Raw genomic sequence first — 55,111 nt, forward strand, 5'->3', positions numbered from 1 at the left:
ACCAGCCGCCGGGTGTCAGGAACGGACCCGGCTACCCATGCAGCGAGTGGCCCGCGAACCCATCGAAAGACCAGATGGAGGGAAAATCGATGGACGTCGTCGGGATACTGCCGTCATGGCCGTCACTCAGCAACTCGCCCGCATCCCGGCGGAGTATCTCGCCTCCTGCCGCCAGTCGGCCGACGCATCGCCGGATGGAGATCCTCTCTGGGATCCGCCGTCGGCAGACGTCCTCGACCTGGACTGGGCGCCGGTCCTGCTCGAGCGGGTCTGCGAACTGGGAGGTCTCGACGACGTCCGTAGCGAGGCTCTTCGGCAGGCTCTCGACGGCGAGAGTGATATCGACCTCGACTTCCTCAACGCTCATCCGCATGGCATCGGGCCCTTCGGACCAGACCCCACGGCCCTCTCCGCTGCTCAAGTGGCTCGCGTTGCGGACCTGCTCGGGCAGATCGACTTTCCGGCCCTCCTCGCCGCCCTGCCGACGGACGAAGCGGAGGCCGCCTCCCTGATCGGCAACGGCGCAGACAAGATCGTCGGCGGCCCGAGGGTGTACCTGCTGAGGCACTTCGACGCCATGCGCGAGTTCTACCGTGGTGCAGCCCACCGGGAGCTTCTCGTCGTGCTCTGGTGGGACTGACACTGCCCGACTCACGGTCCACTCGCGTCAGCAGATGGCGAATTACCCGGACTTCCGCATGGAGAGCTTCGCCATCGTCCGCACGGCGCTGGTCACGTGGCCAGGCCGTCGGCGGTCGGGCGTCCATGCCGTCGAACGGGCCGTGGCAGCGGCTCGCCCCTTGCTCCGTTCCACATGGACATACTGTGCGTGGTTGAAGGGCTCAGGATCTAGGACGGCCGGCTCATCGTGCGGTGAGCGAGCGGGCAGCGGATCCTGCCCGGGGCAGACTGCAGAACACCGCCTGCGGTCACGACCCCCGCCTTGACCGGTCGTCGCGAGCCCGACAGTTCCTCGCCCTGAACGCCACCCGATGCGTTGCGACAGCACACCGGCATCCGGCCGGAGGCAACTCGGAACCACTGTCTGTGGCCGAAAGAGGCCCCCATGCCGGCCGAGGTTCAACCGACAGACTTGATCGTCTTCATCGTGAGGTGGGAGGTGAAGCGCAGAACGCCGGGAAGTCCGCTGAGCTTGCCGGTGAGGAAGGCTTCGCAGGCAGCGTGGTCGGCGACGGCGGCGCGAATGAAGTAGTCGGGGCGCCCGTACATGCGCCGGAACTCGGTGACCTCCTCGTACGAGGCGACCGTTTTCTCGAACTCCTCGAAACTCTGCCGGTCGTTGGCGTAGATCTCCACGTCGATGAGCACTTCAAGGCCGCGCCCCATGACGGTCGGGTCGACCATGGCCCGGTATCCGGTGATGACGCCGGCTTCCTCCAGCCGTCTGACGCGGCGCAGGCACGGCGGCGGGGTGAGGCCGACCCGCTTGGCGAGTTCGACGTTCGTCAGACGCCCGTCCTCGCGCAGGTGAAACAAAATTTCCTCGTCGGTCGCATCCAGTGACACTTCATTGCTCATATGGTGATCATAGCGCCATGATACGCAACCATATAAGGGCTCATCTTTTCTAAAATGTCTCCATGCGAATACGTTCTGTCGTTTCCGCGACTTCCCCTCCACCTGCCGACACCTCGGCAGCGCCCAGGGTCCCGTTCGATGCGCGGACGGCGTTCCATGACTCCCTCTCGGTGGGGATGGGCTTCGTTCCGCTGGGACTCGCCTTCGGCGCGCTGGTCGTCCAGTCGGGTCTGGACTGGTGGTGGGCCACGCTTTCGGCCGCGGTCGCGTTCGGCGGCTCGTTCGAGTTCCTGCTCATCGGTCTCGTCGTCGCCATGGCACCGCTGGCCACGATCGCCGTCACGGCGTTCATGGTGAACGTGCGGCACGTCTTCTACGCGCTGTCGTTCCCCTTGCACCGCGTGCCCGGTCGGCTCGGCAAGGCGTACGGGACCTTCGCGCTGTGCGACGAGGCGTACGCGCTTGCCTCGACCGAGCAGGCACGCTCATGGCCCGGCCCGCGCCTCCTGTGGATGCAGCTCTACCTGCACATGTACTGGGTGGGGAGCGCGACCGCCGGGGCGCTGCTCGGGGCCCTCATCCCCGAGGGCATCACCGGTCTGGACTTCGCGCTGACCGCCCTCTTCACGGTGCTGGCGCTCGACGCGCTGCGCGGCTTGCGTGGCGATCTGCCCACCCCGCTGCTCGCCGTGCTGAGCGCCCTCGTGGCCCGGGTCGCCTTCCCCGGCCAGATGCTGCTGGTCGCGTTCGCACTGTTCACCGCCGGGCTGCTGGGCCGGCGCCTGATGACAACCGGGAGGCCGAACCATGCCTGACACCGGCTACGCCGTCGCCGCCGTCCTGGTCGCCGCCGCCGTCACCTGGGCCCTGCGGGCGCTGCCGTTCGCCGCCCTCGCCCCGCTGCGCTCCAGCAGCACCGTGCGGTACCTGAGCACGCGCATGCCGACCGGCGTCATGATCATCCTGGTCGTCTACTGCCTCCGCGACGTCCCCGTGACCGACTCTCGCGCCGTGGCTCCGCTCGCGGCGCTGGCCGTCACCGTCGGCCTGCATCTGTGGCGCCGCAACGCCCTGCTCAGCATCGTCGGCGGTACCGCCGTCCACGTCCTGCTGACCAGCACCCTCCTCGGCTGAACAAGGCAGGTCTCATTCACTCCCTACCGTGGCCCGTCTGGGCCTTCGAGGTGAGACAGCGCGTGAGTCGCTGGCCAGCGCATTCGGCTGTGCCGCCGCGAACCGCGGGAACCTCCAGGTCAGGCGCCGGTCACTCGGACGCGGAGCTCGTACCGTGCACCGTTGCTGATCGCCTCGGCCTGCTCCACGAGGTCGGCTCCTGTGAAGCCGAGGAGCGCGCGGTCGGCGGCCGCCACGAGCAGCGGCACGATCTCGTCGACCGGCCGCCCGCGGTGCGAGGCGGCGAGCGCGGCGAAGGCCTGCTGGTACGGGGCGCCGTACGAGCTGGTGGGGTCGTGCAGCAGGTGGTCGAGGTGCTGCGCGCTGACGGTGATCTCGCCCATGGCCCGCTCCCGTGCGTCTGGTGGGCCGAGCAGGATCCCGGCCCTTGTGCTCACGACGGTACGAGCTGGGTCTGACATCGATACTCGTAGCGGGTTCCGGTGGTCGGGGGCGATTCCCACGCCGATACCCTCCGCGTCGCAGTGATCATCGACAACGGCGGACACCTCGCGGACGCCGAGTTCGGCACCACGGCCGCCGGTGCGCAGCGGCCCGGGCCTCCTGAGCACTCCCAGCCAGTTGCTTTCCTGACGAAGCCATCCTCAGCTTCTCGGCAAGCCGTGACTGCCAAGAGGAGCATCAGTCCACCGGCGGCCGGAGCCTGTGCGCAACAGGTCCACGCCCTTGAGCCTGCCGTGTACGCCGGGCGAGACAGGGAACTCGCCCCGTATGAGAGCAGCACCGATCGTCGTTCATCCGCCCTCGCCGACCGGAGGCCGTCGTGTCACAGCGCGCGGCGAGATCCTGGGGCTCGCGTACGACGATCGCGACCTCATCGAGTTCCTGCGTCGTGCCGGGCTGCCCGATGCCGGCAGGGTTCTGGACGATCCGCAGTGGGTGGAGTGGCGGGGCGGCAGGGCCCACGCGTACGAGGCGGCGTGAGCGCAGTTCCCTCGCCGGCCTGATCGCCGGGCCCTCGGCGACCTCGACGTGCGTGCCCCGACTGGAACCCCCGCCCCCGCGTTTCGGCCGTGGCCTTCGGAGAACGGCGAGGGGCAGCGGAAGGTGGGCGTGCAGCTTCTGGGATTCGGAGTGCTTCGTGATGGTCGACCATGCCGGCTCGAAGTTCTGGCCGGGCCAGTCGGCCATGGGACGACCGAGCAGCGCCGCCCCTTCACCGAATCGCCCGTCGATGACCAAGGCGTCTTCCGCACCTCGTCGTCGGACTCCCACTTTCTGCGGGGCCACCACCGAGAACTTGGTCGGGTCGCCGCGGGCGTCTACGGTTCGGACTGCCGCTCCAGGCGGTCAACGGCGTCAGCAGTCTGCTCGGCGGTTCTGCGCGCCTCCCGCACGGCACACTCCGCCGCCTTCGTCGCCGCGCTGGTCTCCGCCACGATCGCCTCCGCCGCAGACTTGGCCGCCCTGGCTTCGTGCAACTCGCGCTCAAGCCCGCGCACCCGGCCGGCTGCCGCCTCGACCTGCCCTTCGGCGGCCGTACGCTCGTCGCGGGCCTCGCCGAGTTCCCGCTCGCACCGGTCGACCAGCGCCTCGGCGTCCTTCGCCGCCGCACGAGCACGCTCGAGATCACGCCTCCGCCGCTCTCCTTCGCGCTCCCTGCCCTTCGTCTGCACGGCCTCTTCGGCACCGGCCGGGCGGGACGGGCGGGCCGGCACCTCATCGGGGGCGACGGCGGCGAAGTCGACCGCGGCGTCGGGTACCTTCACGAGCCGCCCCTTCAGCCACTGCTCGGCGACATCGGGGCGTGCCAGGACCGCGTGGAGGGTCTGCTCGACTTCGTGGAGGACCGTGTCGCTCACCGGCTGACCGGCTTCGCGAGCCAAGCCGACGGCCGTCCGGGCGAGCGCGCCGACGAGCTGGTGCTGGCGGCGGCCCGCGACGCGCAGTTGTTCACCGTCGAGCTTCCGGTGTGCCTCACGCAGTGTCTCGCCCAGGGCCAGGAATCTCGCGGCCTCTTCCGGCTGCTGACGGGCGAGCAGGTTCGCCGTCCACGCACCGAGCGCGGGGCGCCGCAGCGCCGCGATCGCCCTCGCCGCCGCTGTGTCCTTCGCCCGGCGCGCCTCCGCGACGTACGCGTCCCGCGCGGCGGTGAACTCGGCCGGCTTCAGCCCGTACAGTTCCTCGGCGATCTGCTCGACATCCACGTCCCCACTGTGCGTCGTCCGCGCCCAGCTGACACGGCCGCGCCGACGGCGGCTCCGCCAGATGCCTGGGCCCGGTCACCCGCCTGGCCCGAACAGCCTCGCTCCGCGAGCTCTCCGGCCCACCGGGACGTACGGTCGGAGAGCGGTGTCCAGCAGGACGGATTCCGCAGGACCGGCCGCCCGCAGCCCCGAGCGCGGGCGGCCGCCAACTCTTCCGCGCATGCGGTGCTCGGTGAGGAGGCGGTGGAGCAGCCGGGCCCTGCAAAGGGCCGAGCCCCTACCGGTCCCCCTCCCCCGCGTCGTGCTCGTCTCCAGCGGCCCGCCCGCGGATTCCGTGGGAAGCGGACCCGCTCTCCGAGGCCGGGGTGACCGGCCATGCGCCACGCCCGCATGTATCCGATAGGGCGATGGCGTCGTGCCCTGGGCGCCACCAGCGGTTGGCGACCGTACGCGTACCCCGTCATCGCTGTCCCGTCATTACTGGAGGCTGGTGCGCGGCGTGCCCGACGAGGGCCGGACGGGCGCCACGTGCGTGACGGCAGCGGCCGATTCGTGGGGGGACGAAGACCGTCAGCGTCGCCCTCGGCGCGACGGCGGCACCCTCTGGCAGTGGTCCCCCCTCGTCAGGTCCTCATGTCCGCCTCCGCCACACGCCCTCCCGCCGGCCGGCGAGGGAAGCTGCTGCCGCGGGAGGACGGGGCCGGGAAGTGAGCGCGGTCAGGATCCGCGCCGCCTGCACGAGGGATGCCATCAGCACCAGGCCGCCGACCAGGACGCGCAGCCCCGTACCGGGTCCCGGTGCAGGATCAGGCCCGGGACGATGACCACATGGGCGTTGAACAGGCGCAGCAGGATGGAGACCCGGTCGGTGAGTTCGTCGGTGAACCAGGTGCCGGCCCCGCCGAGCAGTTCGGCGACCTGTTGGCGTGCTCGGGCATCGGGTAGGTCAGCGCCTTGATGCCCATCCGTTCGTCGTCGACAGCGTCGACGGCGCGGTGGAACCACCCGCGGCGGCCCCGGTTCCTGCCCGGCCTGGGGTGGCAGGCTCGGTGGCTCGGAGGTCATCGTCGCCCGTCCTCCCTGTCGTCCGCCGATGTGGCGGCACGGCGCTTCAGGTCGCGGATGCTGCCGCGGGGCGCAGTCGTACGGAGGGCCACAGCCCGACCGCGATGGCCAGGAGGGACAGCGCGAACCGTGCCGCGTCGCCCGAATCGGCGATGCCACGGGCCGGCCGGAGTTCGTCCAGCACCACGCTCGTCCCGGTCTCGGTCCCCGTGACCGGCTGCCCGGCCTGCGGGGCGGATGGCAGCTTGCCGTGCGGCGAACGCAGCAGCAACCCGGGTACTTCGGGCAGAGAGGCTTCGGGACGCTCCAGAATTTCGCCGGCGCGACGGACGAGGTCCAGGTCGACGCCCTCCTTGTGCGGGGCCGACAGCGCGTCCTCGATGCGCTCGGCCACGTGCTCCTCGTGCGCCTCGTTGGCGATGAGTGCGATGGCCTGCTCCACCAGGTCCGCCGACTCGTCGCTCTCCCCGTCGTGCGCGTGTGCCGTTCCCGGTACGAGCAGCGGGGCGAGTCCTCTGTCCTGCACCGCGGCCTGCGCCGTGACGGGCGGGCGTGGACGCGGCAGGTCATGTTTCGGCCGCCGCCCGATGCGGGCGTACCGGAGCGCGGTTGCGCAGGGCGCGTCAGGCGGCCGCTGCTGTGCGCAACCGTTGTTCGTGGAGTTCCCGCAACTTCGCTACTGGGGCGCGTGCGGCGGGCTCTTGCCCTGCGCCGACCTTCGCCCCAGCCGTCCGGACCCCGCGGTCTCATGGGCGCGGGCGCAGCCGAGCGGCATCGAGGGTGGCAGTCGGCGACGTCGCCTGTCAGTGCCTCCTGGAAGGATGCCCGGATGACCTCAACTGGCCAGCCGCCCACCGTCCATGACGATCAGCCGCGTGCTCGCCTGCTGGAGCTGATCGGCGCCATCGACGCCTGGGACGACCTGGAGCGCACCCATCTGGCGACCGCCATACAGTGGATCGTCGGCGGAGCCCAGGTCTATCGGGTGCGCAAGCCGGATGTTCCGGCGATGCACCTGGTGAGCTACTTCGTCGTTCTCGACGACGCGCGCGATCAGCTGCTGCTCGTCGCGCACCGCAAGGCGGGCCTGTGGCTGCCGCCCGGCGGGCACGTCGAGCCGGGTGAGGACCCGTGGGCCGCGGTGGTCCGCGAATGTCGGGAGGAGCTGGGCATCCAGGCCACGGCATCGCCGATCACCGGCGAGCTCCCTCTCTTCCTCACCGTCACCGAGACGCTGGGGCAGGGCTCACACACCGACGTCTCGCTCTGGTACCTCCTGGCCGCCGACGCTGACACCATCACCTCCTATGACCAGGACGAGTTCAACGCGATCCGGTGGCTGACCGAGGAGCAGGTGCTCGGGGAGCCGGGTCAGCTGCTCGACCCCCACATGCACCGCTTCACCCACAAGCTGCGACACGCCCGGACCGGAAGGCGTTGCGGGTAGCCCGTCGCGGTGCCGCACGCCCCGCCACGACGGCTCGATGCCGAGGGCTCCGACCCGCGGATCGGGCTCGCGCCCCACACAGGCGGAGAGGGACATTGCCTGGTGTGTGTCGGCCGTTCCGCGGTCCTCGGCTATTCGCCGCGGGTGCGGAGGGGACTCCCTCCGCACCCTGCTCCAGCCGGCCTCACGCTTCCCCCGCCCCGTCGCTCACTTCAGTACCAGCAGCACCGCCAGGGCGACCAGAAGGGAGTCGATACGGTCGAGGAGGCCGCCGGAGCCGGCCAGCCAGCGGCCGGCGTCCTTGGCGCGGGCGCCCCGCTTGATCATCGACTCCAGGAGGTCGCCCAGCGGGCCGCCGACCGCCACGGCCACTGCCGTCTGCCATGTCAGGGAGGACAGCACGGTCAGCGTGAGGAGACCGGCCGCGGCCCCGGCCAGCGTGCCGCTCCACCGTTTGGCGGGCGACAGCGGGGAGAGCCGGGGTCCGCCGAGACGGGGACCCGCCGCGTACGCGACGATGTCGGCGATCGACACGGCCACGAACAGGACGAGGCCGACGGCACCGGACGACACGAGGCCGGCCAGGGCGCCCAGCCAGACGAGCCCCAGCAGGCCCGCCGCCAGGCGGCGGAGTCCGTGCTCGGCGTCTCCCGAGAGCAACGGCACCCCGGCGATCGCAAGCGCCCCGATCGCCGCCGCTCGGAGCACCTCCCCCGGTGCCAGCCAGGCGGTCAGGACCAGTCCGACGACCGCCGCGCCCAGCACCGCCCGGTCCACGGCGCCCAGACGGAGTAGTCCGCCGAACTCGGCCACGGCAACCACACCGACCACGGCCGCGAGCACCGCGATCCCCGGCGGACCGAGCCAGAACGCGGCGGTCACCAGGGGCACTCCGAGCGCCCACACGCACCAGCGGACCATCAGCTCACGGCGCCGGGTCGCCGCCACCGCGACGCCCGCGACCGCCAGTGCCCCGCCGAGGTACGGCACGAGACCGGCGACCGTCGTCACCGGGAGGCCCGACCGGGCACGCCAGAAGCAACGGCGGCCGGCGCACGCAGCGCGTCCAGGGCGCTCTGGCACGCCGCCACGATCCGCGCGTTCTCCTCCGTGTCGCGTACGGCGATCCGGACGGTCCGCCCCTCGTACGCCGGGGACATCGGCGACAGGTCCCGCAGGAACACGTCGTGCCGCCGGCACTCGCGCACCAGCTGCGCCGCGCTCGGTCCGTCCGGTGGCAGGGTCACGGTGAGGAAGTTCGCCACCCCCTCGTCGACCGAGGCGAACCCGCCCAACTTCGCCAGGTCGTAAGCGAGTTCCCGGCGCAGCTCGTGGGTGCGGGCCCAGCACGCCTCGTAGTGAGCGGGGTCGCGCAGCGCGCTCACGGCAGCCAGCTGGGCCGGCAGGCTGACGGGCCACGGCGGCGTCCAGCGGCGCAGTTCCCCGGCCGTGTCCGGGGCGGCCACCAGGTAGGCCGCCCGCATCCCCGACAGCGCGTACATCTTCGACAGCGAGGTGCAGACCACGACCCGGGCGTCGGCCGAGGCGAGTGCGGCGAGCGAGTCCGCCGGATCGACGTAGCCCAGGTACGCCTCGTCGATCCACCACCGGGTCCGCGCGGGCGAGGCCTCGATGACCGGGCGCAGCGCGTCCGCCGGGGCGTGGCGGCCGGTCGGGTTGTTCGGGTTGACCACGACCACGAGGTCGTAGCGTCCGTCGCCGGTCGCGGCGGCGAGCCGGGCCGGGTCGAGCAGCCAGCCGTCGTCCCGGCGCAGCTGGAGCCGGTCGACCCGGCAGCCGATCACCCGCTCCGTGACGTGGGCGTACTCCCCGTAGCCCGGGTCGAGCAGGAGCACCCGGCTGTCCGGCGTCAGCCACCGGCCGAACGCGCGGAAGATCAGATCGGACGAGCCCGCCCCGACGGCCAGCGATTCCACCGGCAGTCCCCGGACCTTGGCGATCTCCGCGAGGAGTCCCTCCGCTCCCGTGGGCGGCGAGGTCCGGGCCGCCCATCCCGGATCCTCCGAAAGGACCGAGCGGACCTCTGGGGACGGCGGGAACCACGCGTCCAGCACATCCGCCGCGACCACCTCGTGACGGCGGGTCAGGGTCCGGAAGTCGGTGCCGATCGCCGAGAAGAAGGCACCGCCGTGCTCACAGCCGTCCCCACGCGGCGCGAAAGGCACGTCGAGCTGCCAGTCGAGGCCCGTCCGCAGCCGCTCCAGGGTCCGGCCGTGGCGCTGCGCGACCGTCGCCGTCAGCTCGGCCACGGAGCCGCTGAGGACCTCGAACGAGACCGCGCCCGAGGCGACGGTGCGCCCCACCGGCCGCAGCCCTGCGGCGACGTACATGTCGAGCAGGTCCGTGCGTCCCATCGCCACCACCCGGCGGCCGCCCCGCGCCGCGACCCAGCGCAGCGCCGCGTACATGAGGAGCGGGGCCGCCGCGGTGGACCGCCAGCGCTCCTCGACGGTCAGGACGCGGATCTCGAACGGCGCCTCCTCCGACAGGACAGGCAGCTCCTCGCGCGTCAGGTACTTGTCGAGGGAGTAGCGGCCGACCCACGGCGGGGTGAGGCTGACGAAACCGATCCGCGTCTCGCCGCGCGCGGCCACGAGATACACGTTGTCGCCGTCAAGCCCGTCGCTCAGCCGCCCGGACGGATCCACCGGATGCTGGCCAAGCTCCTCCGCGTACACCCGGTGGCGCAGCTCATGGATCCAGTCGTGATCCCGAGGCGTGGCGGTGCGCAACTGCAGAGCGTGATCCATGCGTAGGTCCCCTTGAGACGGTTCCGGCGTTCGCGCCCCAGCATGGAGGAGTCCGGTGGGCGGCACCTGAGTACGCGTACTCAGGCGGAAGGCAACGGAGTTGGAAGCGATGGCGCACACCCGGTGTACGGGGAGGTCGCCCCGCGCCCGTACGGTGGTCGCCATGAGGATCAACCGTCCGGGACTGCCTGAAGACCTTCCGCCCGCCGAGACGCTGTGGGCCCGCTGGGCCCTGCTCGCCGCGCTCGGTGCGACCACCGAGGACGAACGCCGGCCCGGCGCACACCGCATCGGCCGCTGGATCGACGGCGACGGACTCCACTGGGACGACGCCGGCTGCACGTGGTGGGTGATGTCCCGGATGGGCGACGGCCGTTACGTGCTGTACGGCGAGGACGAGTCGAGCGGAGTGAAGTGGCACGAGCCGCCGATCGACATGTTCGCGGGCGGCCCGGCGTGGCTGCCGTGGGACGAGCTGCGCGACCGGTTGTCCGGCTACGAACTCGGCTGCGTCTACTGGTACGAGAACGGGATCTGGGCCCGCGCGCCTTACCCGGACTCCCTCGACGACGACGGCCTGGACTGTGGAATGGGCGCGTTGGCCGACCGCTCGGAGGCGGTGGCGCTGCTGGCCCGACGTCTCGCGCCGGTGGAGGGCGGTCCCGACGCCGACACCATCCTCGCCCAGGCAGAGGCCGGCCGACTCCGGGACGTGCCCACTCTCCTGCAGCGCGTTCGCGATCCGGACGGCGACGGCCCGGACCCGTCCGCCGTGGCCCGCGCTCTCGCTTTCAGCGGCCTGGCGGACGAGGCCCGTACCGGCTGACTGAAACCGTCCCTCGGCAACACCAACGCCCTCGTGACCAGATCGGCCTGGGGTGTCCATCGCCCATTCGCTGCGCTTGCGCCGCCCCATCTCGCGGCGGGCGCGGCACCCGGCCCGGGAGGTACGGACACATGCCGCGGCGGCCGGCCCGGCCAGGGCGGCAGTCCGAACATGGCCGTACACCATTCGCCCTCCACGCGCCGGAAACTCGGGTGTCACCCGAACCAGACGGGTCTAGCGTGGCCGTTTCGTATGACGTGAAGGAGGGGTGCGGTGCTGGTCATGCCCGGTCGGCGGACGTCGACGATGGAACTGCTGGCGGGCGAGGCGGCGGGACGGGGAATGGCGGTCCTGGCTGCGGAGGAGATCGCTACGGCGATGGGTCCGGCGTACTGGTACGGCGGACCGGCGGCGGGGGCGCGCCTGGCCGGACGGCTCGGGTTCGCGCTCCTGGAACCGGCGGACGACTGGCTTGCCGGGCTGCCGGAGGAGTTCACCGGGCGAGAGGTCCGTGCGGCCACCCTCGCTGACGCGTGGGCCCTCGACCGGCCGACGTTCGTCAAGCCGCCGCGTGACAAGTCCTTCCCGGCGGACGTCTACGGCGATGGCTCCCGGTTGCCCACGGATCTGGACCCGGCGACGCCGGTGCTGCTCTCCGAGGTGGTGACGTTCGCTGCCGAGTACCGACTGTTCCTGCTGGACGGGCACATCGTCACGGGAAGCCGGTACACGGTGTTCGGTCGGCTGGACCCCCGCCCGCTGGACCGTGACGTGGCGGTCGCCGGCGAGATCGCCGCGTTCGTCGACCGCCTGGTCGCGGAGGCCGGGCCCACCCTGCCGAGCGCCGTCGTCGTGGATGTCGGACAGCTGCTCGACCCGTACCGTCCGGGCCACCGGTGGGCCGTGGTCGAGGCCAACATGGCGTGGTTCTCCCACGCGTACGCCGCTGATCCGGGGCGCGTGCTGGACGTGGTGCTGCGGGCGGCGGGGCCGCGCGAGCGGGTGCAGCCGGGGGATCTGCCCTTCGTACGGCACGGCCTCTGACGGGGTGCGGGGGGCGCGCGACGCTCGGCCGCAGGGCATCGCGGCCGTGCCGCCCTCGGTCGCGAACACGCCGCCGGCCCTCCCCCTGCCGGCCCGTTCGGCGCCCCCATTGGCTCACAGGGCCTGCGGGAACTCGAACACCCTGCCCGGGTCGTAGCGCCTCTTCAGCTCGGCCAGCCGCGGAGCGGCCGAACCGTAGTACGCGGAGCGCCAGTTGCTCAGACTCGCGTCCGTGTAGTTCTGGTACGCCGCGCCCGAGGCATACCGGCGCATCGCCGCGTGCGTGCCGTCCAGCCACGCCGTCGCAGCCCCGGCGCTATGACCGGCGTGCCAGGACGCGGTGTACTGCGCCAGGAAGCGGGAGTTCCGGTGCACGAACGCGGTCGCCTGCGGGGACACGCGGTTGACGGCGCCGCCCAAGGCGGTGAGCGCGACGGACACGCCACCGCCGCTGCTGCTGCGCCCGTAGCGTTCCACCTGGTCGAGCAGCGACCGGATGCCGGCTGTGCTGAGCGAGCGGTTGAAGAAGTCCGAGCGCGCCGCGTACGTCTCGCGCTGGAGCACACCGGTGGGCTGCCGCCCCGGGGTTGTGCCGGGCAGGTGGCACTGGGTCGTGGACTTCGTCGCGCAGCCCGCGTACATCCGCATGGTGTCGAGGTAGCCGCGGCGCCGCATGGTGATGCGGGAGGCGGGGCCGGGGCCGCCGGCGCGGTCCGCCAGCCGGTCGACGGCGTTCTGCAGATCGCCGTACGTGCCGAGCGAGAAGCAGCTGACGGAGACGGTGGGAGTCCGGCCGGCGGCGGACAGGTGCAGCGCCGACCAGATCTCGTCGGGCTGGGCGGGGCCCCACTCCTGCCAGGAGCGGAGGACGGCAGCGGCCTTCGACCAGGGCCAGGTCATGTACGCGGTGACGCCGTCGGCGGCCCTGTGGGTGCGGAACCGGAGTTCGGTGACGACGCCGAAGTTTCCGTTTCCTGCGCCGCGCAGTGCCCAGAACAGGTCGGCCTCCCGGTCCTTGGACACGTCGAGGGTCCTGCCGTCGGCGGTGACGATGCGCGCGCCGGTGAGGTTGTCGGAGGTGAGCCCGTAGGCGCGGGAGACCACGCCGTGGCCACCGCCGAGCGTCAGGCCGGAGATGCCGACCGTGGGGCAGGAGCCGCCGGGGATGGTGACGCCTCGTGCGCCGAGCTGTGTGTAGACGTCGATGAGCTTGGCGCCGGCTCCGATGACGGCACTGCCGGATCCCGTACGAATGGACTTCAGCGCGGAGACGTCGACGACCAGGCGTCCGTTGCCGCTGGACCAACCGGCGTAGGAGTGACCGCCGTTGCGGATGGCGACGGGGGTGCCGTGGCGGCGTGCGAAGGCCAGGCACTCGGCGATGTCCGCGCTGTGGGCCACGTAGGCGACGGCGGCGGGGCGCAGACCGTCGAAGCGGGTGTTGTACAGCTGGCGGGCGGTCGCGTAGTCGGCGTCGCCAGGACGTATCAGACCGCCCTGGAGTCCCCTGTCGAGCGCGGACCAGTCAGCGGCGCGGGGTGCGACCGCGCGACTGCCGGCTGCGGCGGATGCGGAGCCCGGGGTGGCAGGGGCGGGACCGCCGCTGGACATGGCCCTCACCTGTCCGCTGCCCCAGCCCACCGCCCAGGCGGCGGCCGCCGCGTAGCCGGTACCCGCTGCGAGCAGTGTGCGCCGGTTCATGGCGGCCTCCGTTCGTGGTGCTCTGCTGTCGCTTAGGCAGAGTGCGAATGAGGCGTGATGGTTCCGCCTGGTGGACAGTTGGGCTCCGGGGTTCATCCGCGGCCCACTCCCGCTACTTCAGCGAGGGCGGCGCCTACGGCCTCGCCGCCGAGCCGAAGGAGATGTACTCCGTTCCCGGTGCGGGCCACGTCGATCTCTACGACAAGACGGACCTGATCCTCTTCGACACCCTGGAGGAGCTCTTCACCAGGAACCTCACCCGACCACCACCGCGCCCGGCAGGCGTCGCGGCCGTCTGCCTCGGTCGCCAAAGCACTTCTCGACGCGCCCCTCTGAAGGGGCTTGGGGCCATTTTCGCGGGAAGATCGAGGCCTCGGGATCGCGGCGAACGGGGTCTGGAGCGATCTCCGCAGCCCTGCGAACGTCCTCCCGCAGCGCCGTGCGACTCCCGGTCCGGCGTCGTCGGGACAGGCGCCCACCTGCCCGACCACGCCCACGGCAAACAGGGCCTGACCTGGCGTTTTCTCTAGATCCGCCTAGGCTGGGGGCTCCGCTGGAGAGACACCTGGGGGACTTCATGAGTGACGCCGCCAACCCGTACGACGCCAGCCACATACAGGTGCTGGAAGGGCCAGAAGCCATTCGGATGCGGCCCGGGATGTACATCGGTTCGACCGGCCAACGCGGCCTGCACCACATGGTGTTCGATATCGCCGGCCGTGCCGTGAACGAAGTCCTGGCCGGTCGTGCCACCTCCGTCGATGTCACCCTCACGCCCGACGGCGGCGTACGTGTCGCCGACGACGGACCGGGGGTCCCCATCGAAGCCACCGGGGACGCAGTCGGTCCCGGCCTCGAAGCCCTGCTGACCCGCATGCACGCCGGAACGCAACCAAGCGGCCGGCACGCTGTGGCCACGAGCCTCTTCGGTGTCGGCCCCTGCGTCACCAACGCCCTGTCGAGCCGCCTGAAAGCGGAAGTGCGCCGCGAGGGGGTGTGCTGGGTTCAGGAGTACGTACGCGGCGTCGCGCTCACCCCGCCCACGAGCGCAGGACCGACGACCACAACGGGCACCACCATCACCTTCTGGCCCGACACCGACGTCTTCGGGACGGTGGAGTGCTCCTTCGCGGTGCTGGCGGAACGCTTCAGGGAACTGGCCTTCCTCAACCGGGGCCTGGACATCTCACTCACCGACGAACGTCCCGCGGCCGAGCCCCGGTCGCTGCGGTGCCGGTTCTTGGACGGGGCCCGTGGCTTCGTCGCCTTCCTGGACGCGCACGCGGGAGCACCCGTCCACCCGGACGTCATCGGCTTCGAGCGGGTGGAACCCCGGATCGCCGGGACGGTCGAGGTGGCGCTTCGGTGGGGCCGCTCCCACGGGGAACGGCTCCACAGCTACGCCAACAGCGAGCCCACGCCTGACGGCGGCACCCACACGGCAGGGTTCCGCGATGGTCTGGCGACCGCGGTCAACAAGCACCTGCGGGAGCGGCGGGTCCTGGCGGAGAGTGCCCCCGATCTCAGCGCCGAGCAGGTCGGCGACGGTCTGACCGCGGTCGTATCGGTGAAACTGGACCGGCCGGAGTTCTCCGGCTCCACGCGCGGCAGGCCGGCCGGTGCGGCAGTACGTGCAGGCGTCGCCCAGGCCGTACGGGACCACCTCCGCACCTGGCTGGACAGAAACCCGGCGCAGGCCGCGGCCATCGCCGACCGCATCATCCACGGCGCCCACCACGGCTGAACGGCAACGAACGCCCTCTGCCAGCTCCCGGAACGGGAACGGGCAGAGGCCGTCAGTCGGGGTCGAGCCACCTGCGGAGCACAGCGCGAAGGTGACCCCGAACACCCCGCCCCCTTGAGGTATATCTTCAAGCCGCACGTAGTCTCGGGACAGTGACGGTGACATACGTGTTGGACGGCAGCCGCGTCAGGACGCTGGAGGATTTCTGGCGGGTCGCCGGCGAAAGCATCGGCTGCGGCGGTTACTTCGGCCGGAACCTTGATGCCTTCGCTGACTGCCTCCGCGGCGGCTTCGGAACTCCGGACGACGGCGACTACGTCATCGAGTGGCGCGACCACCAGACCTCCCGCCGGCATCTGGGATACCCGGAAACTGCTCGGCAGCTCGAGATGTGGCTCGCCCGCTGTCATCCGACGAACAAGGCACGCATGACCGCCAGGCTGGCGGACGCCCGCGCTGGACGCGGCCCGACCGCCTTCGACTGGCTGGTCGAGATCATTGAAGAAGAACTGCCGGGAGGCCTGCGCCTTCCTTAGCCAGGCGGACTGCTCACGGCGCCGGCAGGCGGCGCCTGAAGGCAATCACGTCGATCGCCTGCCGGTGGTGAAGCCGCCGCCCACCGTGCGTCGGCGTCCGGTCCGGCAGCAACAGCTCGATGCGTGCCCAGACGGCGCACGTTCGGCAAAAAGGGCCCGTACCGTCTGGAGCAGAGGTGACACCATGCGGCTCATGACACATGACCGCACCAGTACGTTTCAGGCGGGCCAGACGGGGCTCATCGTCCGGATCCCGGAGGCGGAGCCGTCCGTCGACGGGTGGCGTGAACGGTTCGACCCCTCAGCCCAGGCCGGGGTTCCAGCCCATGTCACCGTGCTCTTCCCGTTTCTCGATGAGAGCCGCATAGATGCGCACGTCCACTCCGCTCTCGCAGACGTGCTGGGCAAACACCAGGCCTTTGACCTGCGGTTCGAGAGGTGTGGACGACTCCCGGGGGGAGTGCTTCATCTCGTCCCCGAGCCTGACACGCAGTTGCGGCAGCTCACGGAGGCGATCGCTGACCGTTGGCCTGAGGCTCCGCCGTATGGCGGCCGGTTCACCGAGATCGTGCCGCACCTGACCATCGCGCAAGGCCAGGAAGACGCCGTCCTGGAGGAGATCGAGGCGCACCTCAGCGGCAGGCTCCCGTTCACGTCTCACGTCGCGTCGGTTCAACTGATCGTGCACGACGGAGCGAAGTGGCAGGAGAGGGCGTCCTTCGCACTCGGAGAATGAAGCAGGTCCCGCTTGACCGGCCCGCTCGTCCTTGGGGCAGCGATCGGATTCGCGCGTCTGGGTGGCAGGCTTGGGTCCGGGGCGCGCCGCCATCTGCCTGGAGACCTGGCGTGACGACGCGGAACCTGCAGGTCAGTTGTCCGGGGGGATGGGCGTGACCTCCTCGGCAGCCAGTGCTTGCTCGCGGGGATCCCGTACTGGCTGAATGTGGGGACTGTCGGCCGTAACTCCGGTGCGACTACTGCGCGTTCGATCACCCACCCCCAGGCAGCGTGGAACGCAAGCGCCCGATCGTCCGCAAGACCTCGGTCCGGTTCTTCGCGACTTTCAGCCAGGTGGGAAGCCGCTCGACCAGGCTCATGGGGCCCACGGCACACGCTCGCCGCGCTCCCGCAGCTTGGCCCCCACATAGGCCTCCAGCAGATCGAGATGGCGCACGTTATACGCCCACAGCACGTGTCCACAGCAGCTCGCCTGCCACCACACCGGTCGCTGGAAGTAGGGATCGACAGGGCCGCCCCTGACGGCAGAGTCGACCTTCCGATCCTTGACGAGACCGCACCTCATGCACCGCAGCCGTCGCCGAGGGTGCACGCCCCCGGCACCGGCGGCCTTCTCATCCGCCGGAATCCCGGGGTGGGGCGTGACAACGGCACAGCCATCACACCGGGGACAGCGCACGAGCACCTCATCGAGGAAGTCGTACCCGTACTTGCGTTCGCGCCGGTCTCGAAACCGGACGCCGGACGCCTCTGCATTCCCGCTCACTCGATCAGCCGCCAGAACCCGATTCGACGCGGGGCAGGCATCCGCCTCGCTCGCTGTGGGCACCGCCGGACTGCTGCAACAGCCTCTGCACGACGCCCCGCCCTCGCAGCAGCGCCGTCGTCCCTGCTTCAAGGAACGGCCCTCCGCCTTCGTCGATGGGAGTCCGGGGCGGATTCCGCCGGTGCTCTGCGCTCCTGTCACGACCGCAGCTTGCAGGGCCGCCCGAGCGCGCGGCACCCTGATAGTCGAGAGCAGGTGCTGACGTGCACACCAGCGACGAGATCTACCACCGTGTGCTCTGGGACCCGCGGTTCGACCCCGAACGGTTCGTGATGGGGATCGCGGAGCGCGGGGCCCCGCCGAAGCGGGTCCTGCTCGGCGATTTCGTGCCGGGCGGGGAGATCCCCTGGCACCGGGTGATGTTCTTCGAGGCGGACGGCCAGGTCGTCTGGGACCGCGCCTCCGGCGTCGACAGGCTCGATGAGACCCTCGTCGGGCACGCCGGTCCCGTGCCGGCCCCGGCGCCCGGCGACGTCCTCGCCGTCCCGCCGACGAACCGCAGCGCCGTCGCCTGGCTGCCGCCGGCGCAGCTGTGGCCGCCGATCCAGCACATTCGCCGCGCACACGACCGGCAGATCCGCCGCTGGCCGCCGCACGTCAACGTACTCTTCGGTTTCGTCCCCGAGGCCGAGTTCGCCCGGGCCCTGCCGCTGGTCGCCGCGGCACTCGCCGAGACCCCGCCGTTCACCGCCCGACTGGCGGGCGTCCACTGGTTCGGCCACCGCGAGGACGCGACCGTCTGGCTCGACCCAGGCGCCGCCGACCACGAGCCCTGGGCACGGCTGCGGGAGTCCCTGGAGCTCCGCTTTCCGCTGTGCGGATCGCAGTCGCACGGCTTCACCCCGCATCTGTCCCTCGGCCGTACGACGGACCCGCACTCCCTCGCCCGCGAGGCGGAGAATCTCCTCGGGCCCATGACGGCACGGGTCGACGAGCTGGTCCTGCTCTCCCGGCACGGCGACGAGCCGATGCGGGTCCGTGCCCGCGTCCTGCTGGGCAGCGGCAGGGTACGTCACCAGCAGAGTCCGGTTCCTCCGGACCGTCCTTCCCCGTCACCGCCCACTCCGGAACGGTGATCCTTCGCCCGAGGCTCCTCCCCCGCGCCCGCCACCCCACCTCCCGGGAACACGCCACCCGAGGACTGACCCGGTCGATCTCCATCCAGCTCATAGTGCGTGCGGGCGGCCGTCCGACCGGCTGTCGACGGGGTCCTAGATCCGCGAGTTGCGCAGCGACTGCCACACGGCCCCCGCCAGCGCCCGCGTCGCCCGCGGGACCGAGAGCCCCTCGTGCTCGCGGTACAGCTCCCAGTTGTAGGGCACCAGCGACATCTTGTTGGAGGACAGTGATCCCGCCTGGTGAGACCTGTACACCGCGAGCGGCTCGGCCAGACCCCGGGCGTCAGCGCCGTCCCGCATGATCGACAGCCACAGGGCGTAGTCCTGCCGCTTCCGCATCTCCGGCATCAGCCGCGTGCCGAGGACCCTGCGGTCGTACATGGCGGTGAGGGCGCCGATGTAGTCGCGCACCAGCATGGCCCGGTAGTCCACGTGCTCCCGCGCGCGCACCACCCGCCCGTTCGGCACGAAGTCGATGCTCTCGCCGTCGTAGTCGGCGTCCATCTTGTAGTACGAGGTGAACGTCAAGGGCGCCTGACCCGCGGCGGCGAACTCGATCTGCCGCGCAGTCTTCTCCGGAAGCCACATGTCGTCGCTGTCGAGAAATGCGACGTAGTCCCCCTTGGCCCGCCCGATCGCAAGGTTACGGGCCCGCCCGGCACCGCCCTGTTCCGGCGCCGACTCCGGCTTGACCCGCTCATCCTGCCGGGCGAACTCCATCAGCAGGTCCATGGAGCCGTCGGACGACTTGTCGTCGGTCACCAGCAGCTCCAGGTCGCTGTGCGTCTGAGAGAGCACCGACCGGACCGCTGCGCCGAGCGTCGCCGCCGAGTTGTACACGGGCATCACGACGGAAACCAGGGGCACGGTGCCACTCCTCGCTCAATCACTACGACATCGATTCATTCAAGCCCTGGAATCATAGTGGGAGCTGCATGCGTGTTGTTCCCGCAGGTCAGAGCTTGGCCATGGCTCTTCGATCACGTAGTTCGTTATCCCCGGCATGCCCAGGAGGAGGATCCGGCCGACGACGAGTGGGCGGTGCTGGAGCCGCTGCTGCCGGTGAGCAACAGCCGGTGCGGCCTGTGGCGACAAGGGCAAGGTCCGTGTCTCTCTCCGCAAGCGCCGCAAGCGTCGTATCCGGCCCGCACCGTCATCGCCGCCGCCCTCCTCGTTTGCCTCCGGTCGTGACCGGAGCCACAACCCAGGCGGGGCGGTTTGGTCCCTCGGCAGGGGACGATGGCCCGTCGGCTCAGGAATCAAGCACGGCGGCGACGGCTTCGATCTCTACGAGCTGGCCGTCATAGCCGAGCACGGTGACACCCATCAAGGTGCTGGGCACGTCGTGGTCACCGAACGCGTCCCGGACGACCTGCCATGCCGCCACCAGGTCCTCCCGCCGGTGAGAGGCCACGAGAACACGGGTGCTGATGACATCGTGCAGTGAGGCGCCCGAGTCCGTCAGAGCGGTGCGCATGTTCTCCACAGCCCTGGCCGCCTGCCCCGTGACATCCCCGATCGCCGCAGTGGAGCCATCCTCGTTCAGAGGACATGCTCCGGCCAGAAAGATCAGCCGCGACTCGGCCGGGGCCGTGGCCGCGTAGGCGTACTCCGCGACATCGGACAGGGAGGCGGAGCGAATCAATGTGACAGCGCGCGGCACGGGCTTCCTTTCGCAATAATTCCGGAACGCCCAGGACCTTCTCAGAGGTCGACTCCGCGTTCGACACATTTTCCCGGCCCGGCGACCTTAAGGACATGCCTGAAGGTCGCGCAGGGCCCGTTGAGAGGGCTGCTTCAGGCCTCGGATGGCGCGTCACCGCCTTGGCGTCGCCGCTGACGGTGTTTGCGCATCGACACCTGGGAGCCGCAGCCGGTGCTGCAGTACAGCCCTCCCCCGTTGCGGGTGCGGTCGAAGAAACCGTAGTGGCATGGGGGGTTCCGGCATGCCTTGATGCGCCCCCAGTCGCTGCTCTGGGCGAAGGTCGTCACTGCGGCCAGTACGGTTCCGAACACGCGCTCCACGCCCGCCTGCGGTGACGCCAGTTCGACGCCGCCGGCCGTGACCACCGTCGCCAGCGGGTAGAGCGAACCCACGCGCCGCAGGTGCCGTTCGGCACGCTGCAGCGGCTCGCCAAGGATTTCCTCATCGCCCGAGTGCGCGAGCAGCACCGTCACCAGGGCGTCGCGCAGTTCGCGCGCGACCGCGGCGTCGGCGTCGGTCACCGCGGATTCGCCACCGAATTCGTCGCGCTCCGCCAGCCACGCGGCGAACGAGTCCCCGTCCTCGAACAACTCCCGGCGGCCCGATCCGTCCGCGCGGGTGTTCACGAAGGCGAGGACGGTCTCCACCGTCGGCGGGACGGTCTGAGGGCTCAGTTTGGTGGATCCGGCGGCCGCGCTGCTCATATGTCCACCCTACACCAGCGGCCGTTGAGCTAATCCGACTAGAGAGCAACCCTGACGTCCAGATGAGTTGACGCGTTGCGAGCTAACCGCTTACGGTCGCAACATGAATGACACTTCCAACCAGCAGACCCCCCTCCGCACCTGGCTGATCACCGGCGCCACGTCCGGCATCGGCCGCGAACTGACGCGCCAGGCACTGGAAGGCGGCGACGCCGTCTCGGCCCTTGCCCGCGACACATCCCCCCTGGATGAACTGGCGCAAGCCCACGGCGAGCGCCTGCTTCTCGTCCGGACGGACGTACGTGACGAGCAGGCCGTCCAGGACGCGGTGGAGCGCACGCTCGCACGGTTCGGCCGCATCGACGTGGTGGCCAACAACGCCGGCTACGGACTGTTCGGAGCCGTTGAGGAGGCCTCCGACGCGCAGGTCCGTGCCGTGTTCGACACCAACGTCTTCGGAGTGCTCAACGTGCTGCGCGCGACGCTGCCGGTGCTCCGCGCCCAGCGGTCCGGGCACGTCCTCCAGGGCTCGTCCGTCTACGGGCAGTCCACCCATCCCGGCGTGGGGCTGCTGGCCGCGACCAAGCACGCCGTCGAGGGGCTGTCGGACGCGCTGGCGGCCGAGGTCGCACCGCTCGGCATCAAGGTCACGATCATCCAGCCCGGGATGACCGCGACCCCGTTCCTGGCCAACCTCGATGTCGCGGCCGGCCTGGCCGAGTACGACCAGACCGTCCGCGAGGTCCAGAAGGGCATCGGCGAGCTGCCGGCGTCCGCGTTCTCCGCCGCAGCGCGGATCGCCGCAGGCATGCGCACCGCCGTCGACAGCCCGAACCCTCCGCTCCGCCTGGCCCTCGGCACCTCCAGTGCCGCGGGCACGCGCGCCGCGCTGGAGGCTCGCATCGCAGACCTGGACAACTGGCAGCACGTGACCGAAGCCGTCGACAGGTAGCAAGCCGCCGACACCGCCGGGGGACGTGGTGACGACGGAGCCGGCCCGGGTCGCCCTGATCGCCGCCCGGCCGCTACCGAGAAGGGCGGGGCGAAGCCACCGCAGACGGCTTCGCCCCAGGTCCTTGCCCTACCACTGGGCTGCACCCTCCCCGGCGGGCGGCGGGCACCTCCATCCGTCACCATTTCGGCCGCTGGTACGGGAAGCAGCTCGCCTCGACCAACCGCGTACCGGCCGGACGGTGACCGTTTCCGCCGGTACGGCCATCGGCTCATGGCTGTCGGCGCACCCTTCGGCACGCCGGGGCTGGGTACGCGTAGTCCGAAGCAGGAACAAGGGAGTCCCTTTCAGGGCTTCGGCTTCCTGAGGCGCCGGGGATTGTCCATACGGGATCATCCCCTCATGGAGAGGGTTGTTGATCTCGACGAGGCGGCCGCCGTTCTGGCTGAGCGGACCGCGGGCTGGACGTCGGTCGGCCTTGAAGTCGGCCGGCCGACATGGAGGGATGCGGAGGCTCCCTGGCCTCAGCCACTGGAGACCGAAAGGGCTCGGGTTCATGATCCGGACTCGGTCGGCGTGGTCCTCTCCGGACCGGCCCAGACCGTGCTGTCGGTGGTGCTGTTCCGTGGCGGTTGGGCCGATGTGGACTTCATCGCCGACCTCGACGACGCCGGTTGCCTGCCGGCCTCGGGGATCACCTCGGCGTCAGACTTCGAGACCCGGCTGGATCAGTGGGTCGCTCGTGTCTTCAGGAGCCTCAGCAACAGTTGATGAGGCCTTTGCCCCCATGGCTCTCCGGGCCGCCTGCCGCTCAGCACGAGCGCGGGTGGCGGCGAGGGCGACGTCATCTCGGCGCTCAATGCTGAACTCAGGCATCGAGGCGTGCCGAGCCGTATGGGGACGTACCCCAGACGCGAAAGGGAAGCCATGCGTGTCGTCGGCGTCGATATCGGGTCGGTGAAGACGCCCTCCAAGTTCGCCTGGGCGGCTGTCGACTCGCTGGAGCAGCCAGTCGTCTCCTCCGGGGTGGACCCGGAAAGCGCTGTTCAAGCACTCGTCCAGTCCCTGGCCTCGGATGGTCGCGCTGTCCTCTCCATCGAAGCGCCCATGGCCATCCCTGTCCCGGCTCCGAACGGCGACGACTGGCAGTGGCTGGGCCGGGCCCGCGCCGGGGAGGGGAACCGGCCCTGGTCGGCCGGCGCCGGCGCCGGAGCTCTGGCCACCGGTATCGCCCAGACGGCGTGGATACTCTCCCGCCTGCACGCCCTGGCGCCGCATACGACAGCTACCACTCAGACACAGCGCTTCCGTGACGGGCAAGCTCAGCTTCTCCTCAGCGAGGCGTTCGTCTCGGCCACGGGCAAGCCCGTTCCGGTGCCCGCCGGCCAACACGCCGCCGACGCGGAAGCCGCTGCCCGCGCCACCTTGACCTACCTCACTCGCGGCGCGGAAGGCTTCCCCGAAGTCGCCTGCGCACCGCGCCGAGCCATCAACCTCCTGGCCGTGCTGGCAACTTGGTCCAATGTGCCCATCCTGCCTGACGAGGTACACCAGGACGTACTGGTGATCCGCACGCAGCCGGTGACGTGATCATCACCGTGGCCCGCAACGCCTCCGACGGCATGCGCGGGGAGCCCGGATCTGGCCCTGTGTGGCGGCTCCGATCCGGGGTCGACCGGAGCCGCCACACAGAGCACCCGCGATGACGCGGGGCGGACCGTCGAAAACATCGGGGCCGTCTGAGGAGGAGGGGGCGGCCTTCGATGTTCCGTTCGGGTCCCTGGGGCCCCTGTAGTAAATATATATACTGCCGAGTACGCAAGGGCATGAAAATTTTCATGCAAGACGATCACGCGAAGCCCTGGCCCACATGGGAGATAACGGTCAGTTTCAGGCCGGCTCAGTCGTCCAGGAAGAAGTCGTGCTGCTCCGCCGCCTGCTCGTACTTCTCCAGTCGCGTCTGCGTGCGCTCCGGGTCCGCGTCCGCCATGGCCTGGAGGATGCCGGCGGACAGCACCCCAGGCGCCGCGTAGGAGTCGAAGACCAGCCGCGAGCCCGTTCCCGCCGTGAACACCTCATCGGCCTCTTCGCCCAGCGGCCCGAGCGCGAGGTCCGTGATCAGCGCGACGCGCAGCCCCACACCGCGGGCGGCGCGCACGACCGCGAGGGTCTCCTTGGCGTGCCGCGGCATCGCGAAGGCCAGCACCCACGTGCCGCCCGCCTCGCGCGCCTGGAGCAGTGCGTCGAAGGCGACGCTGCCACCGCGCGTCACCACCCGGACATCGGGGTGGATGCGCCGCGCCGCGTACGCGAAGTACTCGGCGAGCGAGACCGAGATCCGCAGGCCGACGACCGTCAGCGGGACGGACCGGGCCAGTTCGCGGCCGATGTCGACGACGCGGTCGGGGTCGGCGAGGACGCGCCGCAGGGCCGTCAGGTTCTCGATCTCGGCATCGATCGCCGACTGGAGCTCGTTACGGTGCCGCTCCTCCCCCTCGCCGGGCGCACCGGCGACCGCGCTGAGCGCGATGGGCTGGAGCGCCTCCCTGAGCGCGGGGTAGCCGCTGAATCCCAGCGAGGAGGCGAACCGGGTCACGGACGGCTGACTGACCCCCACCCGCTCCGCGAGCTCGGTGATCGACAGGAACGCGGCCTCGGTGAGGTGATCGGTCAGGAACTGGGCGATACGCCGCTGCGCGGGAGACAGCCGGTGCCCGCCGAACAGCGCCCGCACCCGCTCGGCGGGAGAGGCCGCTCCGACGCCCGCCTCCGCTTTCGCCTCCGCCTCGGACGAGCGCCTGCCCGGCGTGATCGCGGCTGCCTGTGCACGCGCCTGCTGCCCGGATGCCACGGGTGTCTCCTTCTCGTCTCGCTGCCGCCCAAGATAGTTCACCCGCGCCCCGCCCCCACGAACCCGAGACACCGGCCCGTCGGACGGCGCGCCGTGACACCGCCGCGCATGCCAGGACCTTCCTGAAAGCGGCTCCGCGGCAGGGGGTTTGGCGAGCGGGCGCGGAACTCTGATCGCCGGAACCTCGTCGACGTCGCCTTCGACGATGATCACACCGGTCATGCCGCCGACGATCTGCTCGGCGATGGATCCGTGCAGGTGCGGGTGGTACCAGTACGTACCGGCGGGATGGTCGTCCGGCACGTGGACGGTGGTCATGTACCGCGGTTCCGCGGCGCCGGCGGCGACCTCGGCCAGGGCCCGCGGGGCGAACTCGCGCAGGACGTTGTCGGCGTGTCCCGACGGAGAGACATGCATCCCGTGGGTGTGGAGGTTGAAGCTGTTGGGCGAGTGCGGTGTGTTGTGTCCACCCGAGTGGGGCGGGTTGGGCGGAAGGCCGTTGACGTGCGTCAACCGCAGGGTGTGCCCGCCGCGCACCCGCAGGGTCGGGCCTGGGATCGCCCCGTTGTACGTACGCGTGATGATCCGGCCGTAGCCCGGCACGGAGACGTCGGTGAACCAGACGTCGAGCGTCTGCTCCAGCACCGGAGCTCCCGCCCCGCGCATCGGTCGCGAGGCCGATACCACCGGCTGCGGAAAGGTGCTCGGCACCGCGCCCGAACGCCGCCCCGGCGGGGAGCCTCCGGACATCGCCGCGAACCGGCGGCAGGAAAGGCCTTCAACACCGATCGACGGCTGGCACCACCGCTTGCTCCCACAAGCGAGCAACCTAGATCAACTCGGTCAGGGCGAAGCGGACGGCGCACCGTTCACACCACGCACAGGCCATAGGAACGGCCGGTCGCTCGAACCCAGGGTGGCTACGGGGAGGGCCGTTGATCGGGACAGGGCGTGACGGGTGCCCGACATCGTGACGCGTCGGCGTCGGCCACGGCGGTTACGTCGGTCCGACGCGCCGGCCCTCGCCCGCTACCGCTCAGACCCCTCCGTCGCCCGCTACCAGACCTGGCGCACGCCGATCGATCGGGCGGAGGCAGAGGCGGTCGTCGCCGGGTACCTCACGGACAGTCCCGACGGCCCCGGCCTCTTCCAGTACGCCGTCGAACACAACCAGCGCCCCGGCTTGATCGGCGATCTCCATGTCGAGGCCGAGGCCGGCCTCCGGCTGGCAAGGGTGGGCATCACGCCGGCGCCGGACATGCGGCATCGGGGCTACGCGACCGAGCGGGAGTCGGTGCGGTAGACCGTCGTCCGGTGCGGCGGAGGCGGCTGCAAGACGATCAGCGCGTTTCAGTACGGTTGCTCCATGGAAGATCAGCGTCGTCAGGGTCGGGACGGTGCCCAGCTGGGGAGCGGGCAGGCCGCCGTGGGTGAAGGCATCGCGCCGGAGATGACCGTGTTTGCGTGCGCTGCCTGCGGTGCTGGTCTGACCGGGCCGCTGAAGCGACTGCCGGTGGTGCCCGAGGCTCCCGACCACGCCTGGTGGGAGGCGGAGGAAATGGGGCCCTCACCAGCCACTGTGCCGTCGGGCTGCTACGCGATCGAGACGGAACCCTACGGCGCACCTATGGTCGTTGCCGAGGCACCCGGGCCGGTGATGCCGCGCCACGGAAGTCGCTTCAACATCGACGGGCAGCCACTGGTCTCGCAGGGACCGCGAGGCAATATCGTTGTGAACCCGGACGACAGTCGCGGGTTGACGACGCGACACGCCTCCCCCGCATGCTGCGGGGCGACTCCCCATGGGGGACTCAACCAGGTCTGCGCCTGCGGAACACTGGTCGCGACCCTCTGCTCCGACTGCTGCCTGCCGTACGAGCTGCACCTCTCGCCCGACCGCGTCCTGGCCTTGCCATCCCACTCGCCCGGCTCCGACCTGACTGCGTGAGCCGGCGCGCCGCGGCTCGAACCAGGACCGGACCTCACCTACGAGCCAATCGTCCCGTCACCGAACTCGTACTTGAACGGGTGAACGGGCAGCACGCCGATGAATGCCCCTCCCCCATTCACCTGCCCAGCGGGTCGACTGGTGGCCATGGGTAGCCCAGTTGCTGAGCATCATGCGAACCTCCCCAGACCTCGGCAGTGCCACGTGGATCGCCCGCGGTCAGCCGCGCTTCCAAGCGCTCGGCTTGGGCCGATGGGGCGTCCTAGTCGCTCCTCCTCCAGCACATCCAGGACGCCCAACAGCTGGCTGTCGTCCTGCGTTTCTGCGCAGACAAGGGCGTCGAACTCCTCTTCTGCTGAGGTCGAGGAGGTTCCGGAGTTCCGTCCGCCCCTGTCCCCGCCGCAGTTACGGGACACCCCCTGACAAGGCCCCCAGCGGTGTTCCGCCGGCCGGCGACACGCGTCGTTTGCGAATGGCATGACTTCGCCGCCCCAGGATGCCAGGATCCGTCGCCGGAATCGCTGTCGATCGGGGGACGGGGGACGAGTTCCGGTGCTGCGCATACACTTCACGCCCGAGGACTTCGCACGCGTCAGGGTGGTGACCAACCCGGATCCCTTCTGGGAGATCGTGTGCAGCCTCCACCGCCTCCAGACCTCTCAGGGACGGTGGGCCTACGCCGAGTGGTACCGCAACGCCTGGGGCCCCGTCGCCGGCACACCGCTCGGCCGCGCCGTGCGACGGTTGCTCGTCCCTCTCCTGCCCCGGGCCGCGTACTTCCCCGACTTCCTCACCCCGTACGAGGCCATGGCCGGCCTCAAGGCGGGAGCCGCCGCCATCCTGGACACCCCGGCCGCGCGCATCGCCCATGAACTCCGCCTGCTCGACCAGGTCGCCGGCACGACCGCCTGGGCCCGCGGTCTCGTCGCACGCGAGCGCAGACAGGAACTCCTCGGGCTGCTCTGCGCCTACCACGATGCCGTCATCGCGCCGTACCAGGACCACATGGCCGCCGACATCGCCGGCGAACGGGCCGTACGTGGCCGCCAGGCCCTCGACGCCGGCGTCCACGGGCTCCTCGCCGCCCTGACCACCACCGCGCGCTGGCGGCCCCCGGTTCTGGAGCTGGACTACGTCGTGGACCGTGACCTGCGGCTCGACGGGCGCGGCCTGTGTCTCGTCCCCTCCTACTTCTGCTGGCGCACCCCCATCGCGCTGGCCGAGGACAGCCTGCCGCCCGTCCTCGTCTACCCGCTGCACGACACCCGTCGCCCGGAGCCCGACTGCCCTTCCGACGCCTCCCTCTGCGCCCTCCTCGGCCGCACCCGCGCCGCCGCGCTCCAAGCCCTCGCGCTCGGCGCGACCACCAGCGAACTCGCCCGCAGGCTCGGCGTCTCGCCCGCCACCGCCGCCCACCACACCGGCGTCCTGCGCGAGGCCGGCCTCATCACCACGCGCCGCTCCCTGAACACCGTCCTGCACACGCTCACCCCGGTCGGCGCGGCGCTTTTGCGCCGTTGAAGGGCGCGCTCCGCCGCCTGACGTCGGCTATTCGAGCAGGATCGAAGGTCGTGGAACGCTTTACGGCGCCCTGCGAGAGTTCTCCGCGAAGCACGCCCAGCACCACCACGGACACCAACTACCGATGGGGGTTCCATGAAGCGCACCATCGTCGCCGGCGCACTCGCGCTGGTCTCGGCCGCGGCGACCAGCGCGGCGATCGCTCCGACGGCCTCGGCCACCACCTCGTCCTGCGTGGCCTCGTCGCTCACCACGGGCGGCTACGGCGGCGTCGGCACCATCCGCTACAAGTCGTCCACCAGCACCTGCGGCGACCTCAACCTGACCTACTCGAACGACTCGACGTCCACCGCGGGCGACCGGTACGCCGGCCGGCTGCGCAGCTCCAGCGGCACCTGGAGCACCTGCGCCAAGGGGTACGTCTGGGCCTCGGACGGCTCCCACAGCGTGAGCGACTCCACGTACTGGCTGTGCACCGACGTCAACGACGGCACGCCGTTCACGGTGGCCAGCTACTACGACGGCGGCGACTCCGTCACCATCACGCACTGACCCGGGCCCGGTGGCCGTCGTCGAACAGTCGATCAGTCAGAAGGAGTGGACCGACATGGGCCGAACGACTCGGCACCGGCTCGTCCGCCGCATCGCTGTCACGGCGGCCACCGCTGCCCTCGCCGCCGCCTGCTCGGCGGCCCCTTCCTCCCCGCCGTCACCGCAGGCGCGGCCGGGCGCGCCTGCCCTGGTCTCCGTCACTTCGGCCCGCGTCGATCACGTCCTGCCGGACGACCCCACCCGCATGCTGTTCCCGACAGCCGGTGACGAGACCCGTTGGACGCAGGGCCTGGACGCCTTCGCGCAGCAGATCGCGTACGCGGCCGCCTCCTCCTGCGCGCGTCGGGGCGGCTTCGTACTGCCGCCGGAACTGCCACCGCCCGCGTTCATCCGCCTCTTCGAGCTGCCCGATCTGGACTTCGTCGCCCACCACGGCTTCAGCCGGAGCGCCGACGTCCCCATGCCCGCGCCCGGCCCGGGTTCCGCCGCCGCGCGCACGGGGGACGCCGCCGAGATCCGCCGCTGCCAGGCCGAGGGCGGCGCGGCGGCCAACACGGTCCGCAAGCGCTACACCGCGCTCCAGCAGCGCTGGTTCCAGCAGCTCACGACCCTGCGGAGGGACCCCGCCACGCTCGCCGCCTTCGCCGGCCTGCCCGCGTGCCTGGCCGGCCAGGGCGTCCAGGCGCAGAGCGAGGACGACTTCTTCGCGCAGGTCGACCGGCGAGTGCAGCAGGCGGCCACCGAGGCCGATGCCGGCCGTGAGGACCGCGCCCTCGGCCACGCGTACGCCACGTGCATGCGCCCCGTGGAGGACGTACGTGTGGCGGCGCGCGAACGGCTGCGGACCCGCTTCCTCACCGAGCACGCCGCCGAACTCGGCACGCTCCGGAAGACGTTCGTGCCGGACCTCCACGCCGCCGAGAAACGCTACGGCGTGGTGCTCTCCTTCCCGGCGCCTTGACGGATGGTCCTCGGGGTCGCGGGCCTGCTCGCGCGCGGAGGCCGCTGATTCCATACGAGCGTATAGCGCCAGAAGAGCCGTCGTCGCAGCCGGGCGCCGGGAAGGATCTCTCCGGCTTCACGGGCGATGTCGCCGAACGCCATGTCCGCTGGGCGAGTAGCGGCCGTCATGGCAACAGGCCGCTGTGAAGGCCGGCCTTTGTTCTTCAGCCAGCCGGTCACAGCGTTCGCCGGGACGGCGATGGCACCCAGGAGGTGGTCCGCCGGCGACTGGGCGCGGGACAGACCGACGGCCACCAGAGTCCCTCCCGGCGCCAGATGACGGCGGAACCGGGCCAGCGTCTGCGCGAACGGCACGTGGTGAATCGTGGCGACGCACGTGATCACGTCGTAGGGGCCGGCGGGGAGCTCGGCCCTCGCATCCGCGACGGTGAAGGTGACAGGGAGAGACGAAGGAGTGAGCCTCCGGGCCTGTGCCGTGATCTCCGGATCCGAATCGACGGCCCGGACGGAGTCGGCCCGTCGGGCCAGCAGCCTTGCCAGATCACCGCTGCCGGAACCGACGTCCAGGGCGCGGTGGAAGCGCGGGGGCAACTGCCGCAGGATCCAGCGGTGGTAGTGGGCGTTGTGGTCCCAGGGGTACGTGGCGTTGAACCGTTCAAGAGCCCGCAGGACACGGCGTGACAAGATCTTCATCTCCTCATTCCATCGACTTCCCGCGGACAGGCGCTCGACGGCCGCACCGGGATTCCGGGAAGCGGAAGCAATCTGATCGATCCTGCGCAAAACTTGCTCCACAAGCGGTCAGACTCCCGCTCGCAGTACCTAATCATGGGGGTAAATGTGAACTGGTACCTCGAAGTCCTCAAGAAGTACGTGGTGTTCAGTGGGCGTGCGCGCCGCAAGGAACACTGGATGTTCTTCCTGTTCAACATCATCGCGGTGGTCGTCGTCGCGACGGTCGACCTTGCGCTCGGCACCTTTCCGCTGCTGTACCCGATCTACTTCCTGGCCGTGCTCCTGCCGCACCTCGGCGTGACGGTGCGCCGCCTGCACGACACCGGCCGCTCCGGCTGGTTCATCCTCTTCGGGCTGATTCCGCTGGTCGGGGGCATCATCCTGATCGTCTTCCTCGCCGCCGAAGGCGAGCACGGCTCGAACGCCTACGGCCCGAACCCGAAGTCGGCCATGGCCTACTGACCGACGGCCTCCTGACGGTCCGCGCCGAGGCCGAGGCGACAGCCGGCCGGCCGGCCGCTACACCGTATGGAAAAGGATCTTGTGCTTGCCCGCGAGGAGAGGGTCGGCCTGCATGAGCTTCGCCTGGACGGTCGTGCCCAGGTGGAGCTTGGCGGCGGACGTGATCCTGCCCACCACGGCGGGTTCCGCCAGGTGCACCGTGCCTTCCTCCGGCTTGCCGTCCTCCGCGTCGGTGTTGATGACCGTGCCGCTGAAGACCTCGCCCACCCGGTTCTTGAGCAACCCGGCCTCGGCCAGGTCCACCGCGCGCCGGTCCGCCACCTTCCCCTTCCCCCGCGCCATGTCGCACGGCAGGCAGTACAGGGCGTCGAGCACCCACTTCGGCGGGGCCTGGCCGGCGCACGCGGCCACGCACAGTTCACCTGCGTACCGGTCGATCAGACGCCGCAGCGGCGCCGTGCAGTGGGCGTACGGGGCCGCGATGGCCGCGTGGACCGTGTGCTCCGGGACGTGGTGGTCGCGGAAGGTGGTGTACTCCGCCTTGAGCAGCATGGCGGTGGCCTCGCTGAGGAAGGCCATGTGCTTCTGCTCAGCCGGATCGAGGGAGTTGACCAGCGTGGCGTACGAGACTCCGGGCTTCCAGTCGATGCCCAGGAGTTTCGCGATGTCGTGCACGCGCTGGACCACGTGCTGGTCGGGCTGCGCCTGCTGGGTCCGCAGGATCCCGGTGCCGCTGTCCAGCATGATCCGGGCCGCGGCCATTCCGGTCATGAGGGAGATCTGCTCGTTCCAGCCCTCCACGGGCAGTGTCTTCACGTAGCTCAGCCGGAACGTTCCGTCCTTCAGGGTGACCTCCTGGTCCGGCAGGTTCACCGAGATCCCGTCGCGGGCGGCCTCGACGGCCTCCCGCAGCTTCCCGATCTCGCGCAGCAGGGCGACGGGCTCCTCGGCGGTCCCGGCGTCGATGTCGTGCTGGACGCCCTGGTAGTTGAGCTTGGCCCGGCTGCGGACCTTGGCGCGGCTCACCGTCGAGTCGGTCACGTTGCCGTCGGCGTCGAGGTCGTGCTGCCACAGCAGGGCGGGGACGATCTGGTCCGGGAGCAGGCTGGCCGGCCCTTCGGAGATCGAGGGCGGGTGCAGGGGCACCTTCAGGTCGGGGAAGTACAGCGTCTCGATCCGGTCGCGGGCCTCGGCGTCCAGCGGGCTGCCGGGCTTGACGAACGCGGCCACGTCGGCGATGGCGTAGTGCACGCGGTAGCCGCCACCGGGGCGCCGCTCCAGATACATGGCCTGGTCGAGGTCCCTCGAGTCCGGCGGGTCGATCGTGAACAGCGGGAGGTGGGTGGCGTTCTTGTCGGGCAGACGGACCGCGGCTTTGGCGTCCTCCGCGGCTTCGAGCACGTGCGCGGGGAATTCCGTGGGCGTCTTCAGCTCTGCCCGGAGCTGCTGCAGTGCCGGGAGCAGGGCGTCCTGGGCCTCGCGGGACATGTGCATTCTGCGGCGTCGCATGTCTTGAGCGTAGGGCGGCGACCAGTCGGTGGCACGGTGGGCGGGGCCGGGCGGGGGGCGGAGGAGCGGGACGGAAGACGCCGGCCGCGTCATTCGGGGCGTCGGCCGCGGCCCCCATACGGGGAGCAGCTCGTCGTCAGTGCGCCCAGGGCAGTCGTACCGCCTCGATTTCGCGGTCGTTCAGCAACGCGTCGATGAGGGCTGGGGGCCCGGCGACCTTGGTGGCCCACAGGTCGTAGTCGGTGCACAGGACCCAGGACCGGTCGTCGGCCCAGAGGTTGGACGGGCTGAAGTCGGCCTCGGAGTGGTCGTAGAGGATCTCCGCGTCGCCGAGCCGACCCGCGCGTACATGGAGCGTGTCGAAGTCGGCCGCTCCGAGCATCAGCGGGTTGTAGTACGCCAGGCAGCGGGTGTCGGGGCCCTCGGGGCCGTACCGGGTGAGGAGGGCGATCAGCCGGGTCCAGGTCTCGCGGTCCAGGCTTCCCTCGGTCGGCGGGACCATGCCGAGGGGCCAGCTGCCGTCCTTCTTGGCCGAGGGGAAGCAGCGATAGGAGGGCATCAGCCCGTCGGGTACGGCCGGGTCGCCGGTCCTCCGGGCGAGTTCGGCCCAGCGCAGCCGTCGCCAGCCGGGGCCCGGGTGCCGGGCACGGCCGAGCCCTCCGCCGGTGGCGACGCACACGGCATCGAGGTCGATGCCCGCGACGACGTGGGGAGCGGCGCTCCCGTCCGCCAGGCGTGCCTTGCGGTACTCCTGGTACGACACGTCGGCCGGCCCTTGCTCGTGCTCGTACATGGCGTTGAGCACCCACACCGCGTCGGGCATCGCCGGGGGCATGAATCCGGTGACGCCGTCGCCGCACAGCGCCGACAGCCAGTCGGTCGCCCGGGACGGCGCGAGCGGCCACAGGCTTGACAGCGAGTTCGACTCCTCGGACATGCGTTCATGGTCCCAGGCACGCCGCGGCCTGCTGGTCGGCGGGGGCGTGCCAGGACGCGCCCGCCGTGATCCGCTCCTTCGACTCCCCCGCCTTACTGCCGTCCGCGGCGTCAAGGTGCCTCCCGCCCTCAAGGATCCGCCCCAGGGGCGGGAGGGACCTTCACCGCCCGGTGGCGCCGGCCCTCACCGTGCGGTGGGGGCCTCCGTCGTCATCCTCATCCGCAGAGCGCCTCCTTTTGCCACGCCTTCAGCGCGCCGTCGATGGGATGCGGCTGTGGGTTCCCCGCCCCGTCCGGCTTGTTCCACCTCATCAGGTTGAGCGCTATCGACATCTGGCGGCCGCCGTCGGCGCGGGTCATGGACAGCGTGCCGGCACCCCAGACCGTGCCCGCGTTGCCCCAGAACGTGCCGCAGCCCGGGATGTCGGTCCTCTCCAGGCCCAGGCCGTAGGCGGCTGTCGAGCCGTCCAGTTCGATCACGGGAGTCGTGCGCTGCATCTCCCGCAGCGACGCACGGCTCACGATCCGTCCGTCGAGGAGTGCGCCGAAGAAGCGGTCGAGGTCGTTCATGGTGGACACCAGGTCGGCCGTGCCGGCCACCCACGACATGTTGTAGACGCTGTAGTCGCGCGGCGGGTCGATCAGACCCCACAGCGACTCGTACATCCGGGCGTGCGGTCCCTTGATGTCCGTTCCCGTCGGGAAATAGGTGTGCTTCAGGCCCGCCCTGAGGATCACGTTCCTCGTGATGTAGTCCTCGGCCCGCTCACCGGTCACCTTCCCCAGCAGCTCGCACAGGATGAGGTAGTTGGTGTTCGAGTACACCCCGGGCGTGCTGCCCGGCTCGGCCGCCGGTGGTGCCGAAAGGCCCAGTTCGATCAGCTCCGCCCGGCCGAACTGACGGAAGCGGTTGTCGTCCAGGCTCTTGGGCGAGGGCACCTGGAGCGACGGGAAGGCGTACGGGATGTAGTCGGGGATGCCGCTGGTGTGGTTCAGCAGCATGCGGACCGTGATCGTCCGGCCGCGTTCCCCCGGGACGAGGTCGGGGAGGTAGTCGGCGATCGGCGCGTCCAGGCGGATCCTGCCCTGTTCCACCTGCTGCAGGATCGCCGCCGACGTGAAGGTCTTGGTGATGCTGCCCACGCGTTGCAGCATGTCGGCAGTGACCGGGCGGCCGGTGGCCGCGTCCGCCGTCCCCGCGGCGCCGCGCCACGTCCGGCCGGAGTTCCGTACCTCCGCGAACACCCCCGGCACGCCCGCCTCGTGGACACCGTCCAGGGCCGACCGCAGTCCGGTCGCCTCGTCCGAGGCGCTGTGCGGCGGAGCCGCGGCCACCGTTCCCGCCCCGAGGGTGAGCGCGGCCATGCCACCGCACAGGGCCATTCGGATCTTCATGACTGTCGTCCTTCCTTCCTCACCATCAGTCGGTCAGCGCACGCCGCAGCGCGTCCGCGATCGCCGCCATCTGTCGCTGTGACACCTCGGCCGAGAGGATCGCCTGCGAGCCGTGGAAGGTGCCCGGCCACTGGCGCAGCTCCACCGACACGCCGGCCTGCAGCAGCCGCACGGCGTACGCGATGTCGTCGTCGCGGTTCGGGTCGTACTCCGCGGTGGCGATGTAGGCCGGCGGCAGGCCCGACAGGTCCTCGGCCCGCGCGGCCGCCGCGTACGGCGTCGGGGTCGCCGAGCCCAGGTAGTGGCGCCAGGACTGGGTGGCGATGTCCCGTGTGACCCACGGCGTCTCGGTGAAGTTCCGCTGCGACCAGGTTTCCTGGCGGTCGTCGAGCTGGGCCTCGTTGAGCAGCTGGAAGCAGATGCGCGGGCCCTGCTCGTCCCGGGCCCGCAGGGCCAGGGCGGCCGCGAGGCCGCCGCCCGCGCTGTGCCCGGCGACCGCGAGCCGTTCGGGGTCGAATCCGAGTTCGGCGGCGTGCCCGGCGGCCCAGCGCAGCACCGCGTACACGTCGTCCAGCGCGGCCGGGAACGGGTCCTCGGGGGCCGTCCGGTAGCCCACGGAGATCACGACCGCGCCGGAGCCCTGAGCGACTCGGGCGGCCCACGCGTGTTCGGTGTCCACGTCGCCGACGACGTATCCGCCGCCGTGCAGCCAGATGACGGCGCCGCGCGCCGCGCGCGGACGGTAGATCCGCACCGGCACGTCGGGACCGGCGGGCACGAGACGGTCCTCGATGTCGAGGCCCGTGGTGTCGGGGACGGGCCGGGCGGCGGCCAGCTCGGCGTACTGCTTGCGTTCGGCGACCGGGTCGGTCAGGTCCGCCTTGGGGAACAGGGGCACGAATGCTTGGAGTTCGGGGTCCATGACGGCAATCCTGGCGGCCGCCCCGCGGTGATTCATCCGCCATCCGTCGCGCGAACCGGTCCGATCGCGCGCCACCCGGCGCGCCGTGGCCCCGGTGCCGCGCGACGGCCGCTCAGAGGTGGCCGTCGAGGAACTCCCGTACCTCGGCGATGGTCATGGGCCCGGTGCCGTGCGCCACCGCCTCTCCCCCGTTCAGCAGGACGTACGAGGGGGCTCCGGTGACCTCGTAACGCTTGGTCGCGGCCGGACAGCGCGTGATGTCGGTGCGGACGACCGTCAGGCGGCCCGTGTACTCCTGCCCGATGTCACCCACGACGAGGTCCATGGCCCGGCAGGGTTCGATCGCTTTCGGCCACGTCCCGATGAAGTACGCGAGGACCGGGACCGTGCTCATCCCGAGGATGAAATCGAATTCCGCGTCCTCACGGGGTTGGTGAAACCGCTTGGCCATGGAAGCTCCTGATCTCGCGTGCCGTCGTTCCGGCCCATCATCCCCCGCTGGGCGAACGTCGGTGCGACGCGACCGAGTGAAGCGGCCGTACGGCTTGAGTGGCCGACGCGCCGGGGGTGGACGGTAAATCCGTCGACAGCACGCTCGGCGCCCGGCAGAGTGGCCGCCCGTGACGAGCAGTGAACTGTGGACCCGTGCGACCGCCGACCGCTACGACGCCGAGGAGACCGAGATGTCCTCGGTCGCCGTTCTCGGACCGACTCTCGCCTTCCTCGCGGACCTTGCCGGAGACGGCCGGGCACTGGAGTTCGCGATCGGGACCGGACGAGTGGGCGTCCCGCTCCGGGAGCGCGGCGTGCCGGTCGTGGGCATCGAACTGTCCGAGCACATGGCGGCGGTGCTGCGGCGCAAGGTCGACGAGGACACGCTGCCGGTCGCCCTCGGCGACATGGCCACCACCGTCGTTCCCGGCGAGTTCGCCCTGGTCTACCTCGTCTACAACACCATCACGAACCTGCTCACGCAGGACGAGCAGGTCGAGTGCTTCCGAAACGCCGCACGTCATCTGGCGCCCGGCGGCCGATTCGTCATCGAGCTGGGCGTGCCGCCCCTGCGGTTCCTGCCGCCCGGCCAGGTCGCGGTGCCGTTCGACGTCTCCGAGCGGCATCTCGGCTTCGACACCTTCGACCTCGTGGAGCAGGTTCTCGTCTCGCACCACCTGACCCTCGACGGCGACGACGGACGCTACCGCCGCGGCCGGTCCCGGCACCGGTACGCCTGGCCGGCGGAGCTCGACCTGATGGCACGGATCGCCGGGCTCGAGCTGGAACGTCGCGTCGCCGACTGGGACGGTGCGCCGTTCACGCAGGACTCCGCGAAGCACATCTCCGTGTGGCGCAAGCCGGCCTGAGTCTCCCATGGGGATACGCGCGCGGCTGCGGGACCGGCGTCGCACGTACGCTGCGATCATGAACGACCCCGTACTCACCGCCCGCGAACTGGTCCGGGACCGGTTTCCCGCCGCCCGGGCGGCCTTCCTCGCCGGCAGCGTGCTGACCGACCGCCGGACGCCCACCTCCGATCTGGACGTGGTGGTTCTCCTGGACGGGCCGCCCGCGCCGCTCCGGGAGAACCTCCTGTACCGAGGCTGGCCGGTGGAGCTGTTCGTGCAGACGGAGGCCTTCTGGCACAGTTTCGTGGAGCAGGAGACCGCGAAACGGAGATCGCCCCTGCTCGCCATGTGCGCCGACGGCATGCTTCTGGTGGACGCCGACGGGCTGGGCGCCTCGCTGCAGGCGGAGGCTCGCAGGCGCTGGGCCGCGGGCCCGCCGCCGCTCTCTGATCACGAGCGTGACTACCAGCGGTACATCCTGACCGACCTGCTCGACGACCTGAGCGGCTGCGCGGACCCCGCGGAGCGCGTGTACCTGGTCTCGCACATCCTCCAGCGAGCGTCTGAGCTGGTCCTGCTGATCGGCGGGCACTGGCTCGGCTCAGGCAAGTGGCTGTCACGCCGGCTGGCCGCGGCCTCCCCCGCCGCGCACAGCGCGCTGTCCGAGGCCGCCCCCCGGGCGATCACCGGGGACACGCAGGGTTTCGCCGCCGCGGTGACGGAGGTACTGGATCTGGCGGGCGGCCCGTTGTGGGACGGATACGCCATCCGGTGACCGGTCGATCCGGAATGACGTTCGATTCCAGTGCCCCCTTCGTCGGGTCGAGTCCCCGGCGCGGCGCGTTCGCAGATCTCGCAGCGGGCCGGGATCCGCATTGTCGGTAGCGTGATCATCTGACGCATGGACCGACCATGCGCCCGGCCGGCTCGTGCGAGGGCTGCCGGCGGAGAAGTAGCGAGGCTGCCATGAGTGAACTGACGAAGCCCGAGATCCACCTTCCGGAGGGCGAGGCTCCCACCGAGCTGACCATCCGCGACCTCGTCGTCGGGGACGGGCCCGAGGCGAAGCCGGGCCGGGTCGTCCAGGTTCACTACGTCGGGGTCACCTTCGAGTCCGGGAAGGAGTTCGACGCCTCCTGGGACCGGGGCCAGCCGTTCAAGTTCGCCGTGGGCGGCGGCAGGGTGATCAAGGGCTGGGACCGGGGCATCAGGGGGATGAAGGTCGGCGGCCGACGCGAGATCATCGTTCCGCCGCGCCTCGGCTACGGCAAGCAGTCGCCGACGCCGTTGATCCCGGCGGGCTCGACGCTCGTCTTCGTGGTGGACCTGCTCTCCGTGGTCTGATCCCGCCCCGGAAGGGGGCGCCGCCTCAGCCCCTCACGACGGCCTCGGGCGTCGACCCGGCGTACACCGCACGTCCCGCCCGCCGCGGCCACCCGACCGTTCCGGGCAGGGATCATCGGGCCCTGGAAGGGGGCTGATTCCTACGGTGAAGACAGTCAGAAGGAAGGACACGCACCCGTGCTGGAGCAGCTCAACCAGGCGCTCGACCACATCGAACGCTGCCTCGAATCCGGGGCCGGTCGGGAGGTCGACGTCGCCGAGGCCGCGCGGATCGCGATGACGTCGGAGTACCACTTCCGGCGTCTGTTCTCGGCGCTCGCCGGGATGCCGCTCTCCCTGTACGTACGGCGCCGGCGCATGACGCTCGCCGGGGCCGAGGTGCTGGGCGGGGAGCGGACGCTGCTCGACGTGGCCGTGCGGTACGGGTACGGGTCGGGCGAGGCGTTCGCGCGGGCGTTCCGGTCGGTGCACGGCATCGGGCCGGGTGAGGCCCGGCGCACGGGTGCGACGCTCACGGCGCAGCCGCGCATGTCCTTCCGTGTCGTCGTCGAAGGGAGTACGACCATGCGGTACCGCATCGTCGAGAAGGAAGCGTTTCGGGTCGTGGGCAGGAAGGCGAGGGTTCCCCTCGTGCACGAGGGCGTCAACGCGGCGGCCGCGGCACATGTGGAGAGCCTGGACGAGCAGGCTGTCGTACGGATGAAGGAGCTGGCCGACGGGGAGCCGGAGGGGGTCCTGTCGGCGGTGGTGCACCTGACCGACAGCCGGGAGGAAGGCGCCGAGGTCGACTACTGGATCGGTGTGGTCACCGGCCCCGAGGCAGCGGCGGAGGAGCTCGACTCCCTCGACGTGCCGGCCGGGACCTGGGCGGTCTTCGACAACCACGGCCCCTACCCCCGTGCCCTCCAGGAACTGTGGCGGGACGTGTTCACCCAGTGGTTCCCCTCGAACCCGTACGCGAGCCGGCCCGGTCCTGAGCTGCTGCGGACGCGGCCGGTGGAGATCGGCGCCGAGACCGATTCCCAGCTGTGGATCCCGGTCGAGCGGATCGACGGGAGCGCCGGGGCCTGATCCCGCGGGGCCCGGGTGTCGTCTGCCGCCCCGGCAGGCGACACCCAGGAGCGTGGCGCCACGCGGTGCGCACTGCCATCACGCCTGAAGACGGGCACTCGGGCCGGAGCCCGGGTGCCCGTCCCGCACCGGGGTCAGGCGAGGCCGTCCCAGCCCCAGCGCGGGGTGGGGCCGGGCTCGCCGAGATCCGTCCCCGGGGCCGAGGCCGAGACGTCCTTGGCGATCCGGGTGCCCCAGTCGAAGTACTCCAGCACCCGGCGACGCAGCAGGGCGTCGTCCGGCAGCTCCTTCTCCACGGCCGCCGTCATCAGTTCCATCCAGCGCAGTCGCTGTTCCTCCGTGATGCCGAGGCCGAGGTGGGCACGGAGCAGGGCCTGGTGTCCGCCGAGCTCCGCCGTGAACTCGGCCGGTCCCGAGAACACCTCTGCCAGCCACACGGCCACGTGCTCCACATGGGCGGCGGTGAAATCGGCGAAGACGGGGGCGAGGAGGGGGTCCGCCAGGACCCCCTCGTAGAACGTCCCGGAGAGCCGGCGCAGCGCGTCGGCACCGCCCACAGCCTCGTACAGAGTGTTCGTGTGCTCGGCACTCATGGAAGCCCTCCAGTGATCCGGTTGTGTCGTCCCCACCTTCACACAACGCGGCCCGGATTCCCGCATGTTCGCTCTCGGCGGGGCCGGGGGGGGCGCCACGGGCTCCGGATTCCGCGTCGCGAACCCCGCGCCCGGTGTGCCGCGGGTGCCGGCGCCCTGCGGCCGGGGCCGGACGGGCGGACACTGGTGGAGGGGAAGCCGGAGGGAGGGAAGGGAGGCAGCAGGCGACGACCGTGGACGTGAGCGCCGAGACCCCGTGGGGGCATGAGACGTTTGCCGGGTCTTCACACGGAAGTCCTTCCGGGTTGACATGCCCACTTCTAGCCTGCCGGTTGCACCGCTCCCGTAGCCATCACCCTCAACCGGAGGTAGTCGTGTCCGGCGCGCCCAGAAAACGCCGCACCGCCCTTCTGTCCGCCCTCGGTCTCGCGGCCACGTCGATCGGCCTGTGGGCCGGCTTCGGCGGCACGTCGCAGGCCCAGACGGCGGCGGTCGTCCCCACCCCCGACCACGTGGTCGTCGTGGTCTTCGAGAACCACGCGTACAGCCAGATCATCGGCAGCTCCAGCGCCCCGTACATCAACTCGCTGAAGGCCGGCGGCGCCAACCTCACCCAGTCGTACGCCGAGACCCACCCCAGCCAGCCCAACTACTTCGCGCTGTTCTCCGGCTCCACCCAGGGCATCACGGACGACAGCTGCTACACGCCGGGCTTCTCCTCCGCGCCGAACCTGGCCTCCGAGCTGATCGCCGCCGGCAAGACCTGGAAGAGCTACAACGAGACGCTCCCCAGCCAGGGTTCGACCACGTGCAGCAGCGGCAAGTACGCGCGCAAGCACAATCCGTGGTTCGGCTTCTCCAACGTCCCGACCTCGTCGGCGTACACCATGGCGCAGTTCCCGACCGACTACACCACGCTCCCGCAGGTGTCGTTCGTGATCCCGAACCTGTGCAGCGACATGCACGACTGCACCGTCGGCACCGGTGACACCTGGCTGAAGAACAACCTGGGCGCCTACGCCACCTGGGCGAAGACCCACAACAGCCTGCTCGTGGTGACCTTCGACGAGGACAACCGGCTCGCCGGCAACAAGATCGCGACCGTCCTCTACGGGCAGCAGGTGGTCCCGGGCTCGACGTCCTCGACCACGTACAACCACTACAACCTGCTGCGCACGATCGAGGACATGCACGGCACCACGCACGCCGGCCAGGCCGCCAACGCGACCCCGATCACCGGCATCTGGACGCCCTGACGTGTACGTAGCGGACAGTCGCAGCACTCCCGCGACCGCCGCGACGGCCCCCGCCCGGGACCTCGGTCCCGGGCGGCGCGCCGCCGTCGCACCGACCGTGCTCGCGCTCGGCACGGTCAGCCTCGTCACGGACGTGTCCTCGGAGATGGTCACGGCGGTGCTGCCGCTCTACCTGGTCGCCGGGCTCGGCCTCTCGCCGCTCGGCTTCGGCCTGCTCGACGGTGTGTACAACGGCTTCAGCGCGCTCGTACGGCTCGTCGGCGGCCATCTCGCCGACCGCGGCGGCCGGCACAAAACGGTCGCGGCGCTCGGCTACGGGCTCTCCGCGCTGTGCAAGCCCCTGCTTCTGGTGGCCGGTTCGCTGCCGCTGATCGGTGCCGTGCTCGCCGCCGACCGCACCGGCAAGGGCCTGCGGACCGCGCCGCGCGACGCCCTGATCTCACTCTCGTCGCCGGAGGAGTCACGCGGCCGGGCCTTCGGAGTGCACCGGGCGATGGACACCGCGGGCGCCCTGATCGGCCCGCTCGTCGCCTTTCTCATCCTCCGTCAGGCGGTGGACGGTTACGACGCCGTGTTCACGGTCAGCTTCTGCGTGGCCGCGATGGGCGTCCTCATCCTGCTGCTCTTCGTGCCCTCGCGCCCCCGTCCCCTTTCGCCCCCGGCACCCGACGGGGCGCCTCGCGCCTCCCTCAAGGCCGCACTCGCCCTGCTGCGGGTGCCGGGCGTGCGCCGACTCGCCCTGTGCGCCCTGCTGTTGGGCCTCGCGACGGTCAGCGACTCCTTCGTCTATCTGCTGCTGCAGCGGCGCCTCGGCGTGAGCGACCACTGGTTCGCGCTGCTGCCGATCGGCACCGCCGCCGCCTTCCTGCTGCTCGCCGTCCCGCTGGGACGGCTCGCCGACCGGGTCGGCCGCTGGAGGGTGTTCCTGGGCGGCCACGCCGCCCTGCTGCTCGTGTACGGGGCGCTGCTCAGCGGCTGGCAGAGCCCGGCGCTGCCCTGGCTGGTCCTGGCGCTGCACGGCGGTTTCTACGCGGCGACCGACGGGGTTCTGATGGCCGCTGCGGCCGGCTTCGTACCGCCCGAACTCCGGTCGTCAGGGCTGGCGTTGATACAGACGGGGCAGGCGCTCGCCCGGTTCGGCTGCTCGATCGCCTTCGGAGCGGCGTGGACCGCGTGGGGCGATCGCTGGGCGGTCGGCGCGGCGACGGTCGTGCTCGCGGTGTGCGCGACGGCGGCGTTCGCGTTGCGGCCGGGGGCGCAGGGGCCGGGGCCGGGTGGGGGTTGGTCCCCGGGCGAGGGTGCGGCCACGAGGCCGGGTGCGGCGCCGGGTGCGGGGCCGGGTGCGGCCACGACCACGGAGACGGCCACGGGGGCGGCCACGACCTCGCCCAGTGCCACGGCCATGGGGACGGCTACGACCTCACCTGCTGCCACGACCACGGGCACGCGCACGACGACGGACACGGGCCCGGACACAGACACGCACACGGACACCGACACGGCCTCGGAGGAATCGCCCGCATGACCCCGCTGAACCTGCGCGGAAAACTGCTCGTCCTGATCGCCGCCCTCGCCGTGCTCGGCGGTGTGGCCGCCGCGTCGCTGCTGCACGCGACCGACCGGGCCGCCGAGAAGGACCGCCCGCAGGCGGGAGGCCCGGCGATCGAGTCCGGACGGGTCTCGCTCGCGGCCGGCGCCGACCGCCGGATCGTCTTCCGCAACATGGCCTGGGGCCCGCACCGCGACGAACTGGTCACCGTGCCGGCCGGCGCCCCCACCGGCCCGCGGACCGCGTCCGGGGTGAAGTGCCTGCGCTTCTACGCGGCCGGCGGCACCGGCGTCTGCCTGCAGGCCGTACGCGGCACCGTGGAGGACGCCTACCAGGCGGTCGTCCTGGACTCGGCGCTGAAGGAGCGGGCCCACTACCCGCTCCCCGGCATCCCGACCCGCGCCCGGGTCTCGCCGTCGGGCCGGCTGGTCGCGTGGACGGTGTTCGTCGGCGGCGACTCGTACGCGAGCGCGAGCTTCTCCACCCGTACCGCGGTCCTGGACACCAGGACAGGCCGCCTCACCACGTCCCTGGAGGAGTTCCGGGTCGTGAAGGACGGCAAGGACTACCGAGCCGCCGACACCAACTTCTGGGGCGTCACCTTCTCCCGCGACGACCGGCACTTCTACGCCACGATGGCGACCGCCGGCCAGACCTACCTGGTGCGCGGCGACCTGACCGCCCGTACCGTCACCACCGTCCACCGGAACGTCGAGTGCCCGTCCCTGTCCCCCGACGAGACCAGGATCGTCTACAAGAAGCGCGTCGCGGGCGCTTCGGCGGACGCGCCCTGGCACGAGTACGCCCTGGATCTGGCCACCCTGCGGGAGACCGCGCTCGCCGAGCCCCGGAGCGTCGACGACCAGGCCGTCTGGCTCGACGACCACACGGTCTCCTACTCCCTGCCGGGCGATTACGGGGCGGACCTCTACACCGTGCCGGCCGACGGCTCGGGCGCCCCGAAGCGCCTGATGACGGCGGCACTGGCACCGGCGTTCCTGGAGTGAGACCGGCGACCGGCCATGGTCCAGGCGCGGACCGGTGGACGCTGGCGTCGGAAACCTGCCGGACAGCAGGCCCGGGTCGCTGTTTGGCTGGCCGCATGAACACCGCACAGACGCACAGGGCCCTGCAGTTCCGCTCCCTCCACACCTCCGCGCACCCCCTGGCCCTGGCCAACGCCTGGGACGTCGCGAGCGCCCGCGTCGTCGAGGACGCAGGCGCTCCCGCGATCGCCACCACCAGCGCGGGGATCGCCTGGTCGCTCGGGTGTCCGGACGGGGAGAACCTCTCCTCCGACCGAGTGGTGGACCTGATCGCCCGCATTGTCGCGGCGGTCGACGTACCGGTCACCGCCGACATCGAAGGCGGATACGGACAGGACGCCGCCGGCGTCGCCGAGACCGTCGCACGCGTGCTGGACGCAGGCGCCGTGGGCATCAACATCGAGGACGGCACCCGTCCACCGGCCGACCTCAGGGCACGGCTGACGGCGGCTCGTGCCGCGGCGGATCGAGCAGGCGTGGCCCTCTTCCTGAACGCCCGTACGGACACGTACCTGTTCGGCCTCGGCGACCCCGCGACCAGGCTCAAGGACACCCTGGAGCGGGCACGCGGGTACGTCGACGCCGGGGCGGACGGCATCTTCGTCCCCGGCATGACCGACCCCGCGACCATCAAGGAACTGGCCTCGGGGATCTCCGTCCCGCTGAACGTCTTGGCCGGCCCCGGAGCAACGGACGTCGCGACGCTCGGCGGCCTCGGCGTCGCCCGCGTCAGTCTCGGCTCGGGAGTCGCACAGACCGCCTACGCCGCCACCCGCAGGGCCGCGCAGCAGCTGTACGGCACGGGCGACTACGACCCGCTCGCCGATGCCATCCCCTTCCCCGAACTCGACGGCCTGTTTCTCGACACGGACCGACCGCCGACCGGCGACCACTGACCACTGACCACTGACCACTGACCACGCGACCGAGGATGTCGGCTGTCGGATGGCGTACCTGGCGGGCGACCGAGGCCGTCCCCGGTCAGTCCCCGGCGGGGTGGAGGAATTCCTCGCCGATGGACCGGGCCGTCTCCTCGACGGCCTCCTCGTTCTTGTCCTCCGCCGTGAACAGGACCATGCCGGCGCTGCCCTTGTCGGCCCACACGCACATCGCCCGGAGCGTTCCGGTGGCCACCTCGGTGTACCGGAGGCATCGCATCCAGCCCCCGTACGGGCCGGTCCCGGCTCGCCAGGTGTCGTGGACGATCCCTACCCCTTCCGTGTCCGCCGGCACGAGTCCGTTGGCTCCGTACACGTCCGACTCGCGCAGCTCGTGGAAGTCTCCGGTCGTGACGGCCACCAGGTAGTCGGCGGCGGCGTCCGGTGCGGCGTCCTCGGCGACGTACACCCGGGCCACCGAAGCCTCCCGGGCGCTGTCGGGCACGGTACCGAACGGATCGAACTCCTCTCGGAGGTCGAAGCCCTGCAGGCCCCGGAAGGTGTCGTGGGCGACGATGTCATAGCGGGGGTACGCGAGGGAGGAGGCGTACGCCGCGACGCCGACCACCAGCAGCAGGGCGATACCGGCCCCGGCGAAGGCGTACTCGCGCGGGGTGACGCGCGGCACGGGCGGCAGTTCCGGCGGCCCGAACCCGTCGCCCTCTGCACCGGCTTCGCCGCCCGGACCCGCCTCGGTCACGGCTGCGACCATGCGCTCGGCAGCTCGCTCACGGGCGGCCCGCAGCTGCTTGCGGAGGCGGAGGAAGGGCAGCCCCATCACCAGGCCCACCCCCGTCGCCACGCCGTACGGCACCGCCGGCAGGACGGTGAGGCGCAGGACGACGAGCAGAGCGACGACCACGCCGATGACGAAGCGGTACTCGAGACCTCGGCGCAGCAGCAGTCGCGACCAGCGGCGGCCGGGGGCGGCGAGAGCCGCGGTCGTCTCGGCGAGGACGGCGAGGCGCAGGTCGCGCGGTGCTTCGGCGGCCCACTGGGCGGCTTGTGCGGCGGCGGCAGGCGGCGTGGGCGCGTCGGAGAAGGCGCGGGACGCGTCGAACGACTGCACCCGGCGCTCCGAGGCCCTGTTCTTCGCACCGGCGGAGACGGAGCTGCCCGCTGCCTCGGCGCGCTGCAGCTCCAGGGAATGGGGAGCGAGCTCCCGCAGACGGGCGAGGAGTACGGGCCCCCGGGCGTGCCGCCCCGGTCGGTCCATCGCGTCGGTACGGGCACAGAGTTCCGCGTACCCGGCGAGCAGACCGATGTCGTCCGGACAGGCTTCGAGACCCTCGCGGAAGACCCGCTCGGCGGCGTCGTCGTGGTCGTCGTCGTCTTCGGCCATGTGGGCGCGGGCGAGCGCGAGGAAGAGCCCGGCGTCGGGCCCGTCCGCGTCGAGGGCGCTCCGCCCGACCGCTCGCGCGTCGGCCGACCGGCCGGCGGCGACCAGCGCGTCGACCCGCTCTCTGAGGTGGTCACCCACGTGGTCAGTTGTGTCGTTCAAGAGTCCCCACCCCTGGTGCAGCGGGCCGGACGAACGCGGCCGCGAGCGTCACCATCACACGGACCGGAATCCTGGTCAACCCCGGGATCTACCTTCTGACCTGCTCTTTTGCCGCGCAACGGGATGGAATCGGACGTAGAGCGGGGCAGGCATGTCCGCTGATCCACGACGCCGCGACCCGGGCGGCCTCGCCATATACGTCGAAGCCGCCGGGGTCAGTGAAGGGAGTTCTGCCAGGCCCAGCAGTCCTGACGAACGGTGGCGGGGACCGCGCCCACGCCCGCGTTCACTTGCGACCGACGCCCGCGTACATCGCGACGTCCGGCGTCGGCGTCTCCGGCCGCCATGCGGAGCACGACACGACTCCGGGCTCGAGCAGCTCCAGGCCGTCGAAGTAGCGGGCGACGGCGGCAGGGGTTCGCTGCGTGAGCTTCGGGGTGCCGTGCTCGTTCCAGAACGCCACGGCCGCGTCGACGTCCGGCATGTCGGGGTGGGTGACCGTGTGGGACAGGACGAGGTGACTGCCGGGGGCGAGCGCGTCCATGAGCCGGCGCACGATGGCGTAGGACTCCTCGTCGTCCTCGATGAAGATGACGACGCCGAGGAGCATCAGCGCGACCGGCTGTGAGAGGTCGAGCGTCTTCGCCGCGGCGGCCAGGATCGTGTCGACGTCCCGGAGGTCGGCGTCCAGGTAGTCGGTGCGGCCCTCGGGCGTGCCGACCAGCAGGGCACGCGCGTGCGCGAGGACGAGCGGGTCGTTGTCCACGTACACGACCCGCGCGTCGGGGGCGACGCGCTGGGCGACCTCGTGCGTGTTGTCGGCGCTCGGCAGCCCCGTACCGACGTCCAGGAACTGTCGGATGCCCTCCCGCTCGGCCAGGTACCGCACCGCCCGCCCCAGGAACAGCCGGTCCGCTTTCGCGTACTCCCCGATCCCGGGGTGCAGCTGACGGATCTGGTCGCCGGCCTCGCGGTCGACCGGGTAGTTGTCCTTGCCGCCGGTCCAGTAGTTCCATATCCGGGCGGTGTGGGGCCGGGACGTGTCAATGCGCGATTCGATGTCGGTCACGCCTCCAACGTATCGCAGCGTCTGAACAACTCCCCTACTGGAATGGCTCATTGACCCGGGGCAAGGCGGGGCCGGCAGCCCACTCCCGGCCTCGTGATGAGTGCGGTCTTCTCATGCTTCATGCTGCGGTGAGGTGACGCGGGCCGGAGAACCCCGCGAGCCGCGACGGGTCCCGCGGTCCGGCGGTCGTACTGTCGAAGCCGCCACCGAGGAGGACTTCTGATGCGCAGCGTGACCTATTCGATGAGCATGTCGCTGGACGGCTACATCGTCGGGCCGGACGGAGAATTCCAGTGGACGGCGCCCGACGAGGAGGTCTTCCGCTTCTGGATCGACGACATTCGAAAAGTCGATGTCCATCTGCTGGGACGACGGCTGTACGAAACGATGTTGTACTGGGAGACCGCCGACCAGGATCCCTCGATCGACGACGACACGCGTGAGTGGACCTCGCTCTGGAAGCCGCTCCCGAAGGTGGTGTTCTCCACGACGCTGTCGGAGGTGCAGGGCAATGCCCGCCTGGCTTCCGGCGGCCTGGCGGAGGAGATCGAGCGGTTGCGAACCGAACCGGGGGAGGGCGAGATCGCGATCGGCGGCGCGACGCTGGCCGCCGAGGCCGCCGCGTCAGGTCTGATCGACGAGTACCGGGTCATGGTCTATCCCGTGCTGGTCGGGGGCGGCACTCCGTTCTTCCCGCAGCACGAGCGCCGGGTGGATCTCGCACTCGTCGAGACCCGCACCTTCCCCTCGAACGTCGTCTACCTCCGCTACCGCGTGGCGCGTTAACCGGTGGTGCCCGCGCCCTGGGAACCAACGCGGTGCGGTCCCGGCGCCGCCGCGAAGTCAGGGTGGGTTCGACGTCGCGCTTCGATGTCGAGACTGATCGAGTCGCCTCCTCATGCCGTCATAGGTCAGGCGGCCGCGACGTCCAGGCCGAGGAAGACTCCGATGTCGCTGACGTCGATCATGTGCCTCCTTCGGTCGTCACCACCTCGGCCGTCCCGAGGCACTGATCGCGACATCTACGTGACGAAGAGCCTTCCGGACTGCGAAGAAGCCGGTGGGCGTGCCCCTGACCAGCGGTATGCCCATGCCTCCGGAGCCGGGGACACCACCCCCAAGGCCATGCGTTCAACAGGGGGAGCAGTCATGCCGACCCCGGAGGCCGGGCGTCCCATTGCCGGGCCACCAAGAAGCAAGGGGGCGGCGTCGCACCGTGGTCGGCACCAGTCCGACGGCCGGGGTATGCGGCCCCGCCGTCACTTCAGGGTGAGGCAGGTGGACGTCCGCTCGTCCTTGTACCGGGTGCAGACCTGGGTGCCCTTGGGGACCAGGGGTCCGGTGTGTCCGCCGCGCCCCCACCAGACCGCGGCGAAGGAGCCGTTCGAGCCCTGTGTGACGTTGGCCTTCTTCCAGCCGGCGCCGTTCTTCCACGCCTTTCCGGGGGCCTTGTACGTCCAGCGGGCGTAGTAGACAGCGCCCCTGCGCGCCGGCTTCTTCGACGCGTACACCCAGCCGATGCCCCGCTGCGAGGCACCCTGCTCGTGCCAGTACTCCACCACGACGCTTCGCTTGCACCCTCCGCCTGGGTTCGGGACGCAGTTGCGGGCGCGCGCGTCGACCGAGGGGGAGGCGGTCGCTGCCGGGACTGTGGCCATCAGCGCCGCCGTCACCACGGCGGTCAGGACGGTCGTGCGGACTCGGTACGGTGAAGTGATCACGCGCGGTACAACGACTGCTCGCGTACGACGTTCTGTCCGTCACCCGGTTCCAGTCGCTTGCCGACGCGGAGGGTTCGATCAGGCCGGACCCGAACGTCGACTCCGCGGCGCGCCGCGCCGGCGACCTGCACGGGAACCACCGGCGGCGTGTTCATTGAGCCCGGTGAGCTCGGGAGCGGATGGGGCGACCGTGCTTGTCGCCGACGTCAACGCCTGGCTGCGACCGTCGCCCGTCACGCGGTGGGATCCACGTTCCACGTCTCCGGCAGAGCGCTGCCGCAGAAGACACAGACGAAGTCGTCCTCGCGCACGATGTTGCGCTCCTGGCAACCCAGGCACCGCCGGAACACCACCTCGTGGGTGAAGCCGGCAGGCCGCCCAAGTCCTACGTCGTCCAGTGCGCGAGCGACGGACGACCACGACGTGACGTCCGGGCAGTACCCGGTGGACTAATTGCTGACCTCGCCCGCGGTCCATCGGTCTGCCTCGCGAAGGAAGCTGATCTCGCCGGCACTCAGAACCGCGTCTCCGCCGGCGCAGGCCACGTGCTCACTTCGCCGCGCAGCCAGCCGGAGCACACCGTCCGCGCTGATCACGAAGGTGAACGGTTCGGCCAGTTCCGCTGCCGATCGCTCGGCGATCCAGTCATCGAAGTCGGCCGCGGACCTGATTCGGCACCCGCCGCCGGTCTGGACGGCAGTCTTCAGCTCGACCGGTCCGACATATCTGACACTCCGCCCTCGCCCACTCACGTCAGCCAACCTAGAGCACCCTCCGGCGTACGCCCCAGGCCCATGGCACGGGAGTGCCCCGGCCGGCGGTCCGACGTGCCGTACGTCCCTTCACTCCCATGCGTACAGTCATCGGCGTTTCGGCCAACCCGCGCGATCCGCATACCTGTTGTGGCGGCTGGGTCCATGCACACCCCATCCTTCGAAACGCGCTTTATCTCGGGCTCCAGAGACCGACCGAAATACATGTGTTCGATATTCCGGCCCGGTCGTTGAACTTCACGAGCGGGCCGGACGACTACCAAGGGGGGACCGACGTTGACCTCGGATCCTACGAACCGACAGCAGGCCATCCCGCCCGATGCGGTGACGACAGCGAGCGACTTCGCCGGCCTCGGCGCCGCCTACGACGCGCACGTGCGCAGTGCGCGGGGCCGTCTGCGTCACGACCTCGTCGAACGTCGGCTGCGGGCAGAGCTCCCGGGCCGTCCGCTCCGGGTCCTGGACGCAGGCTGTGGGACCGGCGAGACGACGCTGCGGCTTGCCGCGTCCGGGCATCATGTGACCGCGGTGGACGCGTCCGGCGGCATGCTCGCCGCCACGGTCGACCGGCTGGCCGCCCGCCCCGATCTGCAGGCACGGGTCCGCCTCCTCCAGGCGGACGTCGAGGACCTGGACCTCGACGGGCGGTTCGACCTGGTGTGCTGCCACGGAGTACTCATGTACCTGGGCCGGGCGGACAAGGCGATCGCGCGGCTGGCGGGCCTCGTCGCGGACCACGGTCTGCTGAGCGTCCTGACGAAGAACCGGCCGGCGATCGGCTTTCGTGAGGCCCTACGGGGCGAGCACGCGACGGCGCGCGAGCTCATCGAGTCCGGTAGCGGCGTGACCGTCGGCAACCTGGGCGTGCGCACCCGCGGGGACAGCGCCGAGGAGTTGGACCGGCTGGCGGCCGCACACGGGCTGTCGCCCCTGCCGTGGCAAGGGGTGCGCGTGCTCAACGATCACCGCGTCGGCTGGGCGCCGGGAGACGAGGAGTACGCGCTGGCGCTGGAGTCGGAGTGGGCGGCGTCGACGCGCGACCCGTACCGGCAGCTCGCGCCGCTCGTCCACACCCTCGCCCGCCGCGTACCGCCGCGGACCCCCCGTTGACCCTCGTACCGGGTGAGCGCCTGCAGCTGACGTACCCGGCTGAGCCGTCTCCCCCAGCCGACGACACCCCAGGAAGGCGGCACCCATGTCCCCCGACCTCGACACCACGACGACCGAGCTGCGCGCCAAGATGGTGCGGCGCCTCGAGACCGCGGGCGTCCTCACCGAGCCGCGGCTGCGCGAGGCGCTGCTCGCGGTGCGCCGGGAAGTGCTTCTCCCCCACGCGTACGTACGGGTCAGCGGACCGGGCGCGGATCCGATCGACTGGCGCCTCCTCGACGGCTCGCATCCGGACGACCGGGAGGAGTGGCTCGGCCTGATCCACAGCGACGAGTCGATCCTGCTCCAGCGCGACGGCGAGCCCCTGGACGCTCTTCCCCGTGGTCCCGTGACCGGCGGCCACATGACCTCGATGTCGACTTTCACTCCCGCCACCGTCGAGGCCCTCCAGGAACTGGGTCTCGCGCCGGGCCGGCGGTACCTGGAGCTCGGTCCCGGGCCGGGTGTCTCCCTCGCGCTCGCCGCCTCCATCGCGGGCACCGGACTCGCGACCGGTGTGGAGCGGGACGGGCACAGGGCGGCCTTCGCACAGGGGCACCTCGACCGCCTCGGAGTCGGCGCCCAGGTGATCGTGGGTGACGCGCTGCACGGGCACGCGGAGCGCGCCCCGTACGACCGGATCCACTCCGGATTCGGTGTGCCGTGCGTTCCGTCGGCATGGGTCGAGCAGCTCGCGCCCGGTGGGCGGTTGCTGACCACGCTCACGACCCGGACGCCCAGCTGGCCGGGGCAGTTGCTCGTGACCCGGGACGGCACGGGCCGGGTGGAAGCCGTCCTGCGGGGCAGGCCGCGCGGGTACCGGCCGATGCTCGGGTACACATGGCTCAACGCCGTGGACCATCGCGCACGGAACAAGGCCGACCCCGGCACGGCGCGACTGACGCGGCTCGGACCGCCGGCGGACGACGCCTACGGTTTCTGGGTCGCCGTCGCCCACCTCGCGCCGGGTCTCGTGCGGGACTTCCAGGCGGAGACGATGACGATCGTCGCCCCTGAGGACGATTCCTGGGCCGTGGCCGGCCCCGGCGAGGGGACCGTCCGCGTCCAAGGACCGCGCGACGTATGGGCCGAGCTCGAAGACGTGTACGCGCGCTGGGTGCGGGCCGACCGCCCGGAGACGTACCGAGTCTGCCTCTCCGACGGCACCGGGGCCCAGGCCGTCACCTCCGGCACCGGGCCGACGGCACTGAGCTGGGCGCTGCCGGAGCTCTCCCCCGTCCTCCCCCGAATGTTGCCGTGACTGCGCGTCCACGCTGCCGGCTGTCGACGGGGCGGATGTTCGCCGACACGGTCCTCATCACCCACTCACTCACTCACTCACATGGCCTTATCTCAGACGGGAGTTGCTCATGCCCCAGTCATCACAGGACCCGCTGCATCCCCATGTCGACAGCCACGTCACCGTGTGCGGGAAGTCGCCCTCCCGGCGCCCTGGAGGTGGCGCGTGAGCGGCGGGCGGCACACCGTGCCCGTGGACGTGCACCTGATTGCCGTCCGTGGCGGAGAGAAAGGTCCGGAGGTACTGCTGTCCCGGCGGGCCGGCGACGTGTACGCGTCCGGCCTGTGGCACGCCCCGTCGGGTCACGTGGAGCGTGAGACGGTCGTGGACGCCGTCGTACGCGAGACCCTGGAGGAGACCGGTCTCGTCGTGGCGGCGGAGGACGTGCGCGCGGCTGTCACGGTGCATCATCGGCCACCGGGCGGGCGGGAGCGCGTCGGGTTCTTCTTCGAGGTCCGTCGGTGGCAGGGGACAGCGCGGGTCATGGAGCGGGACAAGTGCGACGCGGTGCATTGGTTTCCTCTCGACCGGCTGCCGGAGCCGATGGTCGCCTATTGCCGTGCCGGTCTCGACGCCTACCGGGCCGGCGTGCCGGTGGCGCTGCACTTCCAGGACCCTGACGAGCCGATCGCCTACGACGCGGAGGCCGACCGCCTCTGTCTCGTCCGCGGCCCGGGGCCCGGGGACCAGGGTCCCGAGCCTGCCGTCCGGGACTTCGCCGAGCGCGCCGTCGGCCGCATCGCCACGTGGACGGATGTGTCCTGGGCCCGGGAGAACAGCCGTGTGTGGCGGGTGTGCGGGGCGGCGGGCGGCGAGTGGTTCGTGAAGGTTCACCAGAACGAGAGGTTCCACCACCGCGAGACGACCGCGCTGCGCCGCTGGGTTCCCCTGCTGGGCGGTGCCGGGCCCCGACTCGTGGCCGCCGACCCGGGTCTCCTGGCGGGCGTGGTGACCGCGGTCGAGGGGCGGTCCCTGCACGGCAGGGTGCTGAACGGCGCGGAGGAGCGGGCAGTGTTCGCGGCCCTCGGCACCCTGTTGGCGCGCATCCACGCGATCCCTCTGCCCGCCGGCGCTCTCGCCGCGAAGTCTGCCGTTGTCGCGCCCCTTGGCCCGTACGACCGGATGGATCGCCACCTGGACGCTGCGCGACCGCTGCTCGAACCAGGTGACGAGGAGCGCGTCCGCTCCGCCGTCGCCACCGCCCGGGAGCTCGGGCCGCTCACGCCGGTGGTGACCCACGGCGACTTCCAGCTGCGCAACCTGCTGCTCGGCGACGACGGGACGGTGCGGGTCATCGACTTCGAGCGCAGTGAACCCCAGCCACGGGTACGGGACTTCGTCCGCATCCTGGATCACTTCGACGGCCGGCCCGACGTGGCTTCGGCGTTCCTCGGCGGCTACGGTCGCCCGTTGACCGTCACGGAGGAGGCGCATCTGGTCGCGAGCGCCGCCCTCGACTCGGTCTCCGGCATCGCCTTCGGGACGCGGACCGGCGACCCGGAACTCGTCGAGCGTGGCCGCCGGACCCTGGCCCGCCTCCGTACCGGAATCACTTGGCCCGCCGTCCGTCCACCAGGAGTCACGCGATGAAGCCCGACATCGGTGCCCCGGCTGTTTCAGGACCGCTCCCCAGGGCGGCGACGCCCGACGACGCTGCCGAGATCGCCCGGCTGCGTTCCGACTTCGTCCTCTCCGAGCCGCTCGACGCCGCCTGGCTGGCCGTCTGCCGCGCTCAGATCGCCGCTCGTCTCCGGCCCGGCGCAGATGCCCGCGCCTTCGTGGTCGACGGCCCGGCCGGTGGACTCGTCGCGTGTGCGCTCGCCTTCATCCAGCCTGTCCTACCCGGCCCCGGCTACCCCCGGGGGCTCGCCGCCCGCATACACGCCGTGGCCACCGAGCCCGCGCACCGGCGCCGGGGCCTCGCCCGGGCCGCCCTTGCCGCGCTCCTGAAGCAGCTGGAGGAGGACGGTGTCACCCTCTACGAACTGCACGCGAGCGAGACCGCCGCGCCGCTGTACGAGGAGGTGGGGTTCCGGCGCGACGCGGCGCTCATGCTGATGACGAAGGCGCCGGCGCTCCACCGTGGTGAGGTGGGGCCTCGAAGTACGTCGGACGCCTGCTGCACTCCTACTCCCTGCTCCCGTACGGAAAGGTGAACGCATGCCCGGTCCGCCCGCCGTCGAGTTTCTCGACCGCGCCGCGATCACGTTCGTCGAGTGCCCGCCGCCGATGCTCACTTCACACGAGAAGAGAGAAGTGGAACGCATCTGGCAGGAGACCCTCGCGCGCAACCCGGCCACGTTCGACGGACCTGTCGCAGCCGCTCTCGGCATCGACCTGGTCCCCGGCGGTTCCCTGGTGGTGCGGTGGGCGCCCATGACGTACCGGGCCCGGGCCCTCCGGCGGCTCCGCCCGCAGCACGAGGTCCCCGGGTCCTTGTACGTCACCGTGCTCGTGCCGACGGAGAACGGGCTGCTGGTCGGTCGCGGAGCACCACGTACAGCCAACCCCGGGTGCTGGACGCTGCCCGGCGGAGCTGTTGAACCGCCCGCGCCCGGTGGAGGCCTGGACGTGGCCGGGTTGCGCCGCCACGCCGGCCGGGAACTG

The 55,111-nt window shown here is 71.1% G+C and carries 55 protein-coding genes and 3 pseudogenes (1 of these 58 running past the window's edge); 34 read left to right on the forward strand and 24 right to left on the reverse strand.

Annotated elements, in window-relative coordinates:
- The first annotated feature begins 115 nt into the window (after positions 1 to 115).
- Positions 116 to 640: a DUF1877 family protein gene (locus tag ABT041_RS04815; RefSeq protein WP_351179018.1), complete on the forward strand. Its 525-nt coding sequence runs from the start codon at positions 116 to 118 to the stop codon at positions 638 to 640.
- Positions 641 to 1,080: 440 nt separating this feature from the next.
- Here ABT041_RS04815 and ABT041_RS04820 read toward each other — a convergent pair whose 3' ends face one another.
- Positions 1,081 to 1,539 (reverse strand): Lrp/AsnC family transcriptional regulator, encoded by a 459-nt coding sequence (locus tag ABT041_RS04820; protein WP_351179021.1) that lies wholly within the window; start codon positions 1,537 to 1,539, stop codon positions 1,081 to 1,083.
- Positions 1,540 to 1,715: 176 nt separating this feature from the next.
- Between ABT041_RS04820 and ABT041_RS04825 the strand changes: the two genes are divergently transcribed.
- Positions 1,716 to 2,354 carry an AzlC family ABC transporter permease gene (locus ABT041_RS04825; protein WP_351179024.1) on the forward strand — a complete coding sequence of 213 codons (639 nt, stop codon included), beginning with the start codon at positions 1,716 to 1,718 and terminating at the stop codon, positions 2,352 to 2,354.
- Complete coding sequence (locus ABT041_RS04830; protein ID WP_351179027.1) at positions 2,347 to 2,673, forward strand: branched-chain amino acid transporter permease; 327 nt, start codon at positions 2,347 to 2,349, stop codon at positions 2,671 to 2,673. Before ABT041_RS04825 ends, ABT041_RS04830 begins: the two co-directional genes overlap by 8 nt.
- Positions 2,674 to 2,792: 119 nt before the next feature.
- On the opposite strand, the gene ABT041_RS04835 is transcribed toward ABT041_RS04830, so the two are convergent.
- The gene (locus ABT041_RS04835; RefSeq protein ID WP_351179030.1) at positions 2,793 to 3,056 is read right to left on the reverse strand and encodes a hypothetical protein; all 264 of its coding nucleotides are present in this window, start codon (positions 3,054 to 3,056) and stop codon (positions 2,793 to 2,795) included.
- Between the two features lie 388 nt (positions 3,057 to 3,444).
- On the opposite strand from ABT041_RS04835, the gene ABT041_RS04840 reads away from it, so the two are divergent.
- Positions 3,445 to 3,657, forward strand: a complete 213-nt coding sequence (locus tag ABT041_RS04840) for a hypothetical protein (RefSeq protein ID WP_351179033.1) — start codon at positions 3,445 to 3,447, stop codon at positions 3,655 to 3,657.
- Between the two features lie 338 nt (positions 3,658 to 3,995).
- Here the strand turns inward: ABT041_RS04840 and ABT041_RS04845 are convergent, their stop codons facing one another.
- The 3 genes from ABT041_RS04845 to ABT041_RS04855 form a co-directional block, all read right to left on the reverse strand.
- Positions 3,996 to 4,880 (reverse strand): hypothetical protein, encoded by an 885-nt coding sequence (locus ABT041_RS04845; RefSeq protein ID WP_351179036.1) that lies wholly within the window; start codon positions 4,878 to 4,880, stop codon positions 3,996 to 3,998.
- A gap of 750 nt (positions 4,881 to 5,630) precedes the next feature.
- Positions 5,631 to 5,945, reverse strand: coding sequence for a hypothetical protein (locus tag ABT041_RS04850; protein ID WP_351179039.1), 315 nt, complete (start codon positions 5,943 to 5,945; stop codon positions 5,631 to 5,633).
- A 46-nt stretch (positions 5,946 to 5,991) separates the two neighbouring features.
- The gene (locus ABT041_RS04855; RefSeq protein WP_351179042.1) at positions 5,992 to 6,471 is read right to left on the reverse strand and encodes a hypothetical protein; all 480 of its coding nucleotides are present in this window, start codon (positions 6,469 to 6,471) and stop codon (positions 5,992 to 5,994) included.
- 303 nt (positions 6,472 to 6,774) lie between these two features.
- On the opposite strand from ABT041_RS04855, the gene ABT041_RS04860 reads away from it, so the two are divergent.
- Entirely contained in the window at positions 6,775 to 7,392 is a 618-nt protein-coding gene (locus ABT041_RS04860; RefSeq protein ID WP_351179045.1) for an NUDIX hydrolase, read from the forward strand.
- Positions 7,393 to 7,599: 207 nt separating this feature from the next.
- Here ABT041_RS04860 and ABT041_RS04865 read toward each other — a convergent pair whose 3' ends face one another.
- Entirely contained in the window at positions 7,600 to 8,403 is an 804-nt protein-coding gene (locus ABT041_RS04865) for a phosphatidate cytidylyltransferase (RefSeq protein ID WP_351179048.1), read from the reverse strand.
- The gene (locus ABT041_RS04870; protein WP_351179051.1) at positions 8,400 to 10,163 is read right to left on the reverse strand and encodes an aminotransferase class I/II-fold pyridoxal phosphate-dependent enzyme; all 1,764 of its coding nucleotides are present in this window, start codon (positions 10,161 to 10,163) and stop codon (positions 8,400 to 8,402) included. Before ABT041_RS04870 ends, ABT041_RS04865 begins: the two co-directional genes overlap by 4 nt.
- Before the next feature lie 163 nt (positions 10,164 to 10,326).
- On the opposite strand from ABT041_RS04870, the gene ABT041_RS04875 reads away from it, so the two are divergent.
- Together ABT041_RS04875 and ABT041_RS04880 are read left to right on the forward strand one after the other, a co-directional pair.
- On the forward strand, positions 10,327 to 10,989 hold the full coding sequence (locus ABT041_RS04875; protein ID WP_351179054.1) for a hypothetical protein: 663 nt from the start codon (positions 10,327 to 10,329) through the stop codon (positions 10,987 to 10,989).
- Between the two features lie 306 nt (positions 10,990 to 11,295).
- Entirely contained in the window at positions 11,296 to 12,033 is a 738-nt protein-coding gene (locus ABT041_RS04880) for an ATP-grasp domain-containing protein (protein WP_502976390.1), read from the forward strand.
- 114 nt (positions 12,034 to 12,147) lie between these two features.
- On the opposite strand, the gene ABT041_RS04885 is transcribed toward ABT041_RS04880, so the two are convergent.
- Positions 12,148 to 13,734, reverse strand: a complete 1,587-nt coding sequence (locus ABT041_RS04885) for an FAD-binding oxidoreductase (protein WP_351179057.1) — start codon at positions 13,732 to 13,734, stop codon at positions 12,148 to 12,150.
- A 577-nt stretch (positions 13,735 to 14,311) separates the two neighbouring features.
- Here ABT041_RS04885 and ABT041_RS04890 point away from each other — a divergent pair.
- The 4 genes from ABT041_RS04890 to ABT041_RS04905 all read left to right on the forward strand — a co-directional run bounded on the left by ABT041_RS04890 (position 14,312) and on the right by ABT041_RS04905 (position 18,654).
- Positions 14,312 to 15,478, forward strand: coding sequence for an ATP-binding protein (locus ABT041_RS04890; RefSeq protein ID WP_351179059.1), 1,167 nt, complete (start codon positions 14,312 to 14,314; stop codon positions 15,476 to 15,478).
- A gap of 152 nt (positions 15,479 to 15,630) precedes the next feature.
- The gene (locus ABT041_RS04895; protein ID WP_351179062.1) at positions 15,631 to 16,014 is read left to right on the forward strand and encodes a barstar family protein; all 384 of its coding nucleotides are present in this window, start codon (positions 15,631 to 15,633) and stop codon (positions 16,012 to 16,014) included.
- A gap of 193 nt (positions 16,015 to 16,207) precedes the next feature.
- Complete coding sequence (locus tag ABT041_RS04900; RefSeq protein WP_351179065.1) at positions 16,208 to 16,750, forward strand: 2'-5' RNA ligase family protein; 543 nt, start codon at positions 16,208 to 16,210, stop codon at positions 16,748 to 16,750.
- A gap of 1,031 nt (positions 16,751 to 17,781) precedes the next feature.
- Entirely contained in the window at positions 17,782 to 18,654 is an 873-nt protein-coding gene (locus tag ABT041_RS04905; protein ID WP_502976372.1) for an RNA repair domain-containing protein, read from the forward strand.
- A gap of 135 nt (positions 18,655 to 18,789) precedes the next feature.
- Here the strand turns inward: ABT041_RS04905 and ABT041_RS04910 are convergent, their stop codons facing one another.
- From ABT041_RS04910 to ABT041_RS04920, 3 genes are all read right to left on the reverse strand, one after another.
- Positions 18,790 to 19,563 carry a glycosyltransferase family 2 protein gene (locus ABT041_RS04910; protein ID WP_351179068.1) on the reverse strand — a complete coding sequence of 258 codons (774 nt, stop codon included), beginning with the start codon at positions 19,561 to 19,563 and terminating at the stop codon, positions 18,790 to 18,792.
- A gap of 385 nt (positions 19,564 to 19,948) precedes the next feature.
- Positions 19,949 to 20,359 (reverse strand): RidA family protein, encoded by a 411-nt coding sequence (locus ABT041_RS04915; RefSeq protein WP_351179071.1) that lies wholly within the window; start codon positions 20,357 to 20,359, stop codon positions 19,949 to 19,951.
- Positions 20,360 to 20,493: 134 nt separating this feature from the next.
- Complete coding sequence (locus ABT041_RS04920; RefSeq protein ID WP_351179074.1) at positions 20,494 to 21,105, reverse strand: CGNR zinc finger domain-containing protein; 612 nt, start codon at positions 21,103 to 21,105, stop codon at positions 20,494 to 20,496.
- 103 nt (positions 21,106 to 21,208) lie between these two features.
- Here ABT041_RS04920 and ABT041_RS04925 point away from each other — a divergent pair, with 103 nt between their 5' ends.
- The 3 genes from ABT041_RS04925 (at position 21,209) to ABT041_RS04935 (ending at position 23,647) form a co-directional block, all read left to right on the forward strand.
- Positions 21,209 to 22,057 carry an SDR family NAD(P)-dependent oxidoreductase gene (locus ABT041_RS04925; RefSeq protein ID WP_351179077.1) on the forward strand — a complete coding sequence of 283 codons (849 nt, stop codon included), beginning with the start codon at positions 21,209 to 21,211 and terminating at the stop codon, positions 22,055 to 22,057.
- A 402-nt stretch (positions 22,058 to 22,459) separates the two neighbouring features.
- On the forward strand, positions 22,460 to 22,828 hold the full coding sequence (locus ABT041_RS04930; RefSeq protein WP_351179080.1) for a hypothetical protein: 369 nt from the start codon (positions 22,460 to 22,462) through the stop codon (positions 22,826 to 22,828).
- 156 nt (positions 22,829 to 22,984) lie between these two features.
- Positions 22,985 to 23,647: a hypothetical protein gene (locus ABT041_RS04935; protein ID WP_351179083.1), complete on the forward strand. Its 663-nt coding sequence runs from the start codon at positions 22,985 to 22,987 to the stop codon at positions 23,645 to 23,647.
- Positions 23,648 to 23,957: 310 nt separating this feature from the next.
- Here ABT041_RS04935 and ABT041_RS04940 read toward each other — a convergent pair whose 3' ends face one another.
- Both ABT041_RS04940 and ABT041_RS04945 read right to left on the reverse strand, forming a co-directional pair.
- Complete coding sequence (locus ABT041_RS04940) at positions 23,958 to 24,908, reverse strand: MurR/RpiR family transcriptional regulator (RefSeq protein WP_351179996.1); 951 nt, start codon at positions 24,906 to 24,908, stop codon at positions 23,958 to 23,960.
- A 207-nt stretch (positions 24,909 to 25,115) separates the two neighbouring features.
- Positions 25,116 to 25,658: pseudogene (locus ABT041_RS04945) on the reverse strand (multicopper oxidase domain-containing protein); the annotation flags it as partial.
- Between the two features lie 208 nt (positions 25,659 to 25,866).
- Between ABT041_RS04945 and ABT041_RS04950 the strand changes: the two are divergent.
- The 5 genes from ABT041_RS04950 to ABT041_RS04970 all read left to right on the forward strand — a co-directional run bounded on the left by ABT041_RS04950 (position 25,867) and on the right by ABT041_RS04970 (position 29,890).
- Positions 25,867 to 26,211 carry a GNAT family N-acetyltransferase gene (locus ABT041_RS04950; protein ID WP_351179086.1) on the forward strand — a complete coding sequence of 115 codons (345 nt, stop codon included), beginning with the start codon at positions 25,867 to 25,869 and terminating at the stop codon, positions 26,209 to 26,211.
- A 63-nt stretch (positions 26,212 to 26,274) separates the two neighbouring features.
- Positions 26,275 to 26,856: a hypothetical protein gene (locus ABT041_RS04955; RefSeq protein ID WP_351179089.1), complete on the forward strand. Its 582-nt coding sequence runs from the start codon at positions 26,275 to 26,277 to the stop codon at positions 26,854 to 26,856.
- A 552-nt stretch (positions 26,857 to 27,408) separates the two neighbouring features.
- Positions 27,409 to 28,377, forward strand: a complete 969-nt coding sequence (locus tag ABT041_RS04960) for a helix-turn-helix domain-containing protein (RefSeq protein ID WP_351179092.1) — start codon at positions 27,409 to 27,411, stop codon at positions 28,375 to 28,377.
- A 135-nt stretch (positions 28,378 to 28,512) separates the two neighbouring features.
- Positions 28,513 to 28,929 carry a hypothetical protein gene (locus tag ABT041_RS04965; RefSeq protein WP_351179095.1) on the forward strand — a complete coding sequence of 139 codons (417 nt, stop codon included), beginning with the start codon at positions 28,513 to 28,515 and terminating at the stop codon, positions 28,927 to 28,929.
- Between the two features lie 55 nt (positions 28,930 to 28,984).
- Positions 28,985 to 29,890 carry a hypothetical protein gene (locus ABT041_RS04970; RefSeq protein ID WP_351179098.1) on the forward strand — a complete coding sequence of 302 codons (906 nt, stop codon included), beginning with the start codon at positions 28,985 to 28,987 and terminating at the stop codon, positions 29,888 to 29,890.
- Here the strand turns inward: ABT041_RS04970 and ABT041_RS04975 are convergent.
- Positions 29,857 to 30,585: a class I SAM-dependent methyltransferase gene (locus ABT041_RS04975; RefSeq protein ID WP_351179999.1), complete on the reverse strand. Its 729-nt coding sequence runs from the start codon at positions 30,583 to 30,585 to the stop codon at positions 29,857 to 29,859. The two genes, ABT041_RS04970 and ABT041_RS04975, sit on opposite strands and share 34 nt — an antisense overlap.
- A 147-nt stretch (positions 30,586 to 30,732) precedes the next feature.
- Here ABT041_RS04975 and ABT041_RS04980 point away from each other — a divergent pair, with 147 nt between their 5' ends.
- On the forward strand, positions 30,733 to 31,089 hold the full coding sequence (locus ABT041_RS04980) for a DUF805 domain-containing protein (RefSeq protein WP_351179101.1): 357 nt from the start codon (positions 30,733 to 30,735) through the stop codon (positions 31,087 to 31,089).
- 57 nt (positions 31,090 to 31,146) lie between these two features.
- Here the strand turns inward: ABT041_RS04980 and ABT041_RS04985 are convergent, their stop codons facing one another.
- From ABT041_RS04985 to ABT041_RS05005, 5 genes are all read right to left on the reverse strand, one after another.
- The gene (locus tag ABT041_RS04985) at positions 31,147 to 32,598 is read right to left on the reverse strand and encodes an RNB domain-containing ribonuclease (RefSeq protein WP_351179104.1); all 1,452 of its coding nucleotides are present in this window, start codon (positions 32,596 to 32,598) and stop codon (positions 31,147 to 31,149) included.
- Positions 32,599 to 32,734: 136 nt separating this feature from the next.
- Positions 32,735 to 33,535: a hypothetical protein gene (locus tag ABT041_RS04990; protein ID WP_351179107.1), complete on the reverse strand. Its 801-nt coding sequence runs from the start codon at positions 33,533 to 33,535 to the stop codon at positions 32,735 to 32,737.
- A gap of 215 nt (positions 33,536 to 33,750) precedes the next feature.
- Positions 33,751 to 34,929 carry a serine hydrolase domain-containing protein gene (locus tag ABT041_RS04995; protein ID WP_351179110.1) on the reverse strand — a complete coding sequence of 393 codons (1,179 nt, stop codon included), beginning with the start codon at positions 34,927 to 34,929 and terminating at the stop codon, positions 33,751 to 33,753.
- Between the two features lie 25 nt (positions 34,930 to 34,954).
- Positions 34,955 to 35,851 carry an alpha/beta hydrolase gene (locus ABT041_RS05000; protein WP_351179113.1) on the reverse strand — a complete coding sequence of 299 codons (897 nt, stop codon included), beginning with the start codon at positions 35,849 to 35,851 and terminating at the stop codon, positions 34,955 to 34,957.
- Between the two features lie 112 nt (positions 35,852 to 35,963).
- Positions 35,964 to 36,302, reverse strand: coding sequence for a thioredoxin family protein (locus ABT041_RS05005; RefSeq protein ID WP_351179116.1), 339 nt, complete (start codon positions 36,300 to 36,302; stop codon positions 35,964 to 35,966).
- 169 nt (positions 36,303 to 36,471) lie between these two features.
- Here ABT041_RS05005 and ABT041_RS05010 point away from each other — a divergent pair, with 169 nt between their 5' ends.
- The 4 genes from ABT041_RS05010 to ABT041_RS05025 all read left to right on the forward strand — a co-directional run bounded on the left by ABT041_RS05010 (position 36,472) and on the right by ABT041_RS05025 (position 39,609).
- Positions 36,472 to 37,212, forward strand: a complete 741-nt coding sequence (locus tag ABT041_RS05010) for a class I SAM-dependent DNA methyltransferase (protein ID WP_351179119.1) — start codon at positions 36,472 to 36,474, stop codon at positions 37,210 to 37,212.
- 58 nt (positions 37,213 to 37,270) lie between these two features.
- Positions 37,271 to 37,969 (forward strand): nucleotidyltransferase domain-containing protein, encoded by a 699-nt coding sequence (locus ABT041_RS05015; protein WP_351179122.1) that lies wholly within the window; start codon positions 37,271 to 37,273, stop codon positions 37,967 to 37,969.
- A gap of 191 nt (positions 37,970 to 38,160) precedes the next feature.
- Positions 38,161 to 38,538 carry an FKBP-type peptidyl-prolyl cis-trans isomerase gene (locus ABT041_RS05020; RefSeq protein ID WP_351179125.1) on the forward strand — a complete coding sequence of 126 codons (378 nt, stop codon included), beginning with the start codon at positions 38,161 to 38,163 and terminating at the stop codon, positions 38,536 to 38,538.
- A gap of 177 nt (positions 38,539 to 38,715) precedes the next feature.
- Positions 38,716 to 39,609: an AraC family transcriptional regulator gene (locus ABT041_RS05025; protein ID WP_351179128.1), complete on the forward strand. Its 894-nt coding sequence runs from the start codon at positions 38,716 to 38,718 to the stop codon at positions 39,607 to 39,609.
- A gap of 134 nt (positions 39,610 to 39,743) precedes the next feature.
- On the opposite strand, the gene ABT041_RS05030 is transcribed toward ABT041_RS05025, so the two are convergent.
- On the reverse strand, positions 39,744 to 40,202 hold the full coding sequence (locus tag ABT041_RS05030; protein ID WP_351179131.1) for a group II truncated hemoglobin: 459 nt from the start codon (positions 40,200 to 40,202) through the stop codon (positions 39,744 to 39,746).
- 374 nt (positions 40,203 to 40,576) lie between these two features.
- Between ABT041_RS05030 and ABT041_RS05035 the strand changes: the two genes are divergently transcribed.
- The 4 genes and pseudogenes from ABT041_RS05035 (at position 40,577) to ABT041_RS05050 (ending at position 44,949) form a co-directional block, all read left to right on the forward strand.
- On the forward strand, positions 40,577 to 41,458 hold the full coding sequence (locus tag ABT041_RS05035; protein ID WP_351179134.1) for an alkaline phosphatase family protein: 882 nt from the start codon (positions 40,577 to 40,579) through the stop codon (positions 41,456 to 41,458).
- Position 41,459: 1 nt separating this feature from the next.
- Positions 41,460 to 42,725 (forward strand): annotated as a pseudogene (locus ABT041_RS05040) (MFS transporter); the annotation flags it as partial.
- 254 nt (positions 42,726 to 42,979) lie between these two features.
- Positions 42,980 to 44,014, forward strand: coding sequence for a TolB-like translocation protein (locus tag ABT041_RS05045; protein WP_502976375.1), 1,035 nt, complete (start codon positions 42,980 to 42,982; stop codon positions 44,012 to 44,014).
- Between the two features lie 95 nt (positions 44,015 to 44,109).
- Positions 44,110 to 44,949 (forward strand): isocitrate lyase/PEP mutase family protein, encoded by an 840-nt coding sequence (locus tag ABT041_RS05050; protein ID WP_351179137.1) that lies wholly within the window; start codon positions 44,110 to 44,112, stop codon positions 44,947 to 44,949.
- Between the two features lie 85 nt (positions 44,950 to 45,034).
- Here ABT041_RS05050 and ABT041_RS05055 read toward each other — a convergent pair whose 3' ends face one another.
- Both ABT041_RS05055 and ABT041_RS05060 read right to left on the reverse strand, forming a co-directional pair.
- On the reverse strand, positions 45,035 to 46,492 hold the full coding sequence (locus tag ABT041_RS05055; RefSeq protein ID WP_351179140.1) for a hypothetical protein: 1,458 nt from the start codon (positions 46,490 to 46,492) through the stop codon (positions 45,035 to 45,037).
- A gap of 286 nt (positions 46,493 to 46,778) precedes the next feature.
- Positions 46,779 to 47,561, reverse strand: coding sequence for an SAM-dependent methyltransferase (locus ABT041_RS05060; RefSeq protein ID WP_351179143.1), 783 nt, complete (start codon positions 47,559 to 47,561; stop codon positions 46,779 to 46,781).
- A 222-nt stretch (positions 47,562 to 47,783) separates the two neighbouring features.
- Here ABT041_RS05060 and ABT041_RS05065 point away from each other — a divergent pair, with 222 nt between their 5' ends.
- Entirely contained in the window at positions 47,784 to 48,347 is a 564-nt protein-coding gene (locus ABT041_RS05065) for a dihydrofolate reductase family protein (protein WP_351179146.1), read from the forward strand.
- 473 nt (positions 48,348 to 48,820) lie between these two features.
- Here the strand turns inward: ABT041_RS05065 and ABT041_RS05070 are convergent, their stop codons facing one another.
- Complete coding sequence (locus ABT041_RS05070; RefSeq protein ID WP_351179149.1) at positions 48,821 to 49,282, reverse strand: hypothetical protein; 462 nt, start codon at positions 49,280 to 49,282, stop codon at positions 48,821 to 48,823.
- Between the two features lie 233 nt (positions 49,283 to 49,515).
- Positions 49,516 to 49,989, reverse strand: a pseudogene (locus ABT041_RS05075) (hypothetical protein).
- Positions 49,990 to 50,331: 342 nt separating this feature from the next.
- On the opposite strand from ABT041_RS05075, the gene ABT041_RS05080 reads away from it, so the two are divergent.
- The 5 genes from ABT041_RS05080 to ABT041_RS05100 form a co-directional block, all read left to right on the forward strand.
- Positions 50,332 to 51,165: a methyltransferase domain-containing protein gene (locus ABT041_RS05080; protein WP_351179152.1), complete on the forward strand. Its 834-nt coding sequence runs from the start codon at positions 50,332 to 50,334 to the stop codon at positions 51,163 to 51,165.
- A gap of 85 nt (positions 51,166 to 51,250) precedes the next feature.
- On the forward strand, positions 51,251 to 52,465 hold the full coding sequence (locus tag ABT041_RS05085; protein WP_351179155.1) for a methyltransferase domain-containing protein: 1,215 nt from the start codon (positions 51,251 to 51,253) through the stop codon (positions 52,463 to 52,465).
- A 204-nt stretch (positions 52,466 to 52,669) separates the two neighbouring features.
- On the forward strand, positions 52,670 to 54,094 hold the full coding sequence (locus tag ABT041_RS05090) for a phosphotransferase (RefSeq protein WP_351179158.1): 1,425 nt from the start codon (positions 52,670 to 52,672) through the stop codon (positions 54,092 to 54,094).
- Positions 54,091 to 54,660: a GNAT family N-acetyltransferase gene (locus ABT041_RS05095; RefSeq protein ID WP_351179161.1), complete on the forward strand. Its 570-nt coding sequence runs from the start codon at positions 54,091 to 54,093 to the stop codon at positions 54,658 to 54,660. Before ABT041_RS05090 ends, ABT041_RS05095 begins: the two co-directional genes overlap by 4 nt.
- A gap of 4 nt (positions 54,661 to 54,664) precedes the next feature.
- Positions 54,665 to 55,111 carry the 5' portion of an NUDIX hydrolase gene (locus tag ABT041_RS05100; RefSeq protein ID WP_351179164.1) on the forward strand. Its footprint extends 318 nt past the window's final position, so the window shows 447 of its 765 coding nt (coding positions 1-447); its start codon is at positions 54,665 to 54,667; its stop codon lies off the right edge, out of view.

Source organism: Streptomyces sp. NPDC002825 (assembly GCF_040295385.1).
GTDB lineage: Bacteria > Actinomycetota > Actinomycetes > Streptomycetales > Streptomycetaceae > Streptomyces.

Excerpts from the sequence above, each read along its gene's own strand:
- ABT041_RS04815 (WP_351179018.1), top strand. The coding sequence starts at position 116 with ATGGCCGTCACTCAGCAACTCGCCCGCATCCCGGCGGAGTATCTCGCC.
- ABT041_RS04820 (WP_351179021.1), bottom strand. The coding sequence starts at position 1,539 with ATGAGCAATGAAGTGTCACTGGATGCGACCGACGAGGAAATTTTGTTT.
- ABT041_RS04825 (WP_351179024.1), top strand. The coding sequence starts at position 1,716 with ATGGGCTTCGTTCCGCTGGGACTCGCCTTCGGCGCGCTGGTCGTCCAG.
- ABT041_RS04830 (WP_351179027.1), top strand. The coding sequence starts at position 2,347 with ATGCCTGACACCGGCTACGCCGTCGCCGCCGTCCTGGTCGCCGCCGCC.
- ABT041_RS04835 (WP_351179030.1), bottom strand. The coding sequence starts at position 3,056 with ATGGGCGAGATCACCGTCAGCGCGCAGCACCTCGACCACCTGCTGCAC.
- ABT041_RS04840 (WP_351179033.1), top strand. The coding sequence starts at position 3,445 with ATGAGAGCAGCACCGATCGTCGTTCATCCGCCCTCGCCGACCGGAGGC.
- ABT041_RS04850 (WP_351179039.1), bottom strand. The coding sequence starts at position 5,945 with ATGACCTCCGAGCCACCGAGCCTGCCACCCCAGGCCGGGCAGGAACCG.
- ABT041_RS04860 (WP_351179045.1), top strand. The coding sequence starts at position 6,775 with ATGACCTCAACTGGCCAGCCGCCCACCGTCCATGACGATCAGCCGCGT.
- ABT041_RS04870 (WP_351179051.1), bottom strand. The coding sequence starts at position 10,163 with ATGGATCACGCTCTGCAGTTGCGCACCGCCACGCCTCGGGATCACGAC.
- ABT041_RS04875 (WP_351179054.1), top strand. The coding sequence starts at position 10,327 with ATGAGGATCAACCGTCCGGGACTGCCTGAAGACCTTCCGCCCGCCGAG.
- ABT041_RS04880 (WP_502976390.1), top strand. The coding sequence starts at position 11,296 with ATGGAACTGCTGGCGGGCGAGGCGGCGGGACGGGGAATGGCGGTCCTG.
- ABT041_RS04885 (WP_351179057.1), bottom strand. The coding sequence starts at position 13,734 with ATGAACCGGCGCACACTGCTCGCAGCGGGTACCGGCTACGCGGCGGCC.
- ABT041_RS04890 (WP_351179059.1), top strand. The coding sequence starts at position 14,312 with ATGAGTGACGCCGCCAACCCGTACGACGCCAGCCACATACAGGTGCTG.
- ABT041_RS04900 (WP_351179065.1), top strand. The coding sequence starts at position 16,208 with ATGACACATGACCGCACCAGTACGTTTCAGGCGGGCCAGACGGGGCTC.
- ABT041_RS04920 (WP_351179074.1), bottom strand. The coding sequence starts at position 21,105 with ATGAGCAGCGCGGCCGCCGGATCCACCAAACTGAGCCCTCAGACCGTC.
- ABT041_RS04925 (WP_351179077.1), top strand. The coding sequence starts at position 21,209 with ATGAATGACACTTCCAACCAGCAGACCCCCCTCCGCACCTGGCTGATC.
- ABT041_RS04930 (WP_351179080.1), top strand. The coding sequence starts at position 22,460 with ATGGAGAGGGTTGTTGATCTCGACGAGGCGGCCGCCGTTCTGGCTGAG.
- ABT041_RS04935 (WP_351179083.1), top strand. The coding sequence starts at position 22,985 with ATGCGTGTCGTCGGCGTCGATATCGGGTCGGTGAAGACGCCCTCCAAG.
- ABT041_RS04955 (WP_351179089.1), top strand. The coding sequence starts at position 26,275 with ATGGAAGATCAGCGTCGTCAGGGTCGGGACGGTGCCCAGCTGGGGAGC.
- ABT041_RS04965 (WP_351179095.1), top strand. The coding sequence starts at position 28,513 with ATGAAGCGCACCATCGTCGCCGGCGCACTCGCGCTGGTCTCGGCCGCG.
- ABT041_RS04970 (WP_351179098.1), top strand. The coding sequence starts at position 28,985 with ATGGGCCGAACGACTCGGCACCGGCTCGTCCGCCGCATCGCTGTCACG.
- ABT041_RS04975 (WP_351179999.1), bottom strand. The coding sequence starts at position 30,585 with ATGAAGATCTTGTCACGCCGTGTCCTGCGGGCTCTTGAACGGTTCAAC.
- ABT041_RS04985 (WP_351179104.1), bottom strand. The coding sequence starts at position 32,598 with ATGCGACGCCGCAGAATGCACATGTCCCGCGAGGCCCAGGACGCCCTG.
- ABT041_RS04990 (WP_351179107.1), bottom strand. The coding sequence starts at position 33,535 with ATGTCCGAGGAGTCGAACTCGCTGTCAAGCCTGTGGCCGCTCGCGCCG.
- ABT041_RS04995 (WP_351179110.1), bottom strand. The coding sequence starts at position 34,929 with ATGAAGATCCGAATGGCCCTGTGCGGTGGCATGGCCGCGCTCACCCTC.
- ABT041_RS05000 (WP_351179113.1), bottom strand. The coding sequence starts at position 35,851 with ATGGACCCCGAACTCCAAGCATTCGTGCCCCTGTTCCCCAAGGCGGAC.
- ABT041_RS05005 (WP_351179116.1), bottom strand. The coding sequence starts at position 36,302 with ATGGCCAAGCGGTTTCACCAACCCCGTGAGGACGCGGAATTCGATTTC.
- ABT041_RS05015 (WP_351179122.1), top strand. The coding sequence starts at position 37,271 with ATGAACGACCCCGTACTCACCGCCCGCGAACTGGTCCGGGACCGGTTT.
- ABT041_RS05020 (WP_351179125.1), top strand. The coding sequence starts at position 38,161 with ATGAGTGAACTGACGAAGCCCGAGATCCACCTTCCGGAGGGCGAGGCT.
- ABT041_RS05030 (WP_351179131.1), bottom strand. The coding sequence starts at position 40,202 with ATGAGTGCCGAGCACACGAACACTCTGTACGAGGCTGTGGGCGGTGCC.
- ABT041_RS05045 (WP_502976375.1), top strand. The coding sequence starts at position 42,980 with ATGACCCCGCTGAACCTGCGCGGAAAACTGCTCGTCCTGATCGCCGCC.
- ABT041_RS05050 (WP_351179137.1), top strand. The coding sequence starts at position 44,110 with ATGAACACCGCACAGACGCACAGGGCCCTGCAGTTCCGCTCCCTCCAC.
- ABT041_RS05065 (WP_351179146.1), top strand. The coding sequence starts at position 47,784 with ATGCGCAGCGTGACCTATTCGATGAGCATGTCGCTGGACGGCTACATC.
- ABT041_RS05085 (WP_351179155.1), top strand. The coding sequence starts at position 51,251 with ATGTCCCCCGACCTCGACACCACGACGACCGAGCTGCGCGCCAAGATG.
- ABT041_RS05095 (WP_351179161.1), top strand. The coding sequence starts at position 54,091 with ATGAAGCCCGACATCGGTGCCCCGGCTGTTTCAGGACCGCTCCCCAGG.